We start from the raw sequence: 55,528 nt of genomic DNA on the forward strand, positions 1-55,528 counted from the left end.
TAAGACCGCCGCTGTTATAGCAAAGATAGGAGAAAGGCAGTTCCGCCTAACCGCCGGGGAACGAGGGGCGAGGTTGCCCATCGCTACCACAGCACGATTTTCCCGGCTACATCCGTGAAGGGACGTTCTAGGCTTCCTCATACCTTGGCCGTCCGCGGGGCCGGCCCACATGCTTCCCATTCGGAACAGAACTGTTTCCCTATGTCATAACCTGCCTTGCGCCCTTTGCGGCTCGCTCGATGACGTCCATAGGAGTTGGATCGGCAGCCAAGGTCGGTTGTCGGCCGCGACATGAGGCGGCAGACGAGATCCCAATCAGCGCTAGAACGATTGCAACATGGGCTTTGAGAAGCCTGTGCCACCATGCAGTTCGCCGGTTACGTCATGGCTGAACCGCATTCCCATCACCCCACTCCCTAGGTGAGGACGCGTTTGCCGTGGCAAAAAAATCAGAAGGCGCCAGCAAGCAGCGAGGTTGGATCTTCACACTGGTGTTTTGACGGCTGACCTGCGGCCGAGACCAGCTGACTTTGCAAGACGAGAACGCTGAGCAGCATAGTTAGGCGCCACCATCGGATAGTCATGGGCAAGTCCCCATTTTGCTCTATAATCCTCGGGTGTCAGGCCGAAATGGGCTTTGAGATGGCGTTTAAGGGACTTGTATTTTTTTCCGTCCTCCAGGCAGAGGATATAGTCGGGAAACACGGACCGCTTGGGGTTGACTGCCGGAACGAGCCCGGGGCCTTCTGAACCAGGCGGCAGCACAACAATCGCCCTCAACGCAGAATTGACACTAGCGATCAAGTCCGGAAGTCCGGCAACAGGGATCGCATTCATCCGGACGTAAGCCGCGACAATATCTGCCGTAAGGGACAGTAAATCCATGCTGGGCGCCTCGGCAGCCTTCTCATCCACGTTTATGCGCGCAGTATTCTCCTCAATCACGCCCGTCTGTTCTGTATTGGCGTCCTCTGCGCTTGTGCGCTCGGTATTGTCGTCAATCATAATCATGCTCCTTTCTTTCTGTAAGCCTTCCTATTCGAGACGTGCTGGCGGTCCAAATGTGCGGCGCAGGTTGAAGGCGTCATCTCAAAAGGCGCAAACTGCACATTCCCACTAGGTCTCATTGCAGCCATCGAAGGGATGGCATCTCGTTTACTTCGAGTACGGCCGGTTGAGGATCGAGCCTAACCTCTCAACGAAGATTACGTGCTTGTCCAAGTAAGGGCAGGGCCTAGGTCGGTGGGCCATTCTCTTCGCCAGTGCGCCCGCCCCCGGACTCCGCCCGGGTTGCATGCCAAATTGCCCGAATTCGATCGCTGGCTTCTAGGTAAGCCATCTCGACCAAATAGGTCAGGAGGCTCTCACCATCTGACTGCGCCGTCTGACGAATTTGTCTCAACATTGCCTGGGCATGGTGCAAGTTCTGCAACTTTCTGGACTGTTTCACTGGAATCCCGGCTTTCAAACGGCGTTCTCCCTAAAGGACAACTGACACTCGCTCCAACCCGAAACGCGTGCCCTCGCAGAGCTTCGCGCTACGCCCTTGCTCAGGGTCGATCCATCACCGATGAGGCATTTGTCGCATGAATTTCTCCCAATCCAAGCTAATCCGGCGGCCTGGTCGGTCCTGTTTCGGAAGAGGGGTGGATCTCGTGTCATGATGGAAACCTCACGCTACTATTGCGTTTTGACCGGCAAGGGCTTGCGGCTACGTTCGCGGGATTGATCTTGCCATGGACAGCGGCCGCGGCGCCGAGCGATCCCGGCTTCGGCTTCCTGGGAGGCCTCGGTAAGCGTTCGAAGCGGCGGCTCGTTTCCATGAGCCTTCCAACCGCTCCCGAGGGGTCGAGGCTCGCCTTGTGGCGAACGGTCGACACCATCGCGAATGCACGAGCGAGACGTTGCGATGCCACCCGCGCCAAGAACGGTTTCGTTATGGTCGAGGCCCAGCTCGTTCTTCGCCGTGCGGAGGTTTTCCTCGACAATCCTGCAGCATTGGTGCACTGCGACAAAGGTTTCGATCTCAGTTCCCACTGGAGACCATGTTGAAAAGTAGCTGAGAGCCTGATTGGCATCGCGTCGGATTAAGAGCCCTGCGGTCCAGAGGCCTGAGCGGGTTTTATCGAATTGCGCGAGGTCCGTGTCAGTGAACGGGCGGTAAGCCCATGATTTAGAGCCCTTTAGCGCCTCTCCTGGGGGGAATATCCGCCAACCGGAGAGATCGAGGTTCCGTGCGATATCTTCGGCCATTCCTCCTTCCGGAAAAAGGCGATTTCGGAAAGCGAAATGATGGTCTGCGCTAACGGCGAGCACGTATCCCTTGGACCAGCGTCGTAGGGCCATCTCGATGTCGACGTCACTGTAGACCAAGTCGACGGCTACCCAACTGAACGGTACGTCGGCTGAGACGATACGCGCGATCATATCAATTGCTAGGCGGGACTTCGTCGCGAAAGTCCTGCCCCAGGCACGTGGGACTGCGCAAGGCGGGCAGGGTCTTCCGTGCAGGGCCCTTGGCAGATACAGCACGCGATCGACGAAAGCATTCCCGTGCTTGGATGCATAGGCGGCGAACACGCCGATCTGGCAATTTGCCGTCTTGCCCGTCGAGACATTGACCTGCCGCGCTACCCCACAGGACGTCTTGCTTTGCTTGACGAAAACCGTCTCATCGATCACCAGGACCGCTTCGGCGTCAGCCAACGTTTCGAGGGCATATTCGCGCACAATGTCGCGCGAGACGTCTGCGTCCCTCCGGCCCCTTCCGAGAATGGCCTGTTGGCACCACGGCCCAGGGTCACCCGCAGCCTCGGCGCGCATCCACCCGGTTTTGCGATGCGCATCCCGGAGCAGGCCTTCAAGGAACAGTCCGGCCGAAATCGCCACACGTTCCTGAGGGAAAAGTCTCCTGATCCGGGACTTCACCTCGGGCATTGCCGAGGCCCATATCTCCAGTGTCATATCGATTCAATCATTCCCAATAACTCCCTTTTGGCCGCCCGCGCAGAATCGACAAAAAACAACTAATTCACCTGTGAACAGCTCTCCGGTATTTTCTCGCGATAACAGTAATGCCTGAGCGACATTTGAGCGGCGCTCAACCCTCACATTCTATTGTTCGAGACAAGCTTGACTTAACAACCCGTGATTGCCATAACTCCGACGTAGACGACAATGCAAGCATCTCCGCGAAGGATTACGAGGAAATCGCAAACAGGGGCTCGCGCGACAAAGTTAGATATGTTTAATAAGCGTTAGCTGGCAGCGGATCAGTAGGAGATATCCAAGAACAGCATAAACAAAGCAAAAGGTGACAGCCTTATTTTGTAGCGATTACTTCATATCCGGACCTCATGTATGCTCGGGGTTCGATGGTGCGCGGAGCATCGGGAAGGTATGCGCAAGTCCTGCGAGTTCGTAGGGCAACGACCGCAGTCGAGGGGAACCTTGGAGAGCTTTCCTTAGTGGGAGTTATCTCCTGGCCGCTTCATCATCAGCCGGCCGAATTCGGGCCGCGCTGCGCCGTCCCCGCAAAGCCGCAGGCAGTTCCAGGCGCTGGCCTGATTGCTGGTGACGACCGGACGGCCGATCGCTTCTTCCATGTCGGGAACTGCGAGAGCCGCGCGCAGCGCCGTGCAGGAGACGAACAGCGCATCGGCCTGCGCATCCGCTGCCTTGCGCGCGAGGTCCACAAGGGAAGCGGGCTTGATGCGTGCCATTTCGCGATCGTCCTTGAAGTCGAGGCAGGTGAAGCTCTTGATATCGAAACCATGCGCCGCGAAATAGGTGGCCATCGGCCGGCTGGTCTCGATGGTATAAGGCGTGAGAATGCTGATGCGCTTCGCCCCTAAGGCCTTTAGGCCGCGCACGCCTGCCATCGGCGGCGTGACCACGGGAACGCCGGGCTTAGCCGCCTGGATCGCGGCCTCAATCTCGGCATCGCGGATCACTACTGAGGCAGAGGTGCAGGAGTAGCAGATGGCATCGAGCGTCTCGTCCGGCAAGATGAGCGCCGCGCCGGCCGAAAGGGACGGCTGCATCTTGCGCAGATTTTCCGCTGTCGTCGGATTGGCATAGGGAATGCGAGCGACATACACGCCGATCCGCTCGCTCGCCACCATGCGGCGGAAGTCCACCTCGCTGGTGTGGTCGGTGGCTAATGCGATCAGCCCGACGCGCTTTTCCAGCGGACGCGCGTCAAGCGCGGGACGTGCCGTTTCGAGGCGGATCTCGGGCAATGCATTCATGACTTTCATCTTTCGATCCTGCCGTAGCGATGCTCCAGCCAGCGCAACAGCACGACGGAGCAGAGGCTGATGAAGAGGAAGAAGGCGCCGACCAGCGTCATAGGCTCGATATAGCGGTAGTAGGTGTTGGCGACGCCCTTGGCCTGGTTCATTAATTCCAGAACGGTGATCGCCGAGAGAAGGGGTGTTTCCTTGAACATGGCGATGAAATAGTTGGCCAAGGCCGGGATCATCGGCGGGATCGCCTGCGGCAGGATGATGTGCGTCCAGGTGTGGCGTCCCTTGAGATTGGAGGCCTTGGCCGCCTCCCACTGGCCGCGCGGCACATTGTCGATGCCGGCGCGATAGACCTCGGCCGTGTAGGTGCCGTAATGCAGGCCAAGGCCGATGACGCCCGCCACCAGCGGCGGCAACAGGATGCCGATATCGGGCAGCACGTAGAAGATGAAATAGAGCTGCACCAAGAGCGGCGTGCCGCGAATGAATTCGGCGAACCAGCCGACGCTGCGCGAGACGAGCAAGTTGTCCGAGCGCCGCGCCAGCGCAATTCCTAGGCCGACGATCGCAGCCAGGATCGAGCCAAGCACTGTGGCCAGGATGGTGATCTTCACACCCTTGAGCAGGACCGGCATGATCTCCCGAACGAAGTTCCAATCCCATTCCATCAGACGCGCACTCCGTCGAGCCCGCGCGCCAAGCGGCGTTCCAAGGACCGCACACCCCAGGAGATGATCATCGAAAGCACGAAATAGATGATAAGGACGGAGAGGAACGGCATCAGCGTGCTGCCTGTTTGCGAGCGCACCACCTGCGCCTGGAAGGTAAGGTCGGCAAGCGAAACCAGTGACACCACCGAGGTCGCCTTGAGTAACTCTATGGCGTTGTTGCCGAAGGTCGGCAGCATCACCAGCAGCGCCTGCGGCAGGATGACATGGCGCATGCCTTGCCAACGGCTGAGGTTTAGCGCCGTACAGGCCTCATATTGCTCGCGGCCGACCGACAGGATGGCGCCGCGCACCACCTCCGCCCCATAGGCGCCGACATTCAAGCCCAGCGCCAGCACGCCGGCCTGCAGCGGCGTCAGCGTTAGGCCAGCGAAAGGCAGAACGAAGTAAGCGAAGAACAGCTGCACGAAGCCCGACGTGCCGCGGAAGAACTCGATATAGGCCGTCGCGAGGACGCGCAACAAGAAGAAGCGTGACAGCCGTCCCATGCCAGCAATGAATGCCATCGCTAGTGCGACCGCTGCGCCCATCAAGGTGATTTGCACCGTGACCACCGCACCCTGCAAAATCAAGTCAAGATATCCGGACCAGTCTGTCATGGGATCGGGGTTGCCAATTAGAAGCTAAAGACTTGCCTTGGGCTGACTTCATATCCGTCGGGACTTGCTGCGGCACGTCCGGTGGGGTTAACAGACGCGGTCCGAAACCCCTCCCGTTCGCCGATCTTCCCGCTGCGAGGTCAGACAAGGTCCTATTGCGCCGAGGCGCAGAGTTTCTCGCGCGTGGTCGACATAGCCGCCTTGGCGGAGAACCCGTACGGCTCGACAATCTTGGCGAATTCGCCTGACTTCTTCAAATTGGCGAGTTCGGTATCAAAAGCATCGCGCAACGCCTCGTCGCCTTTCTTGAAAGCGGCGCCGTCGCACGAGACCGGCAGCCCCTGCACCGGGGCGATCACTTCGAGGTTGGGATCGTTCGCCTTCTTGACCAGGTCAGTGATAGAGAGGATCGGGAGCGTATAGACGTCGATGCGCCCGTCCTGCACCATCTTCAGGCCGCTCTGACCGTCAGGCACAACAATGAAGCGATCACTTGGCACGCCGGCTTTTAGAGCGTACTTCGCCTGAAGTCCGCCACCCGGTCCACCGATGGTGGCGGATGTGTTCTTGGCGATATCCTCATAAGTCATCAAATGTTTTGGGTTGCCCTTCTTCACTAGAAAGGCGTCAGCGTCGCAAAGCACGGGTTCGGAGTAGGCAACCGCCGCGCAACGCTCCGGCTTCATCATCAGGCCGGCGGTGACGACATCGAAGCGGCCAGCTTGCAGCCCGGGGATCATCGCGCCGTATTCGGAGATCGAGGCGACGACGTCCTTGACGCCGAGTCGCTTGAAGATCTCACGCGCCACGTCGGGCGCCGCTCCCGAAACCTTGCCGTCGGCCGCCACCGCCGTATAGGGGGGCTCGTTGGCAATGGCGACGCGGGCGAAGCCCTGTTGCTTGAGCTGATCCAGCTTGGCGTCATCCGCCGACCGCGCGCCGGAGGCAAGCAGCATTGTGGTGACCGCGAGGCCGGCGACGCCGGTCAGAATGCCTAGTTTCTTCATGTTCCCAACTCCTTTGTCTCTTTTGTTGCTCGAATTGGGCGCACAGCGTCGAGGATATTTCGTTACCTCGGGATGGACTGCGTCGCCCATGCATCGCGGTTAGACCCTATGTCCGGCCGCGATGATCTTCTTCAGGAAGCTCTGCGTTCTTTCCTGTTTGGGATGGCGAAAAATCTCATCGGGCTTGCCTTCCTCGACGATCCTGCCGCGGTCAAAGAACAGCACGCGATCGGCAAAATCGTGGGCGAAGCCCATCTCATGGGTGACCAGAAGCATCGTCATGTCTGTCTCGGCCGCGAGCTTGCGCATGACGTTGAGCACTTCCTCGACGAGCTCCGGGTCGAGCGCCGAGGTCACTTCGTCGAACAGCATGATCTTGGGCGACAGCGCCAGGGCGCGCGCGATCGCCGCGCGCTGCTTCTGGCCGCCGGAAAGCTGCCCGGGCATCGCTTTCGCCTTGTCGGCGAGGCCCACCATGTCGAGCAGTTCCATCGCCCGCTTCTCGGCGGCGGCGCGCGCGGCACTCTTGGTCAGCATCGGCGCCAGGGTCACGTTGTCCATGACGCATTTGTGCGGGAAGAGATTGAAGAGCTGGAAGACCATGCCGATCTTCTGGCGCATCCTGGCCAGATGCCGCTCATCGGCCTGCAGCAATTGGCCGTTGCGCTCCATGTGATAGAGCTGCTCGCCGTCGATCTGGATATGGCCGCCGTCGATCTTCTCCAGCGTCATCAAGATGCGCAGGATCGTCGTCTTGCCCGAGCCTGATGGACCGATCAGCGCCAGCTTCTCGCCGGGCATAACCTGCATCGACAAACCGTCGAGCACCTTGAAGGCGCCAAAACTCTTCGAGATTCCGTTGATCCCGATCATAGGCGCCGGCTTGCTGTGCGCCTCATCAAGAGATTGCGAAAAATGTCTCATTCGTACTCCAGCGGGAAAAGATTGCCTCAGTGTAGTGGGTCTCAACTCGCCACCGAAACGGCTCCTAAAAAGCCAACACTTACACCTTTGAGCGATTATTGGATTTTTCGGAACTTTGATACACGCCAGCCGTAAACTTCGCAGACATAAATGTCGCCGTTTTCAGCTACACAGAGATCGTGCGGCCCGATCAGAGTGTCTTTGTTGCCACCCGCCGTATTATCCCAGCTGCTAAGAAGCACGCCATCCAAGTTATATAGCGAGATCGATCCGCTTCCCCTTCCATTTGACTTGTCCTCGAACGGCTGTAGTTGAGCGAAGTAAACAATGTCATCTCTAATGCAAATACCGCTAGGATTACCAAGCGTCCATTCTTCCAAATATTTGCCTTCGGTATCAAAGAGCTGAACTCTGTCATTCTCGTCATCGCAGACAAGAACTCTGTTCCTGCTATCGATCCAAACATTGTGGACCAGCTCAAATTGGCCTGGTTCGCGCCCTTGACGCCCCCAAGACAGCAGCAGTTCACCCTTGGAATTGAAGCGGTGGACCTTGTGGCCACCGTAACCGTCCGCAACGAAGATATCTCCGTTCGGTGCAATCGCGAGATTCGTAGGCAAGTTGAACGGCTGCGCGTGGACTAAGCGCCCCTCGCAAGTAGGTGATGCTGAATTCTTGTTTCCTAGTGTGCGCAAAAGCTCGCCGTGCGGTGCGAACTCCATCGCGACGTGAGCGCCACAATCCACTATCCAGACATTGTCGTCCTTGCCGATGAATATTCCATGGGGTGTAGCTGAGAACATGCCGTCGCCCCACGACCCAATGAAGTCCCCCTCCGGCGTCCAGATGGTTACCGGATGTTTGCCTCGAGAGAGAACGAAGATCTCTCCCGAGGAGTTGATGGCAACGTCGCTTGGTTGCCCCATCTCAAAATATTTTGGGACGTTTGGCCAACTCTCGACCCGTTCAAAGCGGTACTGACCCGACCCTAGTACTTTCAATTTCTTATTCTCCTGGGCTGGACGTGGTGCGCGGCTGCAGCCATTGACACGGCCCGATATGGGGCAATGTCACTATTCGTGCGTTTTAAAAAAGCTGTCAATCGCGAAATTGCCTCAATTCAATCGCCTGCTAATCGTGATCTTTTGTTGCCGGAGGAGTAACAACTGAAGATTGCGATGCCCTTGCCGCGCCTCTCGTTCTTCGGGGTCGGGCGGTGAGGTCCTATTGACATGATGCAAGTTTGCTATTGAGACATGTCAAAACTGATGCTACCAGCAGGCGACTTAGCGTTTAAAAAGGATCAGAGGATCAAATGAAAGTTTTATTGGGATGGCACGCTACGGACGAAGAGGTGTCAACGTTTGAGCGGTCGCTTGCCGGCGCTACTCTCGTAAGGCCGCGTCCTGAGCCCTATCTTTCTCGTTTCGATCTAACACTAGAATCGATCGTGGAAACGCTTGGAGACGTAGACGCCTTCGTTGGATATGTTTTGCCCGAAGGGTCGTTGGACGTCGCAAAGAAATTGAAGGTGATATGCTGGATGCACGCCGGCTGTGATGAACTTGACTTGGCTCGCCTGAAGACAATGGGCGTCCAAGTTACTAATTTGCGAGGCGCCAACAGTATTGCAGTTGCCGAACATGCGATGTCGATCATTCTGGGGCTGGCAAAGCGTCTGATCACGAAGCACCAGGCCTGCGTCGACGCTCTCCCAGTGCCAGTTTACGATCGCGATTCCTGCTCAGCGATGTTGCATCGCAGAACACTGGGAATAATCGGCCTGGGGCAGATTGGAAGTGCGATCGCCCAGCGCGCCAAGGCTTTTGACATGGGAGTTTTGGGTGTTCGCCTCCATCCTGAACTCGGTGCGGGTGCGGCGGACGCGGTTTTCGGCGTCGACCAGATGGGGCAGGTGCTGGGAAGCAGCGATTACGTTGTGTTGGCCACACCTATCACCCGCAAAACGAATTCGTTTTTTGGGGCTGCTGAGATAGATGCGATGAAACCAGGGGCATTCCTCGTAAACATCGCTCGTGGCAATCTGATACAGGAACGACCCCTCTATGATGCTCTTAAAACCGGAAAGATAGCAGGCTACGGTTCTGACGTCTGGTGGACATATAACAACGCCTTCCCCGCAAGTTATCATTTTCCGGTGCCCTCGCGAACGGGGATCCAGAGGATGCCGAATGTCATCGGTACGGGTGATCAGGGAGCTAATGCCGATGACGTTCTCGAGCGCAACATAGCGCGCTCTGTGGAAAGCTTGCTTGAGTTCCAGAGCGACAAGCCTCTTACTTGGAAAATCGATCTCGACTTAGGATATTGAAGAACCTTGCAGCTTTTTCCGAAAGGTGTTGATGACAAGAACGGCTGGTCGCCATCGTGCGACCGGCCGCTTCATTTAGGGAACTTCAGTGATACATCGGATAGCGCAATTCATTGAGTTTGTTAGGGCTTCTCCCGTACCCTAAGAGGATCGTGCAATATGGATGTGTGGCTACCTGATCCGAGTTCGCTCGAACGTCCCATCTATCTTTCTTTAGCAGAAAGGGTCATCGAGGCTCTCCAAGCTGGCAAATTGACGGAGGGTGCGCGCTTGCCGACGCACCGCGAGTTATCGTTCCGCTTGAAGATTTCAGCCCAGACCGTTAGCCGGGCATATGACGAATTAGCTAGACGGGGGTTGGTCACAAGCACAGTCGGTCGTGGAAGTTTCGTCAAATTCTCACTCGATAAACCAGCCTATCCTCACTCCCCTGAACGCTCCGAAACATCGATTGACCTTTCGATTTTGAAGCCGGTGAGTGGTTCAACCCATCTTCAGCATATGAGTAGGGTGCTCCGGGACCTCGCGGTGGATCTTCCCCATACGAATTTCTTCTCATTCCGGCCAAATAATGCATTGGCCCGCCATCGCAGCATGGGCGTCGACTGGTTGCGATCGTATGGCATCGAAGTCGACGAACGCAACTTGGTGGTCACGAATGGTGCAACGCCCGGCATGACACTTGCGTTGATGTCCGTTCTAAGCCCGGGGTCAACTCTGCTATCCGAGGAAATAGGCCACCACACGCTAAGCCCGCTCGCCGCGTACCTCGGCTCGAAGCTCCATGCGGTAAAAATAGATTCGGAGGGCATTTGTCCGGATTCGTTGGAGCAGGCTTGCTTGGAGCACAAGGCGCGCGCTCTGTTCATCATGCCTGGTCCCATCAGCCCAACTGTCAGTATTATGAGCAACGGGCGGCGGGCGGAAATCGCTGAAATCGCGCGGCGCCATGGGTTATTTATTGTTGAAAATGATCCTCTCGGTGCGCTGGTCGATCGCGGCCTGACGTCCTTTGTTGAACTCGCTCCCGAACGGACATTCTACATTACCTCTTTGACAAAATCCCTTATGCCGGGTTTGCGAACTGGCTATGTGGTCGTTCCGAGTAGCTTGATTCCTGCAGTCACAAATCGGTCCCTCGTAACGACCTGGATGGCTACACCACTCATAGCCGAGATTGCCAGCCGTTGGATTGAAGACGGCACTGCAAAAGACCTTATCGACTGGCAGCGGAAAGCGTTGGCGGAGCGGCACAAACTAGCCGCTGAACTTTTGGGCGGCGTTCCCTATCTTTCCCACCCGCAAAGTCTTCACATCTGGCTCCCGATGCCAAAAGGTCACACTGAAGATGGGTTCGTCGCCAATGCTCGTCTCCGGGGAGTGGGTGTCGCACGCGGCAGCGCATTTACGTTATCGCAACACGCGCAGCCTCCTGCAATCCGCATCTCTGTAGGATCAACGCGCCCAGATGAATTGAGGCGTGGCCTTGAGACAATATGCGCTATGCTAAGAGAGGAGCCTGAACCGCTTCTCCACAGGCTGTAAACTATCACCGAAGCTGCCGCAGCCCGTCTGTCCACGAAGATCGCCTCCCGCGGAGACAAATGTGGGGCCCTGGGCTGGCGGTTAGGCAAGAAGAGGTTTTATCTTTAGCCTTTCAGCGAGGTGGGTTGGACAGTTGGTCACCCGCATCCTCAGCCAGTATTGCGCCGCAAGAGGTCTTGCATGCGCGCTCACGTCCCCTTCTCCTTCTGACGTCACTCGCAGCGCTACCCCGTCGTAGGAAGGTCCTCCGAAACGCCAGATCGCATCTACTCAACGTCGCACTTTCCTGTCTGCTGAGGTGCACGGTGCTCGCGCCCTGCAGAACCGGCAACGGCGCAAAATGGGGAAGGCTCCCACGGCACATTTGGGGAGTATTGTTCCGATAGACAGACGAGCGCGGGGAAGAGAGGCGGAGGAGCCAATCCTCGAATGCCCTCCGATGTCGACGCTCATTGACCTTCTCTGAGGCGTCATCAGATCGCCTCCGAGTCGAGCGGATACGCGCCGGTCTCATCATGGACCTCGCTGCCTGCCAAGGGAGGGACGAAGACGCAGGCTAGCACCAGTTCGGTCTCTGCACACAGCAGGTGAGCATCATGTTTATCAAGCGCGTAGATGATCCCCGGTCGAACGACATGGACCTCATCCACCTGTGAATTCTCGATAAAACCCGTTCCTGAGATGCAGTAAACTGCCTCAAAGTGGTTCCGATAGTGCATCTTGAGCCGGGCGCCCTTATGGATCGTGGTGATGTGAAAGGAGAAGCCCATCGCATCATTCTTGAGGAGCAGTCGCACGCTTTCCCAGCTCGCCGTCTGGACCCGCCTGGCCGTCTTTTGCTCCTCATTGAAATCTCTTACAATCATGACTTATCTCCTACTCGCCGTGCTGACTGTGCTGCCGATCACGCTTTCGATTGTATGCTCCAGGATGTCGAGGCCTTGGTTAAGCTGATCCTCGGCGATGACCAGAGGTGGCTGACACTTTACGACCTCGTCGTTGGGACCAGCGGTCTCGACAATCAGACCCCTCTGGAAGGCGGTGCTGACTTGACCGGCAATCTCGCCGGACTTCAGATCTATGCCCCGCATCACGCCACGACCTTTGGCTGACACTCGGCTCGGGTCGTATTTCTGCGTGATCTGATCAAGGGCGGCTTTTCAGCAAATTGCCTTTCTCCTTGACAGACGCTGCAAAGCTATCCGTGTGCCAGAAGTGCTCGAGAGCTGCGCGTGCCGTGACGAAAGCATCGCAGTTGCCGCGGAACGTGCCGTTGTGCTCTCCGGGCTCCCACTTGTCGAGTTGTCGATCTTGAGAACGAGGGCCATAGGCAGGCCATAGCCGGATATCGATTTGGCCATTGTGACGATGTCTGGACGGAGCCCAGATGCTTCGAAGCTGAAGAATGCATCGGTCCGGCCAACCCCCGCCTGAATTTCGTCGACGACGAGCAGAGCTCCATGTCTGCGCGCAACGGCCGCCAGCTTTTGCAGCCACCCCGGGCCTGCGACATTCAGGCCGCCGTCGCCCTGAACTGTCTCGAACGATCACCGCAGCCGGCGCGTCCACACCCCTGGAGGGATCCGAAAGCAGGTGATCAAGATAGTCGGCGGTGTCTACACTTGACCCAAGATAGCCGTCATGTGGTAATCGCGAGACGCCGCCGAGCAACCGGCCGGCGGCTGCGCGGTGGTATCTACTGCCGGTGCACGAGAGAGCGCCGAGGCTCACACCATGAAAGCCATCGGTGAACGCTACGATGTTGGACCGACCAGTTATCTTGCGCGCTAACTTGAGGGCAGCCTCGACCGCGTTAGCGCCGGTTGGACCGGGAAACTGAACGACGTAGTCGAGTTGTCGCGCTCTGAAAATCGTCTCGTTCAATTCCCGTAAAAAAGACTCGTTGGCTTCACTATACAAATCGAGGCTGTGCGTGATGCCGTCTCGGGCGATGTATTCTACGAGCGCGCTCTTGAGCTCGGGGGGACTATGACCGTGGTTTAGACTTGAGCACCCCATCAGAAAATCGAGATAGACGGTTCCATCGCGCGCAAACAACTGGGCGCCCCGCGCTGTCGTGAAAACAGCAGGAGCGCGACGAGCGTAGCTGCGCACTTCGGACTCGAGATGGCGGAAGGTCGCGAATTCGTCCCCGCCGTACGGCCTGCTTCGGTTAGTCATTGCTTGACTCCCTTCTTTGCTACGAGCTCCGGGGCCTGGCGAGCATGCCTGCAGCGCTTCTAGGAGGGTGCGATGGGGCCGATGGCTATCGTGTACTCGCTCTCATGCTGTCCCTTAAAATGGATATCGCGATCGAAGCGTATAGCCTGTCGGATTGGCGCGCGCATATCCCGAGCCACACCCGCGAAGAGCAACTGGCTCGCAGTGTTGCTGAGAGTCACCGTGGCGTTGATGTGGGTCACGCCGTCGCAAGATCGCCTGTTCAGAGCTGAGATAATCAACCCTTTCCCAACCCCCATACCGCGCGCCTCAGGATGCACGGCAATTTGCCAAATGAAGAGCGTCGAATGCTCGCTCGGCCGCCGATACGTCGCTAGCCAGCCAACGACCTCACCATCGCGCACCGCGAGAACACAGGTGTCAGCGAAATCAGTGCAGAGCAGGAGCTCGCAGTAGACCGAGTTGCGGTCCAGGGGCGGGCACTTCCCGATCAGTTCCCATACGTCGGCCGCATGAATATCGGTGGGCTCTCGGAATGTCACTCCTGACAATAGGACGGTGGGAGGCAATGAGAACCTCTGGCTATCACTAACCAATTTGTACCTCCGGGCGAACATCAATGCCGCCTCGCGTCGCGTTTCACGAAGAGGAGTTAGCAAAGGTCGTGCCAGCTACGTCGAGGCGCCTAGAAATTGCTTTGTCAATTGTGTTGCTGACTTGACCCGCCGTGCAGGGGGGGGCACCTAGGCAAAAAACTGTGTGTCGCGAATTAGACAGACTTGACAGTAGGTGTCGGTTACGCAGCATTTTCTCGGAAAGGGCGAGGGGTAGGATTACGATGGGAGTGGTGGCGGAATCTACTTGCGAACGGCATTGACGACGGGGAGGGCCGCCGCTCTGACAACAAGATTGCGACCTCGTGGACTTCGGGGGCTAACCATCGAGTCCGCCGATCCTTCACTCACGGTCATCCCGCTTAGCGCCTCGATCGTCCAACCACGCCCTCTCCGGTGTTCCCACAATTTCTTTGCGCGATGGAGTCGACTGGATCAGTACGAAGTACCCATTGGATCGGGATGTTCTTGCAGGAGGGCCGCAATTCGTTCAAGGCCCTCTTTGAAGTTCTGGTCGTTTCTATTTGTGTCACCAAGTGCCAACCGCACTGCATGGGGTTCGACTGCTCGTCCGATGATGAATGGATCCGGAGGGCTGACAAGGAGCCCTAGAGAACGCGCATGATCCACAAAATGGGTCGATCGCCAGTGTTCAGGCAAGGTCAGCCAAGCATGCATCGCGTATGGCTCCGCTTCATACCTAAATGCCCCTAGTATGTGGTTCAGTATCTCGTATCTTGTCTTGAGTTTATGTCGCTGCCATTCGACCAGTCGATCAATCGTGCCGTCCTGGAGCCAGCGGGCAGCAACATCAGCGGTCCAGGTGTTTGCACTGCATCCGGTGGCTCGAGCGCGTGAAATTAGACGAGGTATTGCCGGAATGGGGCCCGCAAGAAATCCTGTCCGTAAAGCAGGCATTACGCACTTCGTAAAGCTCGTCGCGTAGTACGTGCGTTCGGGAGCGAAACACAACATGGGCTTCGGTCGGTTGGGGATTAGCGGACCGAAGACGTCATCCTCGATGATCGCTACATCATGCCGCCGCGCAATTTCGGCAATCCGCTCGCGACGCGCCTCTTCCATGAAGGAGACTGTGGGAACACTGTAGCAGGGGGTAACGCACAAAACCTTGATGTTTTCTTGCTCACAGGCTTCTTCAAAGGATTCCGGTATAATGCCGCTCTGATCGATAGCTAGGCCGCGGAGCCTGATCTTGAGGATTGAGGCATTAATGGTGATAGACGTGTCCACAAGCGCTTCGGTGGCGACCACATCACCAGGCTCGGTTATGCTGGCCATTGCAGTCCAGATCGCGTGAGCAGCGCCGTTCGTTACGATGAGGCCGTCGGCACTGCCCTGAACCCCATTGCGCTCAAGCCAAGCGGCGCCAGCTTCGCGATGCTGCACTATGCCCTGGCTCGGCCGATACTCGAGCATGCGCTGGATGGCGCCGTCTTTGGCTGACGCGACCATCGCCTCCCTGAGTTCCTCGATATGGGTTTCGGAGAGCACCGGCACGATGTTTGAGAAGTCTCGTATGTTCGGCTCTTCGCTATCGGCGACATACCGCGCACGGCGTTCCGGCCTGAAATACTGAACAAACGTTCCTCGACCCACTTCGCCCGAGAGTAGTCCTTTGCGTTCCGCCTCGGCGTAAGCGCGAGCTACGGTCTGCACGCTGACGCCGAGCTTTTCGGCGAGTTGGCGCTGGGTGGGCAAGCGATCACCCGGCTGTAGCGATTTCGAAGCAATGGCTCCGTCAACCGCGTCGATGATTGCCTTGTATCGCGGGCCGACTGAATTAGACAGGTCTGGAATCCACATTTAATAATCCAAGCTTACTATTGAAACAGACATGGCATTGAAGCGGTCGAGACCGTGCAGGTAACATCAGGCAGGCCGAAGGTACGTCTGGGGCGGAGATCCTTTTTCTCTCTCTCTCTCTCTCTCTCTCTCTCTCTCTCTCTCTCTCTCTCTCTCTCTCTCTGTCTCGTCTCTCTGCGGGTGTGAAGCTGGGGCCCACTCCAACGGAGTCCGGGACTTACTGAATGACTCAGCCAGATCATGCCGCACTTGGACACCGCTCGCATAAAGGCTTGAACAACGGGCGGAGAATTCTCATCTACGCTCCCAGAAGCGGGGGGGGGCGAACGCGACAGGCTTCCTCTCGGTCACCCCAATTACATCATTTCTTGTCGACTTCCTCCGCGATCCCTTCGTTCCATGCCAGACCATCGGACCATGGCCGCGTAGGAGCCGTGAGTGCAAAGCCTGCCTGAAAAGCGCAGGATCGGCGGCATCATGCGGCTACATTTCAAACAACCTGACAACCCCGCGCCGGACGCGATCTACTCCTCATAGGAGCTGAACAGTCCGCCAGGTCAATCGTCGCCGCCGGCGTACTTGCTATCCTTCGAAATTCCCGCGAGCCAGTGACTCGCCGTAGCGCGACCAGCAGGAATCTTCCCCCTCTATTGCGCCGCGCCTGGCTTCCGCAGCGGAGTCAGATGCCCTTGAAACCAACGGGCGAAATATCACGTTATAGTAATGCGGTGAATTAAGCTGACCCAAATCTCTTGGACGTATTGTCGCCGCACTCGCCTGTGACAGGCACTGGTAAATCTCTCCCTCTCGGTTGATTTCTTCCAAATCTAGATAATTGGATGGATTCCTGCACACGCTTCTTGCTTTATTAAAGAGCTGGATATCTGCGACCTGCAACCATTCGTAGTTCTCGCCAAAAAACATTTTCACACTCGCGCTACTTACATACGGCAGCATAACAGAGTAAAATCCGTCATGCAGATGACGTGCTCGAAGCAAGAAGCGTTTGGGCTCGTGTATGCTCCCAACCGAGATCATCAGAGGTGAAAACCGTACATTCATATCGTCTGGGCCTAGGTCAAGTTGAAACCTTCTTTGCACTAAGCCGCTGAATGTGAAGTCAAGGCCCAAGCCACGCGTTTCATATGCGCCCAGCCGATAGGGTGAGGGCAGGCACCTCACATTCTTCCAAGCACTTTCCAGATGGTAGATCGTTTTTTTGCGATCTGGTCCCATAAACTTGTCATGCTGGAAATCCTTGAAATATCGCAACTCCCCTTCAACGGGCATATACGCATTGCGGAATAGAGCTGCGTGCGCTGCACTCCGCAACATAGAAGAATCATGCGTCAAACCAGACTTGCCAAAGAACATTCTGGCATCATCAATGAACCGCAAACACTCAGCTTGAACATTGGCAACCTTTTCATACTGGTTGTCACTAAGCACAATGTCCGCAATAATTGGCCTCCCGTCCAATTCATAGTCAACGACCGCACCCTCCTTGAGGGTACAGCATTGCTCGAATATAGTCGTGTTGTCCCAGGTTGATGCTATAAGTGCCTTGCTATCGGAAGCCCTATACGGTTCATCCGACGCGTACACGTAACGCCCAAGTATATCTACGTCCAAGAGTCCGCCGCCAACTGTGCGAGACAGATATTCTTGCGTTCTGCCGTTATAGCCGACGTCGGCCAAGACAATCGTATCACCGTCCTCTACGCCCAGCTCAGTGGATATATAGCGCATCAAGCGAGCGCGCAAAGCGGACGAGTTGTTGAAAACCAAGGTTAGTACATCATCGTCGTGCAGAAGCTGATGGAACGCGGTTTTTGGATCGCGAGATTGACGGGCGACCTGTATTAACAATTCCGTGAGTTCAGGCGGAAGCAAAAGCTGTTTTGCGATGGCGTGAAGGCTGTCGCATTCGGGCTCGATCGCGCTGATGTAATAGTCGATATCGGCGCGGGTTTTGAAAGAAGCGGCAATAGCATGGAATTTCCGGATTCGTGCGAGCTTTCCGATGGGCTTGCGCGCATAGACTTCGCATGCGGCTGAAAGGAGGTAAGCATCACGCAGCAAGAAGAAGACCTTTACTCGTTTGCCTTGTTGTTGTAAGGCATCAACTTCGTCCATAAGAAAGCGAGCATAGGCGTATAGCGCCGGGCCAAATGACATGTAGCCTATCAGTGTCTCGGGCGTGCACTGACGGAGGTGTGCTAAAGAAAAAACAGGGCGGAATGGGCTATAGCATGGGAGAATGATTGCCGACGGCGCTGCCTGCTCGAGGACAATTAACGATGATGCTGCGCGCTGAAGGCGCAACAATTCAGCGACATCACGGTCAAAGGGCACGAAGTGCAACGCTCGTACGCCCAATTTCCGCGGTGCTTGCACGTCTGCTACATCATTGTCTCCAATGTGAAGCAGTTCCGAGGCAGGCACCCCAGCCTCGTTGATTACGGCCTGAAAAAGGGACTCGCTTTTTGGCGTCCCATAATCAACAGAGCAGTAAATCTTGCTGATTGACTGCATGACGTCCGCGGGCAAATGCCGAGCCAAAAGACGTCTTAAGTCGTATTCGCGCAAATACGTGTCGCTCACAACAATTATCTTCATACCACGGGTGCGCGCTAGCCTGATCAGTTCTACATACGGTGAGAATGCAAAGCAAACTCTCATTTCGGTCTGGATTTCTGCCTCGACCAATAGCTCCCGGTCCTCACTGGAGAGCGACGTAAAGGACCGATAGATGTCACCTAAATCAATTTCGCTGGATCCGTTGTCTAATAGGTTCGCTCGGCGTGCACGCGCCGCGGCGCTAATTCGTTGGTGAACAGTTACCCCTAACCTTCGCGCGATTGGATTGGCGGCCAGCACGGCAAAAACGTCCTTGGGTGTCGCTGTTTTGCGCCATAGCAACGTGTCGAAACAGTCAAGTGAGAGTACCTTCACGCAATCCCCAACGCCGTCGAGAACTGTCGGGATATCCTTCGCCGTTATCCGGGCGTTACTGTCGGTGTCTGTCGTGTCGCTCCAGGGGAGGCCGCGCTCCAGTCCTGTGGTCTTTTTTGTAAAACCATCACCGCCTGGAAATATTGAATCTGGGTGGCCGACGAGTCCGTAGAGCTCAGTATAGACGTCATCTTCTGGAAGACGTTGAACTATCTTGCCATTGAGGTCAGCCTCAAGCTGATAGTCAATACAAATTCGTTCGGAAGACTGTTGGTTATCATCGATTCGAACTATCTTGGCGGCCATGCGCGTTAGTAAGTTCTGCATATTGCCTCCGTTGCGCCAGCGCAATCGTTCTGGCCGACAACTCTTACTTGTCGTTCAGGCGAGGTTAGGCCATCGCCAAGTGTCGAGTTTCGGCAACCGCTTTCGCTATGAAGAGTCAACGGCATTTGTCTCTTGGTGACTTGGCTTCGAACGGGGGGCCTGCGAGTAAACTAGGCTTATCCTATAGCCAGGCGATCACGATTTATCGATTGCCACCGCCGCTGCACAAAATGGCTAGCTCAAATACACGGCTAACCCTCTGCGCTGGGCAAAGCAGCCTAAGACATCAATGTGACTGCGCCACTGGCCACCCTGGCCACTAGGCGTAGAGCCTCGCGAAGGCGAGAAGAGTGGCTGAAACAACCGGAGGTGTGAAAGGGTATTCGAACTCATTTGCGATCCTGCTTGGAGGTAGAATTATGCCTCATCGCTTACGCTTTGATCGTTTCCCTCAGGGTCGACCCCGGATACTCCTTGCGGAATAAGCCGCGCTTCTGGAGGATCGGGACCACCGATCGCGTGAAGGCCTCGAAGGAGCCTGGCATTTCGGTGGGCGTCACGATGAAGCCATCGCAGCCCTCGTTTTCGAAGAATCCCTGAAGCTCGTCGGCCACGCTCTCGGGTGTGCCTACAACTTGAGGGCAAAGTTCGCTTATGGCAAAGTGTTTGGCCGCTTCGCCGAGCGTGAGATTACTGGCCTTTGTGGCTTGAAGAATGACATCAAAGGAGCCGCGAGAACCGGCTTCTGCCGGAATGTCGTTGATTGGCTTGTCTATCGGGTATTGCGACAAATCGAGTCCGGTATGGGCCGACATGAAGGGGATGGCGAGGCGAGGGTCGACCAAGTCATTGATGTAAGCCTGCTTCTCGCGGGCAATCGATTGTGTTTCGCCCACGACCGGGTCCACCGACACCAGGATGGCGCAATCGTCAGGATTCCGCCCAGCCTTGTCGACCCGACCTTTCATCTCGACATAGAATTTCTGCATGTCTGGCAACGAATGCTGAAGCGTAAAGACAAGCTCGGCGTGGCTGGCGGCGAAATCGCGGCCGCGAGGTGACGAACCGGCCTGCATGATGACCGGATGTCGCTGGGGGCTGGGCGGGACGGTGAACATGCCCCTTGCCCCGACGTGTTGTCCCGCGATCTCGGTGTGGCGCATCTTCGCCTTATCGATGAAGTGGCCGCTCTTCTTGTCGCAGACGAGCGCGCCGTCGGCCCACCCCGTCCACAAGTCAAGACAGACTTTCAGGACCTCCTCGGCGCGGTCGTAGCGTTCACTGCGCGGCAGGAGCTTCTCTTCGCCAAAAAACTGCGCCTCCTGATCGAGAGCGGAAGTCACGATGTTCCAGGCGATGCGGCCGGCCGTCAGCGCATCGAGCGAGGAAAGCACGCGGGCTATCGCATAGGGCTGTTGGAAACTCGTCGATATCGTCACACCGAGTCCAATGCGCGACGTCGCCCGCGCCATCATTGCGGCGAGCGGGACAGGATCAAGCAGCGACATCTGCCCGCCCCGTGCCATAATAGTTTCATTATAAAAACTCAGAGCATCGGCGAAGAAGAGCGCGTCAAATCTCCCCGCCTCGAGCGTTCGCGCCAGCGTCTCCCAGAACGCCGGGTCGAGAAACCTGTTCTCTGTTTGCGGGTGGCGCCACATCCCATGATGATGACAAGTTGGCCCCGCCATGAGATACGCTACAAACTTCATTTGACGCGACATTCTGGCCTCGCTCAATTTGGCATTTGACCTCGTCATGCAAGCGACGTGCCGACTTATGACACCCCCAGATAGGTGGTTGATTTTTAATCGTTTCGCACTGTGCGCCAAAGCGATGAGAGCGAAAAGCTGCCTTCAAAGCACAAGGATTGTGAACCAATGATGGATTCAGGACACATCGATTGGCTCCATTGCAACAATTGACTTGGGACGCAGGTATTTGCGCTGAAGGATTGCCGGCGATTTGCATAGATACCCGACTGGCCAGGCTTTGGAGACGACCCCTAACAAGACGGATCCGAATGCTGCGCGCGCCTTGGCGCAGGTCATGTGCACTGGTCGGCTCTGGCGGTCCTCCTCGTCGGACGACGGGCGGTCGTCAACGAAATGCGAACCGTCGCGGCTAGCCTATCGTGGCGTGGCACGTCGCTCATGATTGCCTTTTCCGCCGAAGGGTAATGTGCTGCTGGACCCCGGCTCTGACAGAGGAATCCCCAATCGCTTGCCAAGCTCGTATTTGCAGATCTACTTGGCTACTTCCCATATAAATCCAAAACTTCCGCTCTCCACCTTCTTGTCGCGTCCTTTGCTGCGTGCCATGCCTTCGCGTAGCGCACGTCGTCCACGAACTCATGGCCGGTCCACCTGAAGCCATCATGGTTTTCGATCGTAATGCCGTCCGCACTGATGCCTCCCATGGAGATTAGGTCGCCTTGGGTCATAAATCCGGAAAAAATTGTCCCAAGTGATCAACAAGGGCGGCACGGCGCCCAAGCCGTCGCCTGAGGAGCCGAACTCATTCGGAGTCCTCAACTACCAACGTCGGCGGGAGATGGCCGAACAGATCTGCCACAATTTCCCTCAGGGTGCTTCGCGGTACGAACGCTGCGCCCGGCACTTCATGATGGTTCTTGCGGATCGGTCGAACACCGGTCTTGTTGGGCGTCACGCGCCGCGAGTTGGGATAACCGTCAAGCGCGGCGAGCCGCTGCCCCGGTGCAGCACCAAACCAGAAGGACGGGCCCATGCCCAAGTCAGGATTGAGCCGGATCCAAATGGCGCATCCGCTGGGCTTTTCTGCCAAAGACCGGGACAAGGATACGGTGCCGGGTTTCTTCTGCGTTCCGGTCTTGAACTGAATGTGGCGAACGATCTTCCCTCGGGCCATCACTAGGTCGTAGCCGTGGGCATCGAATTCCGATCGGAGGACTTCGAGGTCATAAACGCCAAGCCGCCATAGCTCGCGGAGAGCGTCCCCAACGAAGACATGCTCGACAATCCGCTCCCGCAAGGTCGAATAAAGGAGGTTTGATGCGACCGTCGTCATACGCGGCTCGGCGAGATGGTTCTGCGGCGAATTGGTTTCTGAACAGATTCCGCGGCTGTTGGTCATCGTACCGTCTGACCCTCTGCGCCGGCAAATTGGTTCGGCGATCGCTCGCCTTGTCTCGTTCTATCTGATGACCGGCTCCCAGTAGCGCTCGCCGCTTATCATCGATGCCCAGACCATCCGGGCGGTCTTGTTGGCCAACACGACCGCTGCAACCTTGGCTGTTCGCCGCGCCATCAACTGCACGAGCCATGGGCCACCTGGTCCCGTTCCGTTCGGCGTAGCGGATGACCCCCCATTGCGCCGATCACGAGTAGCTGTCGCAAATAGCAATTGCCGGCCTTGGAAATGCTGCCGAGCTTCTCCTTCGCCCGCTAGAGTTCTGCTTCGGCACAAGCCCGATAAGCATGCGCAGGCATAGAGCCAGGTCCAGCATGTCCGATCTATCCACATTACGAGTGTAACCCGTTTCGAGTTGACGCTTCAGAATTTTGGATCTTCATTAAAGGACACACACCAATCGGCGCATTCGATATTGAACGGAGGTCCATTCACGGCTCGGAAAACTTACATCATCTCACTTGGGGCCCAGTCAAAGTGGAGACAGCGTTCGGCTATCATGTGAACTGAGTGCGCTTTGGACATTAATGCAGACGACTATGAACCGATGGACGATCCGATTCTGTTTCTGGAATCTCGTGAACGTCGGCTTATAGCCCTAAGAGCTGTTAAGTCCTCGAGATGAAACACAAACGAAAACAAATTGCAGCTGGGTATCCATTGAAGGAGCGCTTACATGGCCGATGATGATATGTCCGATGTCGAGAATCAGGGGGATTTCTGCCGACGAAGTCGATGCTTCGCTGGGCGATTGTCAACGTTTCGACTCAACGCAAATCGACGCTCCGACGCCGCCAGACTTCCTTCGAACGATCACCTTTCGATGGCGGTCAGTGGATCCCACACTATATCAACATAGTGTCGTTGTATTTGAAAGTTTCATTCACGTCCCTTGCTCAAACTCTGGCAGAGGGCCAACCAAGAAAGGAATAAGGCGCCGGATCTCCCAATTCTATGCCAACCGACGGTGAACTCTTTGAGGGCTTGTTTGTACTCGACGAGTTTAAGCATCTCGGCAGGCGGGAGTCAGTGTAGACGGCCGTCGCCACAATCGCTACCTACCAGGGCCGGTTCATGTTTGTGGTACATAGCCTCGCGGCTCTAACCGGCCTGTACGAGCAGTCGGGGAGAGAGACTTTCCTCTGCAACACCGGGATCGAGGTCTTCATGGCCACCGCCGATGAGGAGACGCCGATCTATCTTCCAAGGAAATCGGCGACTAGACTTTTGGTGCCCCAAATCGACCTCATTCAAGCTAAGCCGAATGTTCGAGACCAATCCAGCTATCGGATCAGGGAGCCAACCTGATGCGGCCTGAGCAGGTCCGCCGGATCGATGAGAACAGCGAGATCGTCCTCATCAAGGGACTGCCACCGCTGGGAATGTCCAAGGTGAAATACTATTCAGACCGCCTACTAAGGCGAATCTTCGAAGCCAGACCGGATGAATGCCCGAGCCAACGCCGATTACTCAGCAAGTCGCCGCATCCGCTACGCCATTGCAGTGGGAGCAGAAGGGAGAAGAGATCGAGAGCACAAGCAACCGCGGGTACTTTGCCGCTAATCAGGCGGATACTTTCTCACCTCACCCCATTGCTCTCCTGACGGCGAGAAATATCTCGATCATGCCGATCAGGAGGATCAGTGTCGAGTCCAACATAAAGCCCGAACATCAAACTCCGTTAGAGGAAGCGCAACAAACTGAACCGGCCGACGAGAAGGCAGTAAAGCAACGGCGGGGGCGCGAGGTCGAAGATCATACGTTCGCAAAGGCTTGGTGCTGAAGCCGGAAGAAGGCGAGGCCCTGCGCTCCGTAAGTCCCCAAGAGCGTCGGGTTGATAATTGAAAATTCTGAGCCGCACCGTCACATGTGGTTCAAACATCTTCTTCGGTCAAAGGAGCAGTCATGGCTACCGTGAAAGTCGATATCAATAACTTCCAGTCGGAAGTCCTGGAATCCGCAGCACCCGTCGTCGTCGATTTCTGGGCCGAATGGTGCGATTCCTGCAAGATGATTGCTCCGAGCCTCGAGGAAATCTCCGTCGAGATGGAAAGCAAGATCAAGGTCGCCAAGCTCAACATTGATGAATACCCGGAACTCGCCGCTCAATTGGGCGTGCGCTCCATTCCGACGCTCGCGATCTTCAAGGGCGGCGAAGTGGCCGATTTCTCGGTCGGCGCCAAACCGAAGGCAGCTCTTCTGAACTGGATTTCGAACGCTGCCTGATCATATCGCTCAATCTGTACCGCATTGAAAAACCGTAGATTCGTCCCGGATCGGCGTTTTGTACAGGGCTCAGGCATTTGAGCTTCAGCCTGATGGCGGAGCGATCGCGTGGCGACGAAGCTTCCGGCGTTGTCGAGGCGTTGCGTGAATGCTGCGGCTTTCAAGCACGCCGTTACAGGCTCGCGTGACCGCACCAAACTAAGTGATGCCCTGTTGTTGACAGGCTTAGGCGATGCATTTTGCTGAATCGGAGAGGGAATATGGGCAGCAACCGAGAGTTGGTCGGACAAGCAGGGCGCCCTGATACCGAAGGAGGCCCGCGCCAGATCTCCGACGCAATGTCGGACCAGACGCGCGAAGCGACGCTTGCTATCGCCGGCGCCGTGGTTGCCCGCGACGGCAATCTCGACGGATATTCGGATTCAGAGTTGGCCGATTTTGTTAAAGGCTTCAGCAAATGGCCGGACCAGCAGAAGACGCGCGAAGCGACGCTTGCCATCGCCAGCGCGGTGGTTGCCCGCGACGGCAATCTCGACGGATTTTCGGATCCAGAGTTGGCCGATTTGGTGAACGGCTTCAGCAGATGGCCGGACCAGCAGAAGACGCGTGAAGCGACGGTTGCCATCGGCGGCGTGGTGGTTGCCCGCGACGGCAATCTCGACGGATTCTCGAATCAAGAATTCGCCAATCTGGTGAACGGTTTCAGCAAGTGGCCGGAAGAAGAAAAAGCACGTAAGGCGATCGTTGCCATCGCCGGCGAGCTCGGCTCCAAGGGCCGTCGCTTCAGTACTTTCAGCACGCCTGCGCTAGTCAGGATCGCCAACGGGCTGTCGCGGGGTATCGAGGAGGGAGAGACCGCCGGCGAGATCGCCGAACCCGCCTTGCTGAAGGACCGGCTGCATCAGTTGGCGCACTACCTCCAATATGCCGAGGATCGGCTGCAGCAGGCCGATGTCCATGCCATTGCGAGTATATTCAAGGCGTTGGGCAAGGCGCAGTTGTTGGACGATTTCGGCGCGCTGGCACAGCCGGGGTTGGACAGGCTCGAGGTGTTAAGCGCCAATCCCGGGTTTAAGCTCGACAACAACCTCGAGACGATGGGCAACCTTTGCGCCTCCCTGCTGCCCCTAGCTCGCAGCCCGAAGCCGGTGTTGCGCTGGCACCGCAGACCGGCGCTGAACCTGCTCAACGCCATCCAGCCGGTGGTGGAACACAAGATCGATGCCCATCTCAAGGCAGGCCAGGCCGAGCGCACCAGCGGCCCCAATGCAAGCCGCTGCCCGGCGCTTTCGATCTATCAGGTGCTCAAGACCCGGGCAGTGCTGGAGACGCTCTACCGGCGGCCCTATGTCGACGGCGACGAACTCGCCTTGCAGGCCAGGCAGGAAGAGCTGCACGGCAAAACCAGGCAGATCCTGGACAGTGCCCGCGCCCTCATCTACGCCGACCTTTCTTACATGAGCTGGAACGTGATCGCCGAGATCGAGGCGAAGGAGCCCCTCGATGCGCTCGACACCTTCATGGCGCAGAACGCATCGATGGTCCAGGCTCAGCATGCAGCCGCCAGCTTCGATGTCCATCGGGTCCTTCAGGGCATGGACCACGAGCCGAGACCGCCGCAAGGCGATGCCGGACTGATGCGGCTGCCGGTGGTCGACATGCAAGGCCGGCCGCTGGCCAGCGAAGCCGAGTTGCGCTATTCCATTTTCCACCGCTTGACCTCGGGCGCGGTGCCGGTGGTGGCCGTGCAACTAAAGGGAACTCCGACTGGCGCCATGTTGACACGCACGCTCCCCGTAGAGGGCGTGCCCTACCGCATGGACCTGTTCGGCGGCAGCAAACTAAAGCCGCCGCAAAAGAGCCTCAACCAGCTTGCCTCTCACCTGCCCTTCGCGCCCGAAGAGGCCCCAAGCGGCAAGCTTTTGGCGATCCCCTATGCCGAGACGGCTCCGGGCACGGCCTTTGAGCAGTTGTCGCGGGCCTGGGCACCGTTCAAGGAAGCCTATTACTATACTCAGCGCCGCGGATTTGCCGCGCCGCCGGGCATCCCCGACGTTGGCCCGCATGATTATGCGCTGGAAGGGTGCTTCAAGCTGTCCCTTCTGCCCGACCGCCCCGCAGGCGCAGAGCACCCCTTCCGGTTCGAGGGGCGAGACGGCGAGGTCGCCTTGCGGCCGCATGACGGCTGCGGCTTCATCAGGGCCTCACTGGCCGAGCGCATGCCGGCCATTGCCCGGGCTCGCCACGACGCTCCCGAGCGGATGCCTGCCTATGCCGACAGTCGTCAATCGGCGGTACCGCCCTCGGCGCTGCAACATTATCCGCGCAGCGTCGAGGTGGCACAGGAGACCCGCGAGAAGGCTCTGGCTTGGCTCGAAAACCATCCAAGCCTCACCCTCGAGGAGGTGTTCCGGACGGTCACGGGCGGGCACATCGAGGGGTCGGGCGCTATCGCCGTGCCGTCCAGCGACGAATGCCTGCATGTCCCGACGGGCAAGAGCAAGACCTTGACCCGTGACGCTGGCGTGCTTGTCGGACGCTCCCCCTATGACAAGCCCAACCTGCGCCCGTTCGCCGCCGACCGGGTCAGGTCGGCGCGCGATGGCGATCGGACCGCGGCGTTCCTGGATCGGTGCGTGGCCTTCCAATACAGCTTCAACGTCGCGCACAGGTCGGGGGCCGGGCTAGCCGCCGACGATCCGACCTTCTTTGCCAAAGGCATCTTGATCGTTGTGCCCGACGAAATGTGGCCGGCGGACTTCGCCGACCGCGGGGTGGTGATGTCTGCGGAGGACGTAAAGTGCCATTCGCGCTGGCTGGAGGAAAAGAACCGCGTTAAGGCCGACACCGCGCTCGAGTGCGTCGGCATCCTGCAGGCGACGGAGGTGTTTGCGCCCGGCTCTTTGGTTGCGGTTCCGAGCGTCGAACAAAAAATGCTCGACGGCGATTTTGACGGCGACGCCGTCGTCATCATCGGCAACCGGCCTCGCCTTTACGAGCATGTGCGCCAGTTCGACGCGCAGCTGCAGGCGCGCGGCGTCGCCTCGATGAAGCCGCCGAAGTCGCACACGCCGGCCATTGAGAAAGGCGACTACCAGTTCAGCCGGGCCAAGCAGATCCTGTCGGCCACCGGGCTGGTGCTGGAGACCTACAGCTGCCTGCAGCGCAACGTGCTGGCGCAGCCGCAGGAGGCGCAACGCTGGTTTGCCGAGCGCGCCATCTTCGGCACCTACGAGGGCATTCATCCTGAGCTCAAGGCCGACATCCGCGCACTGTTGCAGAAAGATCGGCCGGATGGCCAGACCCTCCATGAGCTCATCACCAGGGCGGGGGAAGACAGCAAGGCCGCCAAGCACCCGGTGGCCTGCGAACTGGCCGCCTTGCTAGTGGCCGAGCTCCAGGACTGGAACCTGCAGCTCGGCGAGCCGGCTCATCAGCAGTCGGACGTCAAGCAGCAGTTAGCGCGATCCGTGGCCTCAGCCGGCGCGAAGCTTGCCGTCAGCGCCGACGCCGCCGCGCTCTTCCCGAAACTCAGCGAATCCTATCCGGCTACCGCTGACGCCAGGAAGCGCATCGATTTCCTGCTCAACCACTACCAGCCGCGCATCGATCCGCGGCCCGACGGCTACAACCCGGACGATCTGCATGAAAGTGCGATCAATCTGTTGAGCGTCGGCATCAAGGTCGGCACGGACGCCTACAAGTCCGATACCGGTGCGCGGGTGTTCATGCAAAAAACCACCGAATTGCAGCGGCTCTTGGAGCGGAGGCCGGGCTTCAAGGCGGCCCCCTATGTCAAGGCGCAGGCGGCAAAGCTCCACCAGGGCCGGTTCGACGTCGATGGCAGCCTGGCGGATCTGAAGGACAACCCCACGCTGGCGGCCTCGGTCATGGAGGCCTCGATCAGACTCGCCGTCGAAAAGCGTATCCTGCCCAGCGCCTTAGCAATCTCGGCCGACAACCCCGCCAGCAGGATAACGCTGAGCAGCGAACAGGCCCTGGAGCGCGCCAGGCTCGAAGCCGCCCCCGCCGAAGCGCAAGAAAGCGCGATTATCGAAACTGTGCATGCGGTTGCCGAGCTTTTGCGGCAGGACGGCATCGAGGTGAAGGTGCCGCATCTTGACCAACGGTCGCGCGGGCAGGTCTGGATAGCCGACGAGTTGACCGGCCATAACGTGAGCGCGGCGCCGGAGGCCAAACTGGTCACCAATGCCGTGCGCCATGTCTTCGAGATCCCGGACGAGGCTTTTACGCGCGCCTTCAGGAAGGCGGCACTGGCCTTCGAGGAGCGGGACTGCAGCGAGGTCGAGACCACCAACTGGTTCATCAGGATGGACACGCCGCGGTTACGCGGCGTTCACACGGCATTCAGAACTGCGCAGAACTATCGCTTCGAGGTCGAGTTCCATACGCCGGCCAGTTACCGGGCCGAGCTCGCGCAGCGCGCGCAGAGCGAATGCGAGCTGGTTCCCGTTCCCCATGGTGCCTGGGAGATATTACACTGGGGCTCGTCAGGAGAAAGCAGGTCGAGGGCGGCAGGAACCTCCAGGTCGGCCACCATCGCAAGACAACAGATTGCGGTCGCTCACTCGCCGCAAGCCGGCGAGATCGTCGCGGCCCTTGGCACGCGGCCGGTGGTGCTCGTCGGCATGCCGGCGAGCGGCAAGTCGACCATCGGTCCCCGGCTTGCCAAGGAGCTGGGGGTGGAGTTTGTCGACATCGATAAGCTTATCGTCGCCCAGCACGGCAATATTAAGGATATATTCGAGCGCCATGGCCAGCCGCACTTCAGGGAGCTGGAGGCTAGAGAGGTCGCCGAACAGCTGAAGAAAGGGCCCATCGTCATCGCAACCGGCGGCGGCTGCTTTGTCAAGAAGTCCAATCGAGACCTGATCCTCGAGAAGGCCGTGTCGATCTGGCTCGACACCGACCTTCAAGAGGTCGGCAGGCGCATCGCCCTGCAACAGCGCCTCACGGGCGACACCGGCCGGCCGCTGCTGCAAGGCGCCGACATCGAGCAGCAGCTCGAAAACATGTTAGAAGCGCGCGGGCCAGACTACCAACAGGCCGATATCAGGGTGGTCCCGCCCTTTAAAAAAGACAAGAAGAACGTCGGCACTTGCGTGAAGGAGCTCTACGCTTTCCTGTGCAGCAGGGAGAGAGAAGCCGCTCTGCCCGCTGCCGAGATATCACATGTTTCCGGTGCTTCCGGCACGGCCATCAGCATGTCCCCAACAGCGCAGCGCATGCACGATGATCATCACAACGGCCACGAGTGCGGGGGCGGCGGCGTGGAAACCATCCAGGCGCCGGCGGCACCATTGAGTGAAGGGGAACGGCCGCCGCCCCTCGACAGCTTCACCGCCGACCCGCAGCCTTTGCTGGCCGGCAATAACGCACGCGCGGATTTAGCGTCTTCCACGAGAAGCAGAGAACGCTCGAGTCGAGGACAATAAGCTTTAGGCGGCAACAATCAAGGGTTCTTTCGCAGGTTTGGTGCAGGGTGTGGGTTCGCGCCGAATGCTAAAAAAAGTGAAAGGCGGGTGGCCGGCGCGCGACAGCGTGGGTTGGTCACAACCTACGGCTCTTCGCGATGGGCCATTAACCAGGAGATCGACCAGGCAGGGTTGCTCCGGCCGGCCGGCGTTTTCCTGGGTAAACTGAAAGATCGGTATCTGTGCCATACCGGGCCAGAGAACGTCTTGGCTTTTGCGCCGGCACGTTCGGGCAAGGGCGTCAGACTGGTTGTTCCAACGCTTCTTTCCTGGACCGGCTCAGCCGCATTCACGACATCAAAGGGGAGGAGTGGCAGTTGACGGCCGGCTGGCAGTCGAAGTTCTCGTACTGCCTGCTGTTCAACCCGGCCGATCCGAGTGAAAGTCCTCAAAGGTCCGAACGAGCTCCGCGACGTCCAGAACATCGCCGACATTCTCGTCGACCTCGGGGGGCGCTGGAACGCGGCGAAAAGACGAGTCATTCCCTCCTGATCGGCGCCACCCTGCCCGTGTTCTACGCCGAACAAGAAAGACGATCGCCCGTGCGTCACCTTTCTTGCCGGACCCACAACGCTCATTTGCCGCGACACTGCAGCGGATGATGACCACCAACCATCTAGCCGCCGCCATAGGCGTTGGCCTACAGCAGTGGGTTGCCGGGCTGGTGCTCTGGATCGCCGACCACAGCTCGCGGTCTTCGCAGCTCGCCGCGAGCCTTCGCAAACGTGTTTGTCCGCCACCTTCGCCCGAATGATTGGCTCGCATGCTGAATCGTTCAGAATATCACGGCAAAGCCGACCGGCTTGCCGATCATCTGCCTTGAGCCGCACTCGACGCGCACAGCATCGTCCTCAAAGGACGGCAGCTTTCAGCGCACCTTTCGGTTCGGCGGCTCCGATCTCAAGCGCGACTGAAGCCGAACTTGTAGTCAGGTGCGCGCGGCAAACTATGAGCTGAGAAGCTTGGCTCTGGCTGGGCATTTTTCTTTGACGCCGAGCGCATCGAAGCGCTGGACTATCGGCCTCATGCTAGTCGATGAAGAACGGCACGGCGCTTTCGATGGCAAGTCGCGCATTGCGAGAGCAGATATCGTCTGACTTTGCTGTTCATGCCGTCGCCGGACAAGCAAGCGCGTGCGGAAAGCGCACTCGTCGACTCGCATCATTCCAAAGGCGAGACAGACTCATACTTTCGTAGGTGAGACGATGGGACTGTCGCTCGCGCGCCTCGTGGATCACGGGAGTTCTGCTGGGGCGTCCTTTTCTGCCCGACGACGGTGGCGGGATGACCTACGCCGAATTGGTCGTGCGGTTGGAGATTCGTTTCGGCGTTTGCTGTTGGGTTCAAAGTGGGTCTGGTGTATGAACGGCAGGCTTGCCGCGTCGCCCGATCGAGTTCACTATCCCGCTTTTGCTCTCGAGTTCATCCAAATAATCTGCCCACCACTGCATCATCTTGACACGCTCTTCCCAATGCTCAGCCCGGGCGTAGGCACGACGAACGTCGTTGTTTTCGATGTGGGCCAGTTGCCGCTCTATGGCATCCGAATGCCAATTTCCGCATTCGTTTAGCAGAGTTGATGCCGTTGCTCGAAAACCGTGCGCTGTAGCTTCCTCTTTGCTATAGCCCATTCGGCGAAGGGCGGCGTTAAGCGTGTTGTCGGAAATCGGGCGCGAACCCGATCGAACACTAGGAAACAACAGCGATCCACCACCAGAGATTTCTCTAAGTGAGGTCAGGACGCTGACCGCCTGCCTGGAAAGAGGTACACGGTGCGGCCTTCGCATCTTCATGCGTCCTTCAGGGATGCTCCACACCGACCTTTCAAAATCGAACTCATCCCATCCGGCCGCGCGCAGCTCGCCGGGGCGGGGAAACAATAGGGCCATCATCTTCAGGGCGGCTCGGGTTGTTGGCTGTCCATCAAACGCATTGATCGCCCTCAGCAAGCCTCCCAAGGCCTTAGGATCGGTAACTGCCGCACGCGGCGTGACCGTCGGACCGACGAGTGCCCCCCTCAGGGCGATCGTCGGATCTACATCGGCGCGTGCGGTTGCGATTGCATATCGAAACACGCTGCCGATAGTGGAGCGCAGTCGCCTAGCCGACTCGTATCGACCGCGAACCTCCACGCTGCGGAGAGCGGCCAGAATTGTGGCCGGATCGATCTCCCTAATGCTTTTGTCCCCAAATGTTGGATAGGCAAAGTCGAGCAACCATTTGACCTTGGTGATGGTCCGGTCGGCACGTCCCTCCTTCTTCAGCTTGTCGACATAATCCTCCGCGATTGAGCGAAAGGTGTCCTCTGCCGAAGCCTTTTGCGACTTACGCTCCTGTGCGGGGTCGATGCCACGTAGGAGAAGACGTTTGGCGGTATCGCGCGCCTCGCGTGCCTCAGCGAGGGAGATGAGGGGATAGCTGCCCAATGCCAGAAGCTTCTGCTTGCCCCCAAAACGATAGGCGAGGCGCCATAGCCGAGATCCGGTAGGCTGCACCCAAAGCTGGAGCCCGCCGCCGTCAGAAAATTTCACGAGCTTGGAAGCGGGTCGGGCATTTCGGCATTTCACGTCGGACAGCACCATTTTCGGGAGCTCCATTTGGCTGCATCGATACCATCAGGATCTCCAATACCATCGAAAATACCAGCCCTCCGCCTCGTTGGACCAACTACGCCGAAATTCCACAAAACACGACCAACCGCGCCTTGCGAGCGAAAATCACCAAGAATTTCAGATATTTGCCGAGACAAAAGCGTAGATGCTTCGGCGGAAGAGACTGTCGGGAGAAGGGGGGATGGTGCCCAGAGGCGGATTCGAACCACCGACACGCGGATTTTCAGTCCGCTGCTCTACCAACTGAGCTATCTGGGCCTGCGCCGGCTAACGGGATCGTCCGCCGGGTCTCACGGAAGCGCCGGGTGGCCCCCCCTCGAAAGCGCGTGGGTTATAGCACGGGAATTCGCCCTGTCCAGCGCTTAGGTGTTGATAAAGAAAAATCGCCGGGAAACGGCGTATTGCTACGGGCCTTCACTGCCCGTCTGTGGACGAAGGGCCTTGCTTGGGGCCTCCGTCTTCTTCCTCTGCGTCGTCGCGGCCGGGAATGACGTAGGCGCCTTTCAGCCAGCGATTGAGGTCGATGTCCTTGCAGCGTGTCGAGCAGAACGGATAGTGCTCCCGCACCGAAGGCTTGCCGCATTCGGGGCAGGGGCGCTTCGGCCTCAGCGGCGTGACCTTTTCGTCCGGGCTCATGGCCGCGCGACGTGCCAGTTCTTGTGCGGCTTGAAGCCCTCGCCGGACAGCAGTGCGATACTTTCGTAGAGCGGCAGGCCGACCACATTGGTGTAGGAGCCGACCAGCTTGACGACGAAGGAGCCGGCGAGGCCCTGCACGGCATAGCCGCCGGCCTTGCCGCGCCATTCGCCCGACGCGACATAGGCGTCGATCTCCTCGCGCGGCAGTCGCTTGAAGCGCACCCTGGTCTCCACCAGCCGCTGCCTGAGCTTGCCGCCCGGCGTGATCAGGCAGATGCCCGAATAGACCCGGTGCGAGCGGCCGGAAAGCAGGCCGAGGCAGTTCACCGCGTCGTCGATCGTCTCGGCCTTGGGCAGGATGCGCCGTCCCACCGCCACCACCGTGTCGGCGGCCAGGATGAAGGCCGGCGCATAGTCTTCCTCGCTTTTCAGCGAGGCGAACGCCTTCTCGGCCTTGTCCTTGGAAAGGCGCTTCGCCAACGAGCGCGGATGCTCGGCGCGCAGCGGCGTCTCGTCGACATCGGCGGGCAGCACGCGGTCCGGTTCGATGCCGGCCTGCTGCAACAGCTCGATGCGACGCGGCGAACCCGAGGCAAGCACGAGCTTCTGCAGAATGCTCATCGCGGTTCGCGCCGAATTGTTACTTGAAGCGGTAGGTGATGCGGCCCTTGGTCAGGTCGTAAGGCGTCATTTCGACCAGGACCTTGTCGCCGGTCAGCACGCGGATGCGGTTCTTGCGCATGCGGCCGGCCGTGTGGGCGATGATTTCGTGCTCGTTTTCGAGCTTCACCCGGAACATCGCATTGGGCAGCAGTTCCGTGACCACGCCCGGAAATTCGAGGACTTCTTCCTTCGGCATTCGATACCTTTGCTTGGATGGCGGTTCCGGGGCTTAGAGCATGATGTCGAAAAGTGTGAAGCGGTTTTCGGACGACATCATGCTCTACTCTTGATCTGGAGCCGGACGATTTCAGGTCGAACAGACCTGAACTCGTCCGACTCCAGCCGGAATTTGCGGCGGAACCTATATGATAATCGCCCGCTTGTGAACATGCTTAATCCGTCGCGTTTTTTGCTTCCGGAGGCAAGAAACGCCGGCTTATGCGCGTCTTCAGCCGCTCTCGCACATCGCGATAGGCGGCCATGATATGCTCGCGCGTGCCGCCGGTGTCGGTCGGGTCCGGCATCGGCCAGTACTCGACCTCGACGGCGAGCGAGCGGGTAAGCTCGAGCGCGGCGTGGTGCGCTTCCGGCGCCAGCGTCACGATCAGGTCGAAATAATCGTCTTCCAGCTCGTCAAGCGTCCTCGGCTGCCGCTCGCCGAGCGTGAGACCCTCTTCGGCAAGCACGGCATCGACGAAGGGGTCGCGCTCGCCGCTGCGCACGCCGGCCGAGGCGACGAAAGTGGTGGCGGGCAGCATCCGCCGCGCCAGTTGCTCGGCCATCGGCGAGCGCACGGCATTCATGCCGCACACAAAAAGAATCGAATGCGGCAGCGCGGCCAGGACTACCCCCGCCAGTGCAGCACGCAGACGAGCGTGAACAACCGGCGCGCCGTGTCGAAGTCGATCTCGATCTTGCCGGCGAGCCGGTCCATCAGTGTTTGCGAGCCCTCATTGTGCAGGCCGCGGCGGCCCATGTCGATTGCCTCGATATGGCTGGGCGTGGAGGAGCGGATCGCCTCATAATAGCTTTCGCAGATCAGATAGTAATCCTTGACGATACGCCTAAGCGGCGTCAGCGACAGGATGTGGGTAACCACATCGGCGCCATTCTGGCGGCTGACGGCGAACACCAGGCGCGACTCGGCCAGCGACAGCTTCAGCCTGTATGGGCCGGCGCCATCGTCGTTGACCGGCCGGAAACTGTTTTCCTCGATCAGGTCGAAGATCGCCACTGCCCGCTCATGCTCGACATCGGGCGTCGAACGCCCGATCGATTCGTCGAGCTCGACGTCGATCAGCCTGTCGCGGTTTTGGTGGTGGCCGGACATCGCTACATGTTCAGCCTGATCGCCACCGATCGTGCGTGGGCGTCGAGCCCTTCCGCCTTGGCGAGCGCGATGGCCGCCGGCGCCAGCGCCTTGAGCTGCTCCGGGCCGAGCTTCAGGATCGACGTGCGCTTGACGAAATCGAGCACGGACAAACCAGACGAGAAGCGCGCCGAGCGCGCGGTCGGCAGCACGTGGTTGGAGCCGCCGACATAATCGCCGATGACTTCCGGCGTGTGGCGGCCGAGGAAGACGGCGCCGGCATTGCGCATCCCGGCGAGGAAGTTCTCGGCGTCGTCGAAGGCGAGCTCGACATGCTCGGCCGCGATGCGGTCGACCAGCGGCAGCGAAGCCTCGATCGTCGGCACCAGGATCACGGCGCCGAAATCGCGCCAGCTCGCCGCCGCCGTCGCGGCGCGCGGCAGGCTCTTCAACTGGCGCTCGACCGCCTGCTCCACCGCCGTGCCGAATTCGGCATTGTCGGTGATCAGGATAGACTGCGCCGACGCGTCATGCTCGGCTTGCGCCAGCAGATCGGCGGCGATCCAGTCCGGATCGTTGTCCGCGTCTGCCACAACCAGCACTTCCGACGGCCCGGCAATCATGTCGATGCCGACGCTGCCGAACACCTGGCGCTTGGCTGCCGCGACATAAGCATTGCCCGGCCCGACGATCTTGGCGACCGGCCGGATCGTCTCGGTGCCATAGGCGAGCGCGGCGACGGCTTGCGCGCCGCCGACGCGGTAGATCTCGGAAACGCCGGCAAGGTCGGCCGCGACCAGAACCAGCGGATTGATGACGCCGCCGGAGGCCGGCACCACGATCACGATGCGCTCGACTCCGGCGACCTTGGCCGGCACGGCATTCATCAGCACCGAGCTCGGATAGCTCGCCGTGCCGCCGGGCACATAGAGCCCCGCGGCTTCGATCGCGGTCCAGCGCGAGCCGAGCTCGACGCCGGCGGCGTCCGTGTAGCGGTCGTCCTTCGGCTTCTGCCGCTCGTGATGGGAGCGGATGCGGTCGCGTGCGAATTCGAGCGCCGCGACTGTGGCTGGGTCGGCCGCGGCGTATGCCTTTTCGATGTCGGCCCTGGAAACGGCGATGCCGAGCCTGTTGAGATCGGCCTTGTCGAATTTCAGCGTATAATCGATGAGCGCCTTGTCGCCTTCGGCGCGCACGCGCGCGACGATGTCGCGCACCACGGCTTCGACGTCGGCTGACACCTCGCGCTTGGTGGTGAGGAATGCCGAAAAACGCAGCTCGAAATCGGCGTCGGTTTGGCTAAGCGTGATGGCCATTGTCGGTGCTCAGGTCCTGTGAACCGGGCGCGAGGTGGCTTCCCAGGAGCCGGCGACATCGGCGAGCCGCGCCTCGATGCACTCGACGTCGAGCATGATCGTGCCGCCTCCGGAAAAAACCAGCTCGATGATGCCGGCCGGCTTGCTGAATGCGACGAAGCTGACCGCCAAGAGCGACAGTACCTCCGCCGGCTTGTCGCGGGCGATGCCGCTGGTCTTGGCGCCCAGCACGCGGTCGAAATGCAGCACGCTCTGCCGCCGTTCATTGTGCTGGCGCAAGAAGCCGGACCTCGCCTCCCAGACGAAGCGGTTCATGGTCAGCACGAAACGTTTGGCCGCCGGCAGGTATTCGAGGTCTGAGACCTTCATCACGGCGTCCTGGACGTGGGCCGAGATGATGCTCAGATCCTGGTCGTCGAGCGCGATGAGCTTGAGGGCCATGCGGAATGCGCACCTGAAGGTTGATTGGTCAATCTTCTGTTATGCGGTCTTTCCGCTCTGCGCAACCGAGGCGCTTTGTCAGCCCGAAATCCGCTCGATCACCGCGCCGCAGCCGGAAAGCTTCTCCTCCAGCCGCTCGAAACCGCGGTCGAGGTGGTAGACCCGGTTGACGGTGGTTTCGCCTTCGGCGGCAAGCCCTGCGATGACCAGCGACACCGAGGCGCGCAGGTCGGTCGCCATGACCGGCGCGCCCTTCAGCTTGGCGACGCCGTCGACGATCGCCGTCTGGCCGGACAGCGTAATGTGGGCGCCGAGGCGGGCAAGCTCCTGCACATGCATGAAGCGGTTCTCGAAGATCGTCTCGGTGATGCGCGACTTGCCCTTCGCCATCGTCATCAGGCCCATGAACTGCGCCTGCAGGTCGGTCGGGAAGGCGGGGAAGGGCGCGGTCGTCACATCCACCGGTGCGATGCCGGCGCCGTTGCGCTTGACGCGGATGCCGGCATTGGTCGGCGTGATCTCGGCGCCGGTCTCGGCAATGACGTCGAGCGCGCTCTGCAACAGGTCGGGGCGCGCGCCTTCCAGCACCACGTCGCCGCCGGTCATCGCCACCGCCATGGCATAGGTTCCGGTCTCGATGCGATCGGGAATGACGCGCACGCGCGCCCCCGACAGCGCCTCGACGCCCTCGATGGTGATGGTGGAGGTGCCGGCGCCGTGGATCTTGGCGCCCATGGCGATCAGGCATTCGGCGAGATTGACGATTTCCGGCTCGCGGGCGGCGTTTTCGAGTACCGTCTCGCCCTTGGCGAGTGAGGCCGCCATCATCAGCACATGGGTGGCGCCGACCGACACTTTCGGGAACACGTAGCGATTGCCGTGGAGACGACCGTTCTTGGTTTTGGCGACGACATAGCCGTTGTCGACGTCGAGCTCGGCGTCCAGCGCCTGCAGGCCTTCGAGGAAGAGGTCGACCGGGCGCGTGCCGATGGCGCAGCCGCCCGGCAGCGACACCTTGGCCTCACCCATGCGGGCAAGCAGCGGGCCGATAACCCAGAAGGAGGCGCGCATCTTGGACACCAGCTCGTAGGGCGCGGTGGTGTCGACGATGTTGCGGGCGGAGAAATTGATGGTGCGCGAATAGCCCTCCTGCTGCTTCTCGCGCCGGCCGTTGACGGAATAGTCGACGCCGTGATTGCCGAGGATGCGGATCAGTTGCTCGACATCGGCCAGATGCGGCACGTTTTCGAGCGTCAGCGTGTCGTCGGTGAGCAGCGAGGCGATCATCAGCGGCAGCGCCGCGTTCTTGGCGCCCGAAATCGGAATGCTTCCGGCAAGCTTATTGCCGCCGACAATTCTGATGCGATCCATGAAAGAACGTCCCCTCGGCCCGGACGGGCCGTTTCAATCGGTTGAGTATGTCCGGCTCTAGACCATCGGCCGGTGCGGTTCAAGAAATAGGATTTCCCCATCTGTGGACCGAGTGTGATCGGCCAGTGTGGCTGATTTCCGTTAGTCCTTGTGCATTTTTCCAGCAGTCGGCAATCCTTCCGGCCGATCGTCAGCATTGCCATCCCGTCGCGAACGCGCCTGCGCCTTTCGCTTCGGCAGGTTGGCACGCAGCGCCTCGGCCAGCCGGTCCTTGCGCTCGCCGTCGCGTTTTTTCGGCGGATTTGCTTTTTGGTTCATCGCCCGTTCCCGTTGGCGGATAGCCGGCTGTGGTTCACGCATAGTTAACATTGTGGCGCCGCCATGTCATTGAAGCCTGCTCGCAAGCGGCTTCCACAGCCGCGGCATTCGACACATGCCGCGGGAAAACCGCGCAGCGATTTCGCACGAAGGCATGCGTCGTTTTAAGGTTTTCTTGGCCTTGCGCTTGCCGGTTCGTTATGGCAGAAGCGCCGCCATCGCAGGCTGCGGTAGCTCAGTGGTAGAGCACTCCCTTGGTAAGGGAGAGGCCAAACTGTAACCGCGCCGTTTTCCCAAGCAAATTCATATCGTTGCCAGACCCATCGTTTTCGACTGGTGTAAGGTCTCGGTGCCAATCTGGTTCGGTCTGGTTACGATGCCGTCGACCGCTTCTTTGAAGCGACACCGCTTTTCGTCTCGCTGTCGCCATTCGCCGGCCGTCGAGCCTTCTTCTTTCCGAAAACCTTGTCGATGACGCCCTTGCCCTTCTTGGCGTGGATGTAGTTCTCGACGAGGAGCTTCTTCGTCTTCCAGCGGCCCTTGAGGGCCGTGGTGGCAACATCGACGCCGTTCATCACGATCATCTCGGTCGCGAAGCTGTGGCGGCCTGGTTGATGGGTGCCGAGATAGGGGATGCCGGCCTTTTCGCAGATACGCATAATATCCTTGCGCAGAAAGCGGGTCATGAAGCCGAAGAGCCGGTTATTGGGTTTCTTGGCGCCTCGCCCGCTATGGCGCGGGCCACCTCGCCTATTTTTCCCCCAGGGAGTGCGCGCCTCCCATGACGCCAACCTTTCCCGCTTCCATTCCCGGAGCTGCTGGATTTCATAGACCATTTCAACGGTGAGGTCCGCCTCACCATCCTCGCCGTTCTTCATGTCGCGGAAGATCACTTTCCTGTTCACCAGGTCGACGTCGGGGGAATCGTCTTCGAGCTTGATCGCGTCTGAGATGCGGGCGCCGGTCTGGAATATGAACAGCATTAAGGCACTGAGGCGGGGATCGTCACTCGCCTCACGGAAATCGTCGATGTAAGAGCGATCGACGGCGCGCTTGGGCGGCGCGGTCGAAACCTTGACGTCGCGATCCTTCTTCGAGAAGCCCTTGATCAGCACCTCGCGGCATTTGCCCTCGTCGGCGGCGAAGTTGATGACGGCGCGGGCCGGGATCACCACCTGGCGGTTCCAGGTCGTGTAGACCGCTTTCGGATAGATCGCTTTCGCGGCGGCGCGCACATCCGAGCCCCTCATGTCGGAGATCCTGGTCTCCTTGAAGTGCTCAAGCAATTCTAGGATGAAGCGCTCGTCTTTGCCGGCGTCGAGGTAGAACTCAACCGCCTGAGCGAAGGTGAAGCGGTCCTTCGGGTCGAGGTCGATCTCTTCCTGGGCGCGCAGCTCGCGATTCAGGCGGACCTTGTTCGCTTTGCCTTCGTCAGTTTCGCCCGTGCTCTCGTGTAGGCGTTGCTCGCCTTGCCGGGTTGGGACTGTGCCGGTGAGCCACCAGAACCGGCCGCGCTTATAGATCGTGAGCGGCATGACGCTTTACTCCACAAAAACAACTCATCGATCTGCCGCGGCGAGATCAGCACCTGCCTGTCGACACAGTAGCAGAGCCCCGTCTTGATCGCCTTCTCGCGCAACGACCTGGCGGACATGCGCAACCCTTTGTCGCGAAAAAGCGACGACCAGTATTCCGGCGTCTGCGACACGGTCAGCACTTCGGGCGGAAGGTCATTCATGCGCTCTTCCCGGTCGCGGCAGCCATCTCCTCGAAATCTTCTTCCTCGGGCTCGCGCTCGTGCGCATCGATGAGCGCCAGCTCGTCCCATTCCTCGCAGAGGTACTCGTATTCGGACTCGTCGCCGTCGAAGAACGGATGACGGCCGAGGTCGCGGTGCATGCGCCAACGGGTTTTGTCGGCGTAGCGACGGGTGTGGAAGGGCATCACCCAATCGGGCGGCTCGGTCTTCCAGGCGTCGTAGCCGGCCCATGAATCGCCGAGCATCATTTCGACCTTGGATGGGAAAGGCCGGGCAACGGGAACGGGTTCGGCACCTTGCCGGCGAGCATGCCATGGTGCGCCCAATCCTGGGTGTAATCGCAGAAGGGGCAAATCCAGCCGCGCACCGTCGCCACCAGCGCGCCCGTGTCGCCATAGGCCTCCCGGTGTTCGCCGTCGCCGCGGTTCGGGCAGGTGAAGGGGTGGAGGTGGCCGCACGTTTGATTGTGGGCCAGGTTCTCGACTTGATCAGCGGTGAACGCCATCGGTGGCCTCCTCGACCAACCAGGTCTGCGAATTTCCCTTGAAGCCGAAGAGGCTGTCGCCCGCCTCAATGACGGCGACAGCCCCGTCGCGCACCGCCGAGTGAACGACATGCTCGGGCACGGCCTGATAAGGACATTCGAACCACCACCGCCTCTGGCCACTGGAGAAGCCGAGGCGCAGGGAATCGCCCTTCGCAAGTCGCTCAATGACGGCGGCGACTTTCATGGTGCGCCTACTGGAAGGTGCGGCGCGCGGGCGCTTTGGTGCGGATCGGCGGCGCCTTGGGATGGCGGCCGAGGCCAGAGGCTTTCGCTAGCCGCGACCGCGTGGCGGAATAATTCGCCGCCACCATCGGGTAATCCGACGGCAGGCCCCACTTCGCGCGGTAGGCGTCGGGCGTCAGGCCGTGGTCAGTCATCAAGTGCCGCTTGAGCGATTTGAACTTCAATCCATTTTCCAGGCAGATGATGAAATCGGGATGGATCGACTTCTTGGGGTTGACCGCCGGCTCCTTCGGCGGGGTCGCGTTGACGACCGCCGGGTCGTCGAGCTTGCGCACAGCGGCGTTCACGCTGGCGATCAGGTCGGGCAGTTGAGCGGCCGGCACCGGGTTATTTCCGACATAGGCCGAGACGATCGAGGCCGTTAGCTCGATGTAGTTCTTGTCTTCCATGCTACTCTCCGTGGCGGGGGTCATGTCGTCGAGGTCAGATCGCCTCGGATCGACTTGGTAACGGGCGCGCGTGCCCGATTGGTGCCGGCGTCTCGACGAGATCGAATCTCATCATGCCGGGGTAGCAGCGACCTAGACCGGCGACGACTACTGCTGGCAAACTGCTCATGCTGCTTCTCTTTGCTACCAAATCGGTTCTTAGTGTAACCATTTTGGTTACAGTGAAGTCAAGCAAAAAGGTGGTTTAATTTTCCTAGGTCTTGGTGCAGAAAGCACCTGTTTGATCGGCAAACAGGACCTCGGTTCGCCAATGCCCCGGCGCAACCTGTGTCCCAGCCGACGGAGCGCCTGCAAGACCTTTCGCTCCAGCCACGGCTTCTCCATCAGGTTCCCGGGAAAGCGAGGATCGCTGTGCACGGCGAGCGCCGGCAGCTCGATCAGGCTGGACCCTTTCGGATAGAAGCACTGTGTTTGAATGCTAAGGGCCGGGATCATCTGATAGGATTTAAGGCTGCCGGCTATTCCACAGGCGGGGTTGAACTTCGCATGGTCGACCGCATCCGAGAATACTCTCGTCAGCGCTAAAAGGCGCTCAGCCGTTGCCCGCGAGAGGATGTATCCGCCGGACCCAAATGAAAAGCTCCGCAGAAGCGCAAGTTTGAAGGCGCCGGGTAGGGCAGACACAGAGCTGTCGAGCCAAACTCTGACGGGAACCGCCTCGATCTTGATGATGTCGGCATCCTTGGGAATCCACGAGGTGTTCTCACCTAGAAACGGGGCCGCTTGCTTCGCTATCAACATGTCGTCTTCGAAAACGCAGCCGTAGGCGTCCGGCCCTGACACGATCCGCTCCCAGCATTTGCGGTGGCTCAGGAAGCATCCCACTTCTTCTGGCGTCATCGCAGCCGCGCCAGCGGCGGGCTTGTGGACGTCCGAAATCTCGGCGTCGCTAAGCAGACGTCCGTCCACCGCCGGAACGCGTTCGAAGTCCGCTCCGATAGAGTTCAGACGGTCCGCCATCCGTTGCATCCTGCCGGGGCTGCGGTCCAGGTTGATGATGTAGGATTTCATGGAATTCGTTGATCGGCAGCTTGGCTGTCGGATCTGACCTCGTTCGGGCTACTTGCATCGCTGGCCTTGCCAGTTCTTCCCTGGCCTCTCTTGGCTTGGAAGAATTTCGCCTGCGCACGAGACATTCGCTTATTAAAGCTTCCCAGCAGATACCCGCCGGGCAATACGCACATTATTCCAGTGACGACGTTATTGGGGAACACAAAGTACAACAGCGCCAAACCGACACAGGTTACGATAAATGTCCAAAATAAGTTTGCAAACGCGTCTTGCCACATGCGGTTTATCGGAAGGAATTGCTCCATCCATGGCAAAACCAGCGGGTTCTTATCCCAAAACTGTTCAATTCGGATCGGTTCCGGTGGCACTGGCTTCGAACGATCAATGGGCTACTAAAGACGGCCTTGGTCGGCAGCGATGCAATGTCTAATGGACAAAAGCATCTCGTAAGATCCTCCAAGAAACCTCGGAGTATCCGTGCTCGGCCATGTTGTCTGTGCACGTTTTGCGTGGACTGCTTCACTTCTAGGTGATGGCCTCATAAGAGCGATCCTTGCGTGTCGAGAGGCGACGTTGAGGTGGCAGCCTTGGGCGCTTGCGCCAGCATCCATTTAGCCGGCACGACGGGCTTGCCATTCTTGGCGAATGGGACGAGGCGCTTCCAATCGAAAAACCCGAGCTGTCCGCCGACTGGGATGAATTCGACCGGACACGCGTCAGCGATCACGAGCCCCTTCGGACCGAAAAACCACGGGCTGTCGAACTGGGTCACGATGTCGACAATGGTGCCGACACCGACGATCCCGCCGCGCTCGAGCTCGGCCGGCGGCGGGCATTGGAAACCGAGAGACTGGCAGAGATCAGCGCAGTCCGCATATTCGTCGCGCGTCATGCCGGTCGAGGCGTGGATTGCGAAATCGCCGCGGAAATTCAGGCCTGGATTGCCAGCACGCCAGGATCGGTTCTCTACCGGCTTCCAGCCCATCATGAGGCAATGCGCCCATGGCTGGCGCACCGAGAGAGCCAGCTTCGGAAGGTCGACCATCACTCGCTCCTGGCGATCAGTTTGGGTTTCAGTTTGCCTTGCTTGGCCCTGTTCTCGACCGAGATTGGGACACCCGGCCGCTGCTCGAAGATCGTCTGCAGCACCTTACGCACCTGGTGGGCGCCGGGCGCGTCGGTGGCGAGGATCATCAGCGCCGCGTCGGCGAACGCCTGATTGATGTTGGCTGCGGTGGCAGCGACCGACGGGGCGGCGCGCACCCTGGCCCGGCTACGCCGCCGGGCGAGGCGGAAATATTCCCGCTTCTGGTCCTCGTTGAGGCTGGTGAAGCTTCCCGGCTTCGGCGCGTTCTTCGCCGTCAGCAGATCATAGAGCTTCGTCAGCGCCTCGTCGGGGCTCATTTGCATTTGGACATGTCCAGTTGCAGTTTCCATCACGGCGCCGCCGCCAGCAAAATACCTATCAGGATCAGCAGCGCGCCGATGAACGCGACTATCGCGCCGAAGACACATCCCTCGATCGGCACCCATCGACCGGTGAAATCGAGGTAGGCGCGCCGGCCGCAAGCGCTGAGCATGATGATGAAGCCGGCGGCCAGGAAGAACGTGCTCATCAGGTGCCCGCGATGTTGGTGTGCGTGGTGATGATGTTCGCGCCGCCGTCGGCGCGACCAGGATCCGAGCCGGTCGGCGCAAGCCGGAAATAGTCGAGCGCGGCTTCGGACATCGCGCACTCTGCCAGGTCATCGACCGACCGGCCTTTCTCGGCCGAAATGGCACTCATGCGAGCTGCGGTCAGTTCGTCGATATAGACGGAGATGATCGGCATCACTCGCCGCCTTCGCCTCTGCGAGGCCGCGCCTTGGTGATCAGCACCACCTCGCCGTTCGGATAGATCAGCTCGACCTGCTCATTGCGACCGATGCCGTCGAAGATCGCCGTCAGCTGGGACGTCAGGGATTCGTTGGCGCGCTCCAGCAAATCTATCTTCGCCTGCGTCTGCGCCTGGGCGATGCGCAGTTGGAGGTCCGAAATCCTGGGGGGATGCGCTACTTCGTTAGGCATGGGTCAGTCTCCTCGTTTTGGTCAGGGGTAAAGGGTATGAAGCCGCAGCTCGCCTTTTGCTCGACGACGCGCTCGGCATCGTTGGTCATGCTGGGCAGGTCCGGCCGGCAGCGGTCCGCGATGAAGACCACCCCAGGCGTGACGACGAGCTCGGCGTAGCTGGCGCGCTTCATCGGAAACCTCTTTGGAGCTTCGGGAAGGGCCGGCTCGGCATCTTCCGTTTCCGCTTGCCCTTTCCAGTGCGCCCCTCGAGTCGCTTTGTCTTCGCGATCTCGCGCTGGTCGACCGGGGTTTTGACGCCATGCGTCGGCTTGTTCAGGGCCACGATGAACTCGAGGGCGCACGATGGCGGGACGGTGTCATGCGCTTCCGGGTCCCAGCGCCGCCGCTGCAGCGCCGGATCGTGATCGAACTGAACACCGTCGAGCGGGTTGAGCCGCGCGCCGCTGGGCTCTTTGCCCCCTTGGCGCACGACGATCTCAAGCTTCTCGCGGACGCTCAGCGCGCGCGGCCGCCAGTTCTCCGGCGGACCGAGCACCGGGGCGCCGTGGTCGGGAAGGATTGCGATCCGGCCGGCCATGATCAGCCCGCGCTCGGCGGAGTGAGCGCAGCGAGCCGCCGCGCCTTGATCTTGTCGGCCAGCTGGCGACTGCTCTCGTCGTCGTGGAATTGAGCCTCGACGTCGAACTCGGTCCAGATTTCCTCCACGGCCGCGGTCGACTTCGCACCTTGAAGGGCGATCTGGAAATCCTCGAAGAACTTGCCGTTGTCGAAGGCCGCTGGTTGCTCCTCCTCGGCGGCTTCTGCGCCGTCGTGCATGCCCTCGACATCCTTGTCGAACCCGTTCTCGGGGATAGGGTCGACGGCGTCGAGGCTGGGCACCGGTGGCGGCGATGGCGGGGTGAGCCTGACCCTGGGTGCCGGCTCGTCGTCGTGGTGCTCGATCAGATCGCCGGCGATCTCGCGGGCCTCGAACTCATCTCGCACGCCGCCAAGAACGTCGCCGAATAGCTCGCGCAGGCAGAAGCCAGCTGCGCGCCATTGCTTCATCCGCTTGGGGTGGCGGAACCAGGAGGAATCGTTAGGCACGTCGTCCCACACATGCTGGTTGTTTTTCCAGACCTTGCCGCGACGGGTCGGGCGTTCGTCCCAGAGGCCGGCTTGCTTGGCATCCGCGACCGAATAGGCCTCGACCTTCATTTCCCCTGTGTCGGACCGCACCGCCTTGCACCAGCCGATGGTGCGCTCGTCGACGGTGTTCATCTGGGCAACCACATCCTTGTGCAGGCCGAGATTGAGGAGCGCCTCTTTCGTCGCATCGCGCAGATAGCCCAGCTCGACCGATTTCGCTCTGCCCGACTTTCGAACGACGTTGATCAGTCCGTCGCCGTAAAGCGCCGGCTTGCCGCCGATGACGGTAAAGCTGCGCAGCGCCACCATGGGCGGTAGGCCGAGCTCCGCGCCGGACATGATGACGATGGCCACGGCGCTGGTGCCCTTCTTGCCCCAACGCTTCCAGGCGTCGTCGCCGGCATCCTCAGCCGGCTCGCGACCGACAAGCGCCTGTGGCGCCAGACCGGCCTCGACGATCATGGTGGCGAGACGCCACGTTTCCTCGATCGACTGAGGGATGATGGCGCTGATCGCGCCGCCGACCATAAGGGCCGGTAACTGAGCCCGTTCGTTCATTTCCAATCCTCGGGGTTGAAGCTGTTGGCGCGCCAGGTCCGGCGCATCTCATCCTGCTCGATGCGCATGTCATTCCAGGCGAACCAGAAGGCGGCGGGGACTTCGCGGAAGAGCCGTCTGCAAGCGGCGCTGATCATCACGGGAAGCCAGAAAATGATGATGGCAACGCGGACCAAGCTCATGGCTATTTGTCCACGTCGTCGAAAATCGACCGGTTCCCGTTCTCGTCGAGCAGCGTGCCGTCGGGCGACCACTGGTGCCGGCCGTTCGGATGCTTGGCGGCGCGCTGCTCGTCGGTGCGCACGTCGATTGCGAGGATGGCTGTGTTGGCGGCGTCGGAATGATCCTTGATCTCCGCGACCGTGACGGACGTCTCGCGTCCGCGAACAGGCACTATGACGCGGGAGCCGACAGCCACGTCGAAGGCGCCGGCGAAATAGTCGTAAGTCTTGTCGCTCTCGCCGAATTTCACGGCGACGATCTTCTGGTCGGTCATGCTGCCCTCTTGTCTGGGACCCGCTCCATGCCGGCCGGCAGGGCGGCGTCTTTGTTGCGCGCGATGCGGCCGGCGATCTTCTCGACCGCCTCCCGGACCTCAGGCTCGTCTTTCAACGCAATGAGCAGCGCGTCGTAGTCGGTGATGTTCGCGACCCAATAGGTGTGCAGGGACATCTTGGCGCCGGTCCTGCCGGCGAAGACCGGACGGGCTTGAGCCTCGCGCGCAGCTTCCGCTGCGCGATCGTTCAGCCGCTTGGCCTCCGCCTCGGCTTCGAGCCGCCGGGCCTCCTGCTCGCTCTCCTGCGCGAACGAAGATGCGAGGCCGGGTGAAGTGTCGGCTTCGCGCTGGGCCTTCTTCTCCTCGGCCGCGCGCGCGGCGTCGGCCGCCCGCTGCTGAGCCGCCTCTGCTTCGCGCCGTATGCGATCGGCATCCTCGCGAGCCTTGCGCTGACGCTCCTGCTCCAGGCGGTCCAGTTCTTTCAGCCACGCCTCACCATGCTTTTTCAGCTTCTTGGCCAGGTCCTTGGAATCGGTGCGCAGATCGCGCCATTTGTCATCGACGGCGTTGCCGCCATCGAGCCAAGGGCGCTTCTCGACGGTGAATTGTTCGTCCGCCCTGTTCGCGATGCCGGAGAGCCGCTTTGCCCAGACGCCCGCCTGATCGGCCTGCTCCTGCGTGCTGATCGGCCTTTTGAGGAAGCCCTCGACCGTTTCCTTCTCGGCCGCCAGTTCCAGGGTCAGGTCTTTGTGCAGATCGCCTGTCTTAGCCGGGAGGTTGTGCTCCTTCGAAACCGGCGGCGGGTCATCTGGCCAAGGCTCGCCGGCCAGCACGGAATGATAGAGCGCTTCGGTGATCGGGTTGCGGCAAGCATAGTTCCAGACCTTGTCGGCCTCCGCTTCCTTGCCACCCTGCAGGCAGATGACACTGCCCGCCGCATCGCGCCAGATTGCAACGGGAACCAGAGGCGCATCCTTGAACGGACGGTTCCTGAAAAATCCTGACTCCGGGCTGTCGGCCGAAGGGGCGAGCAGGAGCAGCTGATCGTGGGTCAGCTCGCGATATCCACCCGCCAGTTTCAATGCCTGACGCCACCATGCGTATTGGTCCGCCGTCATCCGTCTGTATCCTTTTGTGTTACACGTGAAACCAATTTGGCAACACAATGGGCGCGACAAAGCTGTCGCGGGGTGCAGTGCTGCTTAGATCGGGAGAACCCGGCCGAGCTGGTGCGGGCGAATGGTGCGGGGGGTCACACCAGCCCGGCCGGGAGCGCGCAGATACTCAACACATGACCGCGAGGCGTGATGGGAAAATACAACCAGGGGCAACTGGGCCATCGTCTAGCGATCCTTCTGCGTGATCAGGATCGTAACCGGTTTGGTACGCTTTGCAAGGGGTGTTTCCGAAATGGTTACATTCGGGGCAAAAAAAAGCAGATCAGAGTGTGGAAATCCTGAGCCGAGCGCGGCCAATGACCTTCAAGTCCGCCGGCTGCACGGTTTCGTTGGTCGCCGCGGGGTTGTCGCTGTGCACCTGAACGGCGCCTGTCGTCGTGGGCGAAAGGTAGCGCCATTGCACCGCGCCGGCGATCTCCAAGGCGAAGAGGCCCGGTCGATTGGGGATGTTGTCGTCCAAATCGATCACAAGCGCATCCCCTTTGGCAACAATGCCATTGGCCTGGTAGGCGTCGACCATCATGAACCGAAGGTTGTGGCCCTCCGAGTTCGGCAGCATCCGCGTCAAAAACTCTGGATCGATCACCAGTCCTGGCGCTGCCGGGCGGCTCTTCCCGGCGGAGATCTCGAATACGTGGCTGAATTTGCTTACGTCCACCTCCGCAAGCTCTGGAAACATAAGTTCTTCCGGCCTCACGTTCAGGTGCGGCGCGATTCGCTCTGCCCACTTCAAGGTGAGCTTCCGTCCGTTGGGGCCGTCCTCTTCTTCCAAACGGCCCATCTGCGGCCTTGTGGTGCCAACGCGACGCGCCAGCTCGGCCTTGCTGATCCCAGCCTTTTCCCGGAAGTGCTTAATTCCATTCGCCATATCAATGCGGTAGCTCAAAACGAATTCGTGCGAAACTGTGCCAGTTTGGTTACAAACCTTGACGTGTAACCAAATTGGTGACAAAACCCGGCCATGGAAAACCTGCATCAACTGACGAAATGGCGTTTGGACCGCAATCTGAGCGCTGCCGACGTGGGCCGGATGATCGATTGTACGCGGCTGACAGTCGATCGGTACGAGGCCGGCCGGATGCCCAGGCAACCATATCTCGACCGCACCGTCGTTATGTCCGACGGTGAGGTGAACGCAAACCACTGGTTGGGCAAGGAGGCGGCAGATGTCGTTGCACGGCGCCGGGCTCCGGCTTGACCCGAGATACGATCAACACGGTTCCTCGTTCCGTCCGAAATTGGTCGGCGCGTTCAACAACTTCCCAGGCCGCAACTCCAAGCGGTTTCCAGCAATCAACGTCATGGGCCATCGGCTTTCCCCTTGCGGTTGTAGCGATGATGGCGGGGAAATTGTTGGATGTGTCCGACAAGGCATCCGAGAATCCCGATGGGTCGTCGTTCCTTCTCCTGTTTTTTGTGAGGAATCGATGCAGGACATCGCTGCAGAGCTACAACAGGTGGTGTTCAAAGCCGCCGGAACCATCAAACCAGGCATGGGCATCAAAGCCCAAATCAACGCCGCTTGTGACGCGCTGGGCTACCCGCGCGGCCACTGGCGGGTGAGAGAGGCTTGGTATGGCACCGCTTCCAACTGGAACGGCAAAGCTATCTTCGACCTTCTCGGCCGTTACAACCGCTTGTGCCAAAAGACCGGCTCGGATGTTGGGCCAGTTAACGATCCTGTAGCCGTCATCGCGAAAGCTTCGAATTCAGGCTGATTGTGACGGAGGTGTGATTTCCTCCGTCCATTAGTTGAGCCGTATGTCCGCACGTAATGTTTCAGACTGAAACATTCCGAGGAGGTTTAATAAAAATGAAGCAGACAGAGGGCGGGCAGGTGGTAAACGGCGAAGTAAAGAAAGTGATGGCTGAGTTTTGCCAAACAGCAAGAAACATCGGATCAGCTGCGGCCGAGCGAGCTGCTACGGTGCATCTTGTGGCAGCGGCAGCATATCTGGGGGAAACCGCCGGCCCGAGCATGACTAAACAAATCCTGTCGGCTGTATTGGCCTCGATCGGATAGGCAATGAACTACCAGATTGAACGGCAATACCATTTGTAGCTTGTAGGATTGCCGCTCCTCGCAGTTGAGAGAGCGACATGACGATAATTCGTAAGCATGGCCCGAGACCGGTCTGCGAGGATCCGGGCTTCGTGTATGTGATGACGGCTGAGCTCGGCGGGGTCAAGATCGGGATGTCGACCGATCCCACCCGCCGCTGCAAGGCCGTCAATCGCAACAAGGCCATCAAAGCGGTGGTGGTGTTCCAGCGGCACTTCGCAGACCATCAGGACGCTGAGCGGCTCACCCACATTGCCCTGGCCAAATGGCGCCTGTCTGGCGAGTGGTATAGTTGCCCGGTCGAAACCGCGGTCGCGGCAGTTGAGGCACTGCCAGCATGAGCCATGCCGCCACAAATTGGGCCATAACCCAGCGCGGGCTCAAACCTGCCACGCGCATCGTCCTCTGGCATCTCTGCGACCGCCACAACCCCGACCTTGGCTGCTTCCCGTCCCAAGACAAGCTCGCCTATGACTGCGAGATGTCGCGCTCTGCGCTCAATGAGCATCTCAAGATCCTGGAGCTGACCGGCCTAATTCGCCGGGAGCAGCATATCAACCCCCGCACCAAACAGCAGGAGAACACGCGCTATCGGTTCGCATTCGAGGCCGATTTCGTCACGGCACAAGATGTGGTGGAGCCGAGTCCGGAATCTGGACACGGCGCCGAGTCCGGAAAAGAGGGCGAGCCGTGTCCGGAAAATGTCTATAGCCGTGTCCGGAATCCGGACACTAACCCTGTAAGGGAACCAGTAAGAGAACCTCCAGGGCGCGCTGACGCGCCGGGCGGAGGGGATTTCGATATGCTGTGGTCCTCATGGCCAGAGAAGATGCGACCGGACAGCCGGGAAGCGGCTGCGAAGACGTTCGCAAGCCTTGAAGCTGACGGCAAGGCGCTGGCGATTGCGACGGCGGAGACCTATCGAACGACCATGATCCTTCGGAAGGAAAAGCCCCTAATGATCCCCTTCCTGAAAAAGCAGCTCTTCCTCGAGTTCCATGGCGCGCCACCCATCGACAAGGACGGGGATTTCGTGATCACGCCCGAGCGGCCCGAGTGGGGCGCATGGCTGGGCTCGATCCGCCGCCACTATGGTGAGCCGGGCGTGCAAAGCACGATTAAGTGTCGTCGCATCCTACGCAAAACACGGTGGCCGAGCGATCTTTCGCTTGCCCAAAGTGTAACCAAAATGGCAACATCTGGAACCGTAACGGATACTGCTTCGGCGGGTCGTGCATGATGAAAATGAAGCGCCTTTTCCTCGATACGCCCGCCGAGCTGGAGAAGCGGATTGACCGCTTCATCGAGCACATGCGGCATGCCGAGGACATCTTCTTCACCAAGAACAAGCGTGGCCTGCCCACACCGCGCGACCTGCTCTGGATACTGTTTGCCGACGCCGTCGACACGGCCCGAAACATGCCCGACGTCGAACGCCGCATGGTCTCCAAGGTCGGATCGGCCATGCCGTCGTCGCGAGAGACCGAGCATCAAGCCTATGTGCGCGAGCTGTCGCGCATGGCCGACGGAATGCCACAGTACGACACCACGGAAGTTCGCATCGTGGTTCACCAGTCGGCCGCCGACCGTATGGTCGACATCATGGACCTTCTCCGCTTCGTGCGGGCAGGGCGGCAAGGGCAGGATGCGCAGCGCTACAAGCGCACGTTCTTGGCGCATGCCGGCGGCCACGGTGTCAAGTTCTGCACGCGCGTCTGGGACCGGCACCGCGTCGAGGTCATGTCGCGGCAGGCGCTGCACGACGTCAAGAGCCGGGTCCTGGGCCAAATCCTAGTCGGCATCGAAAAGGAGTTCGGCCTGGTTCGCACCAGCCGCAGTTTCCGGCGCAAGACCGTTCGGGAGATCGACCAGCTTCGAAGGGAACGCAAGCGCGAGGAAAAACGTCGCCGGCGCGAGGAGCAGGAAAACAATGCCGGTTGACATCGCGATGCCGCGGAACCTGGTCGATCGGCGCAAGAACGCCGGCCATGCCGCGATCTGCGCCGTCGGCTTTGAGGCTGACCCGGGCGTCTTCCGGCTTGCGACGGCCGAAAACATCGAGGCGCATCTCCCGCAGCTCCAGCCCGGCCGGTGGGAGAGGCTTCATTTCGCGCACGTCGTCTGGACGCCGGGGCTCGCCGTGGCGCGCACCATCGTGCTGGGTGCCGAGCGGACTCTCGCCAACTGCCATCTTGGCCAGCACTGGTACCGGGCAAGTCTCGACGTGCTTCACGGCCTGATCCTGGCCGAGGCCGCATCCCTTAGGTCTCCCGTTTGGTCGCAATCCGAGATGATGCACATGCTCGTAGGTCAAGCCATTCGCGCTGCCGACCGCTTTGCGGCGGGGATCATCTGATGTTCCCGACAGCCGACCAGATCGCCCTTGCCATCGTTATGGCCTGCCGGCCGCACCGAGAGGACCCGTTTGCTCTGTGCGCCGGCGAACTCGGCATGCGCTCGCGGCATATCGCCATGGAAGCGTTGATGATCGGCTTTCCTGATGCACGTCGAGTCGGGCTCGGCAAATGTTTGGCCTACCGCGCTCCGCGCTCGGCGCAGGGCCAGGTGATCGGCGCCAAGAAAGGCAAGTGGTGGAGCGACGACTACGTCGACGAGATCGTCGGCGTCATCGTCGCCGAGCAATACGGCGAGCAAGCGCAATGATCGCCCGCCTCTCCCGTTTCATCCGCCGTCTTCGCGGCCGCGCAATTCCGCGCGTGTCGTGTCGCGGCATCTACCTGAGGATCAACTGAAATGGACATGCCAGCAGTGCAAACGCCCCTAGTGACTGAGGAGGATATTTCGAGCGCCCTGGAGGAACAGCTGGAGCAGGACGCTCCGCCGTCGGTCCGCTCGATGATCGCCAACACAGGCAAAACGCTCAAGCGCTTCGTCGATCAGATGCGGCGCAAGGAAACCGAGCTGGAGGGGGTGAAGGCGGCCGCCACGGCAGAGTTTGAGCGCGTCGTCGCTCTCGCGAAGATGGTACGCGATAACTGCCACGCTGAAACCGACGCGGATCTCCACCAGATCAGGACGACACTCGAGGTGCTCGATCCGGCCCGGGCCAAGCTGTCCGAAATGGCGTAACCCATGGAGGCGGTTGTCCCCTTGGACGATTCCGGACTCGCTCATGTCATCGAGCGAGCTCGGATGCTGTTCGACGACGGCGACGTCGCATCGGCGCGCATGCTGGCCGCTGGCGCCTATGACCAGGCGAAGGCGGCAGGGAGCTACGCCACCCGCTTCCATGCCGGCGAGCATCTGATCCGAAAGGCGCGCCGGCTCCAGGGTGACGCGCTGCTGATCGAAACGCGCGCGAAGATCACGATTGCCACCGAATGGACTGCCGCCCAGGAAAGAGGGGAAGCTTCGAAGGGCGGCAGACCGAAAACCGTTCCAGAGGGGAACGGTTTCACCGCAGCTGAAGCCGGGCTCACCCGCAAGGAAATCCACGACGCGCGCAAGCTGGCCGATGCCGAGCGGCGGGATCCTGGGATCGTGGAGCGCGCGATCGCCGGCCGCGTGGCCGCCGGGCTCGAGCCGAGCCGGGCCAACTTGCGCGTGGCGATCGGCACGGACACCGCCACGGCCGCCGAGCGCGGCAACAATCTCTACGAGACATGCCCGGAGGCGATGCATGCGCTGCTCGCGCTCGAGTCGTTCTCGCCTACGGTGAAGGCCTGCGGCCGCGGCGCCATCGTGAAGATGCTCGAGGCGGCCGGCTACGAGGTCGAGATTTCCGACCTGGTGGACTATGGAACCGTGACCGCGTTGGGCGTTTTGCAGCGCGTCGAGGATTTCCTGACGAGCACGCCCGAAGTTCTCGCGAGCGAGCTGGGCGGCGGTGGCTGGTATACTTTCGGACCCGACATCGCGACAAATCCGCCCTATGGCCCTGCGCTCAACGCCTTCGTCGCGCATGCGCTGCGCGATCGTCCGCGCAAGATGGCGCTGCTGCTCAACCTGAATTTCTTCTGCGGCTTCGATGATGCCGACCGCAATTACGCAATGGACGAATGCAAGCCGGCCCGGGTCTACGCTTTCACGCGGCGCCTTCCGATGATGCATCGCGACGGCTGGGACGGCAACGAGTCCAGCAGCCGCATGAACCTGGCATGGTTCGTCTGGGAGATGGACCAGAATGGCAGTTACGCCGGGCCGACCATCACAATCCGCGTCGACTGGAAAGACTATCTGCTCGCATCCAATCGTCAGGAGAGCATGCTTTGAACCATTTCGCGGGCTTCACCGTTCCGGTCGCTGGCGGGCACCACGCGATGCTGCGCTTTGCCGAGGATGGCAAGGCCGAGCCGGTACTCGGCGACAAGGGCCATCCGAAGGTGTTTGAGACCGAACTGGAGGCGCAGAAGGCGGTCACGGATCACCTGTTGCGCTACTTCAATGGGCATTTAAGGCGGGACGGCGAAACCATCTCCACGGCCCGCGACGCGGCCGAGCGCATCTTCCGCAAGGGCCGAATGATACCGGTGGAAAGGCGTGTGCCATGACCATCACGCCGACACTGAAAGGCTTCCGCGAAGGTTGGGCGCGCAAAGCCTTCGAAGGGAGCAAAGCCCACTTCTTCCGGCGCGAGGGCGCAGGGCTCGCGACCTCACTCTGCGGGAGCCAGGATGCGCCGGCGGGATTCCTGTTCGATGCAGGATGCAACGAGCGCTGCGCCCGGTGCGCAAAATTGAGGGAAAGCGAGATCGCGAATGAGGCGGCAGCGGCCACAGAGGACGGTCAGGACGCGTGCGGCAAGGTGTAGAATTGCCGGGGGCGACTTCCCCCGACGGTGATCTGAGGATCACAGGTTATTTGAGCAATCTTTGCAGGTTTTCTTTAGCTTTTGCGACGCCAAGTGCGGCCGACCTTCTGTACAGTTCGAGTGCTTTCGAACGGTCCGCTTCTACCCCCAAACCTTTCTCGTAGAGATTACCCAAGTCGTTAAGCGCGACTGCATTGCCCAAGTCGGCGCTTTTCTTCAGCCAGGCAAAGGCCTCCGGGAAATTGACAGCAGTGCCACGACCCGTCGCATACATGAGTCCCAAATTGTGCTGGGCTCCAGCATGATTTTGCTCGGCCGCCTTTCTAAACCAAAAAAAGGCCTCGGTGTCGCTCTGTGGGACGCCCTTTCCGTTCAGGTAGCTGACCCCGAGATTCTGTTGCCCTTGGGCCTCT

Annotated in this window: 61 protein-coding genes, 1 tRNA gene and 5 pseudogenes (1 of these 67 cut by a window edge); 20 read left to right on the top strand and 47 right to left on the bottom strand. The window is 59.7% G+C overall.

Annotation, left to right across the window (positions count from 1 at the left end; all coding sequences use genetic code 11):
* Positions 1–483: 483 nt before the first annotated feature.
* The 8 genes and pseudogenes from CK218_RS16175 to CK218_RS16215 all read right to left on the bottom strand — a co-directional run bounded on the left by CK218_RS16175 (position 484) and on the right by CK218_RS16215 (position 8,506).
* Positions 484–885, bottom strand: a complete 402-nt coding sequence (locus tag CK218_RS16175) for a MucR family transcriptional regulator (protein WP_095776686.1) — start codon at positions 883–885, stop codon at positions 484–486.
* Between the two features lie 968 nt (positions 886–1,853).
* Positions 1,854–2,964: pseudogene (locus CK218_RS16185) on the bottom strand (IS701 family transposase); the annotation flags it as partial.
* 500 nt (positions 2,965–3,464) lie between these two features.
* The gene (eutA, locus tag CK218_RS16190; RefSeq protein WP_095776685.1) at positions 3,465–4,250 is read right to left on the bottom strand and encodes an ectoine utilization protein EutA; all 786 of its coding nucleotides are present in this window, start codon (positions 4,248–4,250) and stop codon (positions 3,465–3,467) included.
* Between the two features lie 5 nt (positions 4,251–4,255).
* On the bottom strand, positions 4,256–4,915 hold the full coding sequence (gene ehuD, locus CK218_RS16195; RefSeq protein WP_095825826.1) for an ectoine/hydroxyectoine ABC transporter permease subunit EhuD: 660 nt from the start codon (positions 4,913–4,915) through the stop codon (positions 4,256–4,258).
* Positions 4,915–5,574, bottom strand: a complete 660-nt coding sequence (gene ehuC, locus CK218_RS16200; RefSeq protein WP_095776511.1) for an ectoine/hydroxyectoine ABC transporter permease subunit EhuC — start codon at positions 5,572–5,574, stop codon at positions 4,915–4,917. Before ehuC ends, ehuD begins: the two co-directional genes overlap by 1 nt.
* 152 nt (positions 5,575–5,726) lie before the next feature.
* On the bottom strand, positions 5,727–6,581 hold the full coding sequence (gene ehuB, locus CK218_RS16205) for an ectoine/hydroxyectoine ABC transporter substrate-binding protein EhuB (RefSeq protein ID WP_095776510.1): 855 nt from the start codon (positions 6,579–6,581) through the stop codon (positions 5,727–5,729).
* A 99-nt stretch (positions 6,582–6,680) separates the two neighbouring features.
* Positions 6,681–7,505 carry an ectoine/hydroxyectoine ABC transporter ATP-binding protein EhuA gene (ehuA, locus tag CK218_RS16210; RefSeq protein WP_095776509.1) on the bottom strand — a complete coding sequence of 275 codons (825 nt, stop codon included), beginning with the start codon at positions 7,503–7,505 and terminating at the stop codon, positions 6,681–6,683.
* Between the two features lie 95 nt (positions 7,506–7,600).
* Positions 7,601–8,506, bottom strand: coding sequence for a peptidyl-alpha-hydroxyglycine alpha-amidating lyase family protein (locus CK218_RS16215; protein WP_143749644.1), 906 nt, complete (start codon positions 8,504–8,506; stop codon positions 7,601–7,603).
* A 314-nt stretch (positions 8,507–8,820) separates the two neighbouring features.
* Here CK218_RS16215 and CK218_RS16220 point away from each other — a divergent pair, with 314 nt between their 5' ends.
* Both CK218_RS16220 and CK218_RS16225 read left to right on the top strand, forming a co-directional pair.
* Positions 8,821–9,837, top strand: coding sequence for a 2-hydroxyacid dehydrogenase (locus CK218_RS16220; RefSeq protein ID WP_095776507.1), 1,017 nt, complete (start codon positions 8,821–8,823; stop codon positions 9,835–9,837).
* A 159-nt stretch (positions 9,838–9,996) separates the two neighbouring features.
* Positions 9,997–11,382 carry a PLP-dependent aminotransferase family protein gene (locus CK218_RS16225; RefSeq protein ID WP_095776506.1) on the top strand — a complete coding sequence of 462 codons (1,386 nt, stop codon included), beginning with the start codon at positions 9,997–9,999 and terminating at the stop codon, positions 11,380–11,382.
* 473 nt (positions 11,383–11,855) lie between these two features.
* Here CK218_RS16225 and CK218_RS16230 read toward each other — a convergent pair whose 3' ends face one another.
* The 8 genes and pseudogenes from CK218_RS16230 to CK218_RS16255 form a co-directional block, all read right to left on the bottom strand.
* A complete protein-coding gene (locus CK218_RS16230; RefSeq protein ID WP_095776505.1) occupies positions 11,856–12,248 on the bottom strand; it encodes an ectoine synthase in 393 nt (130 codons plus the stop codon).
* 3 nt (positions 12,249–12,251) lie between these two features.
* Positions 12,252–12,497 (bottom strand): hypothetical protein, encoded by a 246-nt coding sequence (locus CK218_RS31475; protein WP_348628726.1) that lies wholly within the window; start codon positions 12,495–12,497, stop codon positions 12,252–12,254.
* A gap of 45 nt (positions 12,498–12,542) precedes the next feature.
* Positions 12,543–12,899 carry an aminotransferase class III-fold pyridoxal phosphate-dependent enzyme gene (locus tag CK218_RS31480; protein ID WP_348628727.1) on the bottom strand — a complete coding sequence of 119 codons (357 nt, stop codon included), beginning with the start codon at positions 12,897–12,899 and terminating at the stop codon, positions 12,543–12,545.
* 181 nt (positions 12,900–13,080) lie between these two features.
* Positions 13,081–13,563: pseudogene (locus CK218_RS31485) on the bottom strand (aminotransferase class III-fold pyridoxal phosphate-dependent enzyme); the annotation flags it as partial.
* A gap of 59 nt (positions 13,564–13,622) precedes the next feature.
* Positions 13,623–14,132, bottom strand: a complete 510-nt coding sequence (gene ectA / locus CK218_RS16240; protein WP_210199706.1) for a diaminobutyrate acetyltransferase — start codon at positions 14,130–14,132, stop codon at positions 13,623–13,625.
* Positions 14,133–14,612: 480 nt separating this feature from the next.
* Entirely contained in the window at positions 14,613–16,001 is a 1,389-nt protein-coding gene (locus CK218_RS16245; protein WP_095776503.1) for a PLP-dependent aminotransferase family protein, read from the bottom strand.
* Positions 16,002–16,583: 582 nt separating this feature from the next.
* Complete coding sequence (locus CK218_RS16250; RefSeq protein ID WP_095828298.1) at positions 16,584–19,283, bottom strand: HAD family hydrolase; 2,700 nt, start codon at positions 19,281–19,283, stop codon at positions 16,584–16,586.
* Positions 19,284–19,714: 431 nt separating this feature from the next.
* A complete protein-coding gene (locus tag CK218_RS16255; RefSeq protein WP_095776501.1) occupies positions 19,715–20,995 on the bottom strand; it encodes an LLM class flavin-dependent oxidoreductase in 1,281 nt (426 codons plus the stop codon).
* 239 nt (positions 20,996–21,234) lie between these two features.
* On the opposite strand from CK218_RS16255, the pseudogene CK218_RS30195 reads away from it, so the two are divergent.
* Positions 21,235–21,403: pseudogene (locus CK218_RS30195) on the top strand (IS110 family transposase); the annotation flags it as partial.
* A gap of 397 nt (positions 21,404–21,800) precedes the next feature.
* On the opposite strand, the gene CK218_RS16265 reads toward CK218_RS30195, so the two are convergent.
* Entirely contained in the window at positions 21,801–22,397 is a 597-nt protein-coding gene (locus CK218_RS16265; protein ID WP_245435059.1) for a hypothetical protein, read from the bottom strand.
* Positions 22,398–23,528: 1,131 nt separating this feature from the next.
* Between CK218_RS16265 and CK218_RS31155 the strand changes: the two genes are divergently transcribed.
* From CK218_RS31155 to CK218_RS16290, 6 genes and pseudogenes are all read left to right on the top strand, one after another.
* A complete protein-coding gene (locus tag CK218_RS31155; RefSeq protein WP_095776498.1) occupies positions 23,529–23,762 on the top strand; it encodes a type IV secretory system conjugative DNA transfer family protein in 234 nt (77 codons plus the stop codon).
* Positions 23,762–23,827: pseudogene (locus CK218_RS31415) on the top strand (hypothetical protein); the annotation flags it as partial. The gene CK218_RS31155 and the pseudogene CK218_RS31415, both read left to right, overlap by 1 nt.
* Before the next feature lie 74 nt (positions 23,828–23,901).
* Positions 23,902–24,237: a hypothetical protein gene (locus tag CK218_RS16275; protein ID WP_095776497.1), complete on the top strand. Its 336-nt coding sequence runs from the start codon at positions 23,902–23,904 to the stop codon at positions 24,235–24,237.
* A gap of 122 nt (positions 24,238–24,359) precedes the next feature.
* Positions 24,360–24,680 carry a thioredoxin gene (trxA, locus tag CK218_RS16280; protein ID WP_095776496.1) on the top strand — a complete coding sequence of 107 codons (321 nt, stop codon included), beginning with the start codon at positions 24,360–24,362 and terminating at the stop codon, positions 24,678–24,680.
* A 383-nt stretch (positions 24,681–25,063) separates the two neighbouring features.
* The gene (locus CK218_RS16285; protein WP_245435060.1) at positions 25,064–30,136 is read left to right on the top strand and encodes a shikimate kinase; all 5,073 of its coding nucleotides are present in this window, start codon (positions 25,064–25,066) and stop codon (positions 30,134–30,136) included.
* Between the two features lie 96 nt (positions 30,137–30,232).
* A pseudogene (locus CK218_RS16290) lies at positions 30,233–30,794 on the top strand (type IV secretory system conjugative DNA transfer family protein); the annotation flags it as partial.
* 724 nt (positions 30,795–31,518) lie between these two features.
* Here the strand turns inward: CK218_RS16290 and CK218_RS16295 are convergent.
* From CK218_RS16295 to CK218_RS16435, 29 genes are all read right to left on the bottom strand, one after another.
* Entirely contained in the window at positions 31,519–32,757 is a 1,239-nt protein-coding gene (locus tag CK218_RS16295) for an integrase arm-type DNA-binding domain-containing protein (protein WP_095776684.1), read from the bottom strand.
* Positions 32,758–32,969: 212 nt separating this feature from the next.
* A tRNA-Phe gene (locus tag CK218_RS16300) sits at positions 32,970–33,045 on the bottom strand.
* 156 nt (positions 33,046–33,201) lie between these two features.
* Positions 33,202–33,423 carry a DNA gyrase inhibitor YacG gene (gene yacG / locus CK218_RS16305; RefSeq protein ID WP_095782982.1) on the bottom strand — a complete coding sequence of 74 codons (222 nt, stop codon included), beginning with the start codon at positions 33,421–33,423 and terminating at the stop codon, positions 33,202–33,204.
* Positions 33,420–34,046, bottom strand: coding sequence for a Maf-like protein (locus CK218_RS16310; protein WP_066993800.1), 627 nt, complete (start codon positions 34,044–34,046; stop codon positions 33,420–33,422). The genes yacG and CK218_RS16310 overlap by 4 nt, the downstream gene beginning before the upstream one ends.
* Positions 34,047–34,065: 19 nt before the next feature.
* Positions 34,066–34,284 carry a translation initiation factor IF-1 gene (gene infA / locus CK218_RS16315; RefSeq protein ID WP_006200926.1) on the bottom strand — a complete coding sequence of 73 codons (219 nt, stop codon included), beginning with the start codon at positions 34,282–34,284 and terminating at the stop codon, positions 34,066–34,068.
* 196 nt (positions 34,285–34,480) lie between these two features.
* Complete coding sequence (locus tag CK218_RS16320; protein WP_095782983.1) at positions 34,481–34,945, bottom strand: low molecular weight phosphatase family protein; 465 nt, start codon at positions 34,943–34,945, stop codon at positions 34,481–34,483.
* The gene (locus CK218_RS16325) at positions 34,933–35,418 is read right to left on the bottom strand and encodes a UPF0262 family protein (RefSeq protein ID WP_066993793.1); all 486 of its coding nucleotides are present in this window, start codon (positions 35,416–35,418) and stop codon (positions 34,933–34,935) included. Before CK218_RS16325 ends, CK218_RS16320 begins: the two co-directional genes overlap by 13 nt.
* 2 nt (positions 35,419–35,420) lie before the next feature.
* The gene (gene hisD / locus CK218_RS16330; RefSeq protein ID WP_095828300.1) at positions 35,421–36,713 is read right to left on the bottom strand and encodes a histidinol dehydrogenase; all 1,293 of its coding nucleotides are present in this window, start codon (positions 36,711–36,713) and stop codon (positions 35,421–35,423) included.
* A gap of 9 nt (positions 36,714–36,722) precedes the next feature.
* Entirely contained in the window at positions 36,723–37,154 is a 432-nt protein-coding gene (locus tag CK218_RS16335) for a DUF2948 family protein (RefSeq protein ID WP_095828301.1), read from the bottom strand.
* Between the two features lie 78 nt (positions 37,155–37,232).
* Positions 37,233–38,525, bottom strand: a complete 1,293-nt coding sequence (gene murA, locus CK218_RS16340) for a UDP-N-acetylglucosamine 1-carboxyvinyltransferase (RefSeq protein WP_066993783.1) — start codon at positions 38,523–38,525, stop codon at positions 37,233–37,235.
* Positions 38,526–38,666: 141 nt separating this feature from the next.
* A complete protein-coding gene (locus tag CK218_RS30635) occupies positions 38,667–38,843 on the bottom strand; it encodes a hypothetical protein (RefSeq protein ID WP_095776492.1) in 177 nt (58 codons plus the stop codon).
* Positions 38,844–39,214: 371 nt separating this feature from the next.
* Positions 39,215–40,378 (bottom strand): tyrosine-type recombinase/integrase, encoded by a 1,164-nt coding sequence (locus CK218_RS16350; protein ID WP_095828302.1) that lies wholly within the window; start codon positions 40,376–40,378, stop codon positions 39,215–39,217.
* Positions 40,379–40,577: 199 nt separating this feature from the next.
* Entirely contained in the window at positions 40,578–40,850 is a 273-nt protein-coding gene (locus CK218_RS16355) for a hypothetical protein (RefSeq protein ID WP_066993777.1), read from the bottom strand.
* Positions 40,847–41,107, bottom strand: coding sequence for a hypothetical protein (locus CK218_RS16360; protein WP_066993774.1), 261 nt, complete (start codon positions 41,105–41,107; stop codon positions 40,847–40,849). The genes CK218_RS16355 and CK218_RS16360 overlap by 4 nt, the downstream gene beginning before the upstream one ends.
* Positions 41,091–41,333 (bottom strand): hypothetical protein, encoded by a 243-nt coding sequence (locus CK218_RS16365; protein WP_066993772.1) that lies wholly within the window; start codon positions 41,331–41,333, stop codon positions 41,091–41,093. The genes CK218_RS16360 and CK218_RS16365 overlap by 17 nt, the downstream gene beginning before the upstream one ends.
* 7 nt (positions 41,334–41,340) lie before the next feature.
* Complete coding sequence (locus CK218_RS16370) at positions 41,341–41,781, bottom strand: MucR family transcriptional regulator (RefSeq protein WP_280940538.1); 441 nt, start codon at positions 41,779–41,781, stop codon at positions 41,341–41,343.
* Positions 41,782–41,997: 216 nt separating this feature from the next.
* Positions 41,998–42,852 carry a glycosyltransferase family 25 protein gene (locus CK218_RS16375; RefSeq protein ID WP_095828303.1) on the bottom strand — a complete coding sequence of 285 codons (855 nt, stop codon included), beginning with the start codon at positions 42,850–42,852 and terminating at the stop codon, positions 41,998–42,000.
* Between the two features lie 538 nt (positions 42,853–43,390).
* On the bottom strand, positions 43,391–43,897 hold the full coding sequence (locus CK218_RS16385; protein WP_066993759.1) for a hypothetical protein: 507 nt from the start codon (positions 43,895–43,897) through the stop codon (positions 43,391–43,393).
* Positions 43,897–44,262: a hypothetical protein gene (locus tag CK218_RS16390; protein ID WP_143749645.1), complete on the bottom strand. Its 366-nt coding sequence runs from the start codon at positions 44,260–44,262 to the stop codon at positions 43,897–43,899. Before CK218_RS16390 ends, CK218_RS16385 begins: the two co-directional genes overlap by 1 nt.
* A 26-nt stretch (positions 44,263–44,288) precedes the next feature.
* A complete protein-coding gene (locus CK218_RS16395) occupies positions 44,289–44,468 on the bottom strand; it encodes a hypothetical protein (RefSeq protein ID WP_066993753.1) in 180 nt (59 codons plus the stop codon).
* Positions 44,468–44,683, bottom strand: coding sequence for a hypothetical protein (locus CK218_RS16400; RefSeq protein ID WP_066993750.1), 216 nt, complete (start codon positions 44,681–44,683; stop codon positions 44,468–44,470). Before CK218_RS16400 ends, CK218_RS16395 begins: the two co-directional genes overlap by 1 nt.
* Entirely contained in the window at positions 44,683–44,919 is a 237-nt protein-coding gene (locus CK218_RS30205) for a hypothetical protein (RefSeq protein ID WP_143749646.1), read from the bottom strand. The genes CK218_RS16400 and CK218_RS30205 overlap by 1 nt, the downstream gene beginning before the upstream one ends.
* On the bottom strand, positions 44,904–45,092 hold the full coding sequence (locus CK218_RS16405) for a hypothetical protein (RefSeq protein ID WP_066993747.1): 189 nt from the start codon (positions 45,090–45,092) through the stop codon (positions 44,904–44,906). The genes CK218_RS30205 and CK218_RS16405 overlap by 16 nt, the downstream gene beginning before the upstream one ends.
* Entirely contained in the window at positions 45,089–45,499 is a 411-nt protein-coding gene (locus CK218_RS16410) for a hypothetical protein (protein WP_066993744.1), read from the bottom strand. Before CK218_RS16410 ends, CK218_RS16405 begins: the two co-directional genes overlap by 4 nt.
* A 2-nt stretch (positions 45,500–45,501) precedes the next feature.
* Positions 45,502–46,608 carry a hypothetical protein gene (locus CK218_RS16415; protein ID WP_095828305.1) on the bottom strand — a complete coding sequence of 369 codons (1,107 nt, stop codon included), beginning with the start codon at positions 46,606–46,608 and terminating at the stop codon, positions 45,502–45,504.
* On the bottom strand, positions 46,605–46,790 hold the full coding sequence (locus CK218_RS16420; RefSeq protein ID WP_066993738.1) for a hypothetical protein: 186 nt from the start codon (positions 46,788–46,790) through the stop codon (positions 46,605–46,607). Before CK218_RS16420 ends, CK218_RS16415 begins: the two co-directional genes overlap by 4 nt.
* A 2-nt stretch (positions 46,791–46,792) precedes the next feature.
* A complete protein-coding gene (locus CK218_RS16425) occupies positions 46,793–47,104 on the bottom strand; it encodes a hypothetical protein (RefSeq protein ID WP_066993734.1) in 312 nt (103 codons plus the stop codon).
* Complete coding sequence (locus CK218_RS16430) at positions 47,101–48,282, bottom strand: hypothetical protein (RefSeq protein WP_143749647.1); 1,182 nt, start codon at positions 48,280–48,282, stop codon at positions 47,101–47,103. The genes CK218_RS16425 and CK218_RS16430 overlap by 4 nt, the downstream gene beginning before the upstream one ends.
* A 262-nt stretch (positions 48,283–48,544) precedes the next feature.
* Positions 48,545–49,372: an XRE family transcriptional regulator gene (locus CK218_RS16435; RefSeq protein WP_143749648.1), complete on the bottom strand. Its 828-nt coding sequence runs from the start codon at positions 49,370–49,372 to the stop codon at positions 48,545–48,547.
* A gap of 76 nt (positions 49,373–49,448) precedes the next feature.
* Between CK218_RS16435 and CK218_RS30210 the strand changes: the two genes are divergently transcribed.
* The 11 genes from CK218_RS30210 to CK218_RS16495 all read left to right on the top strand — a co-directional run bounded on the left by CK218_RS30210 (position 49,449) and on the right by CK218_RS16495 (position 55,115).
* Positions 49,449–50,000: a hypothetical protein gene (locus tag CK218_RS30210; RefSeq protein WP_143749649.1), complete on the top strand. Its 552-nt coding sequence runs from the start codon at positions 49,449–49,451 to the stop codon at positions 49,998–50,000.
* Between the two features lie 95 nt (positions 50,001–50,095).
* Entirely contained in the window at positions 50,096–50,305 is a 210-nt protein-coding gene (locus tag CK218_RS16450; RefSeq protein WP_066993719.1) for a hypothetical protein, read from the top strand.
* Positions 50,306–50,436: 131 nt separating this feature from the next.
* Positions 50,437–50,685 (top strand): GIY-YIG nuclease family protein, encoded by a 249-nt coding sequence (locus CK218_RS16455; protein WP_179294524.1) that lies wholly within the window; start codon positions 50,437–50,439, stop codon positions 50,683–50,685.
* Positions 50,682–51,584 (top strand): helix-turn-helix domain-containing protein, encoded by a 903-nt coding sequence (locus CK218_RS16460; RefSeq protein ID WP_095828308.1) that lies wholly within the window; start codon positions 50,682–50,684, stop codon positions 51,582–51,584. The genes CK218_RS16455 and CK218_RS16460 overlap by 4 nt, the downstream gene beginning before the upstream one ends.
* 5 nt (positions 51,585–51,589) lie before the next feature.
* Positions 51,590–52,285: a hypothetical protein gene (locus tag CK218_RS16465; RefSeq protein ID WP_143749650.1), complete on the top strand. Its 696-nt coding sequence runs from the start codon at positions 51,590–51,592 to the stop codon at positions 52,283–52,285.
* Positions 52,275–52,700, top strand: a complete 426-nt coding sequence (locus CK218_RS16470; RefSeq protein WP_066993707.1) for a hypothetical protein — start codon at positions 52,275–52,277, stop codon at positions 52,698–52,700. The genes CK218_RS16465 and CK218_RS16470 overlap by 11 nt, the downstream gene beginning before the upstream one ends.
* Positions 52,700–53,008, top strand: a complete 309-nt coding sequence (locus tag CK218_RS16475) for a hypothetical protein (protein WP_066993702.1) — start codon at positions 52,700–52,702, stop codon at positions 53,006–53,008. The genes CK218_RS16470 and CK218_RS16475 overlap by 1 nt, the downstream gene beginning before the upstream one ends.
* Before the next feature lie 90 nt (positions 53,009–53,098).
* On the top strand, positions 53,099–53,434 hold the full coding sequence (locus tag CK218_RS16480; RefSeq protein WP_066993699.1) for a hypothetical protein: 336 nt from the start codon (positions 53,099–53,101) through the stop codon (positions 53,432–53,434).
* 63 nt (positions 53,435–53,497) lie between these two features.
* Entirely contained in the window at positions 53,498–54,577 is a 1,080-nt protein-coding gene (locus CK218_RS16485) for an SAM-dependent methyltransferase (RefSeq protein WP_245435061.1), read from the top strand.
* The gene (locus CK218_RS16490; protein ID WP_066993696.1) at positions 54,574–54,855 is read left to right on the top strand and encodes a hypothetical protein; all 282 of its coding nucleotides are present in this window, start codon (positions 54,574–54,576) and stop codon (positions 54,853–54,855) included. The genes CK218_RS16485 and CK218_RS16490 overlap by 4 nt, the downstream gene beginning before the upstream one ends.
* Positions 54,852–55,115, top strand: a complete 264-nt coding sequence (locus CK218_RS16495) for a hypothetical protein (RefSeq protein ID WP_066993693.1) — start codon at positions 54,852–54,854, stop codon at positions 55,113–55,115. Before CK218_RS16490 ends, CK218_RS16495 begins: the two co-directional genes overlap by 4 nt.
* Positions 55,116–55,161: 46 nt before the next feature.
* Here CK218_RS16495 and CK218_RS16500 read toward each other — a convergent pair whose 3' ends face one another.
* Positions 55,162–55,528, bottom strand: the final stretch of a protein-coding gene (locus CK218_RS16500) for an SEL1-like repeat protein (RefSeq protein ID WP_095828310.1). The gene runs 1,049 nt beyond the window's last position; 367 of the gene's 1,416 nt are visible here — the last part of the coding sequence; the start codon falls outside the window, past its right edge; its stop codon occupies positions 55,162–55,164.

Source organism: Mesorhizobium sp. WSM3879 (genome assembly GCF_002294915.1).
Lineage (GTDB): Bacteria > Pseudomonadota > Alphaproteobacteria > Rhizobiales > Rhizobiaceae > Mesorhizobium.

Bases quoted from the DNA above. Each gene is read 5' to 3' on its own strand.
- CK218_RS16175 (WP_095776686.1), bottom strand. From the start codon at position 885: ATGGATTTACTGTCCCTTACGGCAGATATTGTCGCGGCTTACGTCCGG.
- eutA (WP_095776685.1), bottom strand. From the start codon at position 4,250: ATGAATGCATTGCCCGAGATCCGCCTCGAAACGGCACGTCCCGCGCTT.
- ehuD (WP_095825826.1), bottom strand. From the start codon at position 4,915: ATGGAATGGGATTGGAACTTCGTTCGGGAGATCATGCCGGTCCTGCTC.
- ehuC (WP_095776511.1), bottom strand. From the start codon at position 5,574: ATGACAGACTGGTCCGGATATCTTGACTTGATTTTGCAGGGTGCGGTG.
- ehuB (WP_095776510.1), bottom strand. From the start codon at position 6,581: ATGAAGAAACTAGGCATTCTGACCGGCGTCGCCGGCCTCGCGGTCACC.
- ehuA (WP_095776509.1), bottom strand. From the start codon at position 7,505: ATGAGACATTTTTCGCAATCTCTTGATGAGGCGCACAGCAAGCCGGCG.
- CK218_RS16220 (WP_095776507.1), top strand. From the start codon at position 8,821: ATGAAAGTTTTATTGGGATGGCACGCTACGGACGAAGAGGTGTCAACG.
- CK218_RS16225 (WP_095776506.1), top strand. From the start codon at position 9,997: ATGGATGTGTGGCTACCTGATCCGAGTTCGCTCGAACGTCCCATCTAT.
- CK218_RS16230 (WP_095776505.1), bottom strand. From the start codon at position 12,248: ATGATTGTAAGAGATTTCAATGAGGAGCAAAAGACGGCCAGGCGGGTC.
- CK218_RS16245 (WP_095776503.1), bottom strand. From the start codon at position 16,001: ATGTGGATTCCAGACCTGTCTAATTCAGTCGGCCCGCGATACAAGGCA.
- CK218_RS16250 (WP_095828298.1), bottom strand. From the start codon at position 19,283: ATGCAGAACTTACTAACGCGCATGGCCGCCAAGATAGTTCGAATCGAT.
- CK218_RS16255 (WP_095776501.1), bottom strand. From the start codon at position 20,995: ATGAAGTTTGTAGCGTATCTCATGGCGGGGCCAACTTGTCATCATCAT.
- CK218_RS16265 (WP_245435059.1), bottom strand. From the start codon at position 22,397: ATGACCAACAGCCGCGGAATCTGTTCAGAAACCAATTCGCCGCAGAAC.
- CK218_RS31155 (WP_095776498.1), top strand. From the start codon at position 23,529: ATGTTTGTGGTACATAGCCTCGCGGCTCTAACCGGCCTGTACGAGCAG.
- CK218_RS16275 (WP_095776497.1), top strand. From the start codon at position 23,902: ATGCCCGAGCCAACGCCGATTACTCAGCAAGTCGCCGCATCCGCTACG.
- trxA (WP_095776496.1), top strand. From the start codon at position 24,360: ATGGCTACCGTGAAAGTCGATATCAATAACTTCCAGTCGGAAGTCCTG.
- CK218_RS16295 (WP_095776684.1), bottom strand. From the start codon at position 32,757: ATGGTGCTGTCCGACGTGAAATGCCGAAATGCCCGACCCGCTTCCAAG.
- yacG (WP_095782982.1), bottom strand. From the start codon at position 33,423: ATGAGCCCGGACGAAAAGGTCACGCCGCTGAGGCCGAAGCGCCCCTGC.
- CK218_RS16310 (WP_066993800.1), bottom strand. From the start codon at position 34,046: ATGAGCATTCTGCAGAAGCTCGTGCTTGCCTCGGGTTCGCCGCGTCGC.
- infA (WP_006200926.1), bottom strand. From the start codon at position 34,284: ATGCCGAAGGAAGAAGTCCTCGAATTTCCGGGCGTGGTCACGGAACTG.
- CK218_RS16325 (WP_066993793.1), bottom strand. From the start codon at position 35,418: ATGTCCGGCCACCACCAAAACCGCGACAGGCTGATCGACGTCGAGCTC.
- hisD (WP_095828300.1), bottom strand. From the start codon at position 36,713: ATGGCCATCACGCTTAGCCAAACCGACGCCGATTTCGAGCTGCGTTTT.
- CK218_RS16335 (WP_095828301.1), bottom strand. From the start codon at position 37,154: ATGGCCCTCAAGCTCATCGCGCTCGACGACCAGGATCTGAGCATCATC.
- murA (WP_066993783.1), bottom strand. From the start codon at position 38,525: ATGGATCGCATCAGAATTGTCGGCGGCAATAAGCTTGCCGGAAGCATT.
- CK218_RS30635 (WP_095776492.1), bottom strand. From the start codon at position 38,843: ATGAACCAAAAAGCAAATCCGCCGAAAAAACGCGACGGCGAGCGCAAG.
- CK218_RS16350 (WP_095828302.1), bottom strand. From the start codon at position 40,378: ATGCCGCTCACGATCTATAAGCGCGGCCGGTTCTGGTGGCTCACCGGC.
- CK218_RS16355 (WP_066993777.1), bottom strand. From the start codon at position 40,850: ATGATGCTCGGCGATTCATGGGCCGGCTACGACGCCTGGAAGACCGAG.
- CK218_RS16360 (WP_066993774.1), bottom strand. From the start codon at position 41,107: ATGGCGTTCACCGCTGATCAAGTCGAGAACCTGGCCCACAATCAAACG.
- CK218_RS16365 (WP_066993772.1), bottom strand. From the start codon at position 41,333: ATGAAAGTCGCCGCCGTCATTGAGCGACTTGCGAAGGGCGATTCCCTG.
- CK218_RS16370 (WP_280940538.1), bottom strand. From the start codon at position 41,781: ATGGAAGACAAGAACTACATCGAGCTAACGGCCTCGATCGTCTCGGCC.
- CK218_RS16375 (WP_095828303.1), bottom strand. From the start codon at position 42,852: ATGAAATCCTACATCATCAACCTGGACCGCAGCCCCGGCAGGATGCAA.
- CK218_RS16385 (WP_066993759.1), bottom strand. From the start codon at position 43,897: ATGGTCGACCTTCCGAAGCTGGCTCTCTCGGTGCGCCAGCCATGGGCG.
- CK218_RS16390 (WP_143749645.1), bottom strand. From the start codon at position 44,262: ATGCAAATGAGCCCCGACGAGGCGCTGACGAAGCTCTATGATCTGCTG.
- CK218_RS16395 (WP_066993753.1), bottom strand. From the start codon at position 44,468: ATGAGCACGTTCTTCCTGGCCGCCGGCTTCATCATCATGCTCAGCGCT.
- CK218_RS16400 (WP_066993750.1), bottom strand. From the start codon at position 44,683: ATGCCGATCATCTCCGTCTATATCGACGAACTGACCGCAGCTCGCATG.
- CK218_RS30205 (WP_143749646.1), bottom strand. From the start codon at position 44,919: ATGCCTAACGAAGTAGCGCATCCCCCCAGGATTTCGGACCTCCAACTG.
- CK218_RS16405 (WP_066993747.1), bottom strand. From the start codon at position 45,092: ATGAAGCGCGCCAGCTACGCCGAGCTCGTCGTCACGCCTGGGGTGGTC.
- CK218_RS16410 (WP_066993744.1), bottom strand. From the start codon at position 45,499: ATGGCCGGCCGGATCGCAATCCTTCCCGACCACGGCGCCCCGGTGCTC.
- CK218_RS16415 (WP_095828305.1), bottom strand. From the start codon at position 46,608: ATGAACGAACGGGCTCAGTTACCGGCCCTTATGGTCGGCGGCGCGATC.
- CK218_RS16420 (WP_066993738.1), bottom strand. From the start codon at position 46,790: ATGAGCTTGGTCCGCGTTGCCATCATCATTTTCTGGCTTCCCGTGATG.
- CK218_RS16425 (WP_066993734.1), bottom strand. From the start codon at position 47,104: ATGACCGACCAGAAGATCGTCGCCGTGAAATTCGGCGAGAGCGACAAG.
- CK218_RS30210 (WP_143749649.1), top strand. From the start codon at position 49,449: ATGTCGTTGCACGGCGCCGGGCTCCGGCTTGACCCGAGATACGATCAA.
- CK218_RS16450 (WP_066993719.1), top strand. From the start codon at position 50,096: ATGAAGCAGACAGAGGGCGGGCAGGTGGTAAACGGCGAAGTAAAGAAA.
- CK218_RS16460 (WP_095828308.1), top strand. From the start codon at position 50,682: ATGAGCCATGCCGCCACAAATTGGGCCATAACCCAGCGCGGGCTCAAA.
- CK218_RS16465 (WP_143749650.1), top strand. From the start codon at position 51,590: ATGAAGCGCCTTTTCCTCGATACGCCCGCCGAGCTGGAGAAGCGGATT.
- CK218_RS16470 (WP_066993707.1), top strand. From the start codon at position 52,275: ATGCCGGTTGACATCGCGATGCCGCGGAACCTGGTCGATCGGCGCAAG.
- CK218_RS16475 (WP_066993702.1), top strand. From the start codon at position 52,700: ATGTTCCCGACAGCCGACCAGATCGCCCTTGCCATCGTTATGGCCTGC.
- CK218_RS16480 (WP_066993699.1), top strand. From the start codon at position 53,099: ATGGACATGCCAGCAGTGCAAACGCCCCTAGTGACTGAGGAGGATATT.
- CK218_RS16485 (WP_245435061.1), top strand. From the start codon at position 53,498: ATGCTGTTCGACGACGGCGACGTCGCATCGGCGCGCATGCTGGCCGCT.
- CK218_RS16495 (WP_066993693.1), top strand. From the start codon at position 54,852: ATGACCATCACGCCGACACTGAAAGGCTTCCGCGAAGGTTGGGCGCGC.